This is a genomic window from Desertivirga brevis (assembly GCF_017355835.1).
Genome location: NZ_JAFEWF010000001.1, coordinates 1 through 57,671, shown reverse-complemented (window position 1 = coordinate 57,671; position 57,671 = coordinate 1). Strand labels below are relative to the sequence as shown.

The window sequence follows — 57,671 nt, the reverse complement described above, 5'->3', positions numbered from 1 at the left end:
TAAAACAAGCGCATGGACTAGCAATACGTAATAACAAAATGTATATAGCTGCTGTAAGAGAAGTTTATACTGCAAATATCAATGCTGACGGAACTTTAGGGCAACCTCAAATGATCATCAGCAACCTTCCCGACGGAGGACAACATCCGAACCGTACCTTAGGATTCGGTCCCGATGGGATGATGTACATTACAGTCGGAAGTACTTGTAATTCCTGTGATGAGCCTAATGAAATGAATGCTACGATTGTAAGAGCTAATGCTGATGGCAGTAATATGAGCATTTATGCCAAGGGACTGAGAAATACCATTGGGTTTGGCTGGCACCCGGAAACTAATGAATTCTGGGGTATGGATCATGGTATTGATTGGTTAGGCGACAATGAACAGAAAGAGGAAGTTAACCTTATCAAGCAGAACGCATTCTATGGTTGGCCTTACATCTATGATGAAGGAAAGTATAATCCTGGTACTCAACCTCCTCCGGGAGATGCTACATTCCAACAGTATTTAGCCATGACCACTTTACCATCGCTTAGTTATGATGCTCACGCAGCTCCTATGCAAATGGTATTTTATACTTCATCTGCGTTTCCAGCAGAATACAGAAATGATGCATTTGTTACTATGAGGGGCTCGTGGAACAGAAGTAAACCTGTTGGATATAAAGTGGTGAGACTTCATTTTGAAAATGGAAAGCCGGTAAGGTTTGACGACTTCCTAACGGGCTTTCTTGTAGATAACAATCGTGCTCATTTTGGTAGACTGGTAGGACTAGCTGTTCACACAGATGGATCCTTGCTAGTGGGTGATGATACCAATGGCGTTATTTATAGAGTAAGCCGGCAATAAATCCTTAAAAGTAACAAGCCCCCGGTGCCCGGGGGCTTTTAGTGATTTCCTCTCTTTATCTGTTGGAGTTTATTCATAAAGCTAATAGAGTCTCCTCCCTAACCCTTTCCTTTATACCTTAGCAGGAACAGAAACTAATGCTTCCTTTAATTTCCGGATAAATACCTATTTCAAGACTTTCTTAAACTACATGAGAATAAGCGAGTTATAAGGCAAACACTTTATCTATGAAAACTATACCAAAAGCAGGCTTGCTTGATTTAACTCATTCTTTATCGAAAGATGGTTATCCCTTTATGTTGAAGCAGTGTAAAAGCCGCAGCTGGATATATTTAAGGTAGAGTTATTCAATAAAAGAGTATTAGGTGGTGTATTGAACAAGGAGTTTTGACACTCGATAACTATGAAAACAAAAAGTGAAAAGCTGTGGATGGGCCTGGGAATTGGAGCAATACTTGCCGGGCTTCTTGCTGTAGCTCTATGGCTTTTCTTTTCTACTGATAATCAGGATGTCCCCATTGCAAAAAAAATAAAACAGAGACTTATCGAAAAAACTTCGCCGAGAATTAAGGAAGCTTTAGAAGATAAGATCAAGGATATGGTGGTAGAAGCAAGCGACAGTCTTTACAGGATTAGTTACACCACGTTCAAAATAAATATGGATTCTGGGTATGTCGACCTTAAGGATCTAAGACTCATCCCAGATCAAAAGGTGCTCAAGCGCCTTATTGCTCAAAAAAAAGCCCCTAATAATGTCTCAAGCGTGGTAGTACCTGAAATGCGACTAAAAGGAATTGGGTTTACTGAAACAGATAAAGGACGCCATTTTGCAGTAAACAGTATTTATGCCCGAAATCCATCGGTTATAATAAACAATAGGATTCGTTCCTATAATAATAAACCCTCCGATCCATCAGCTTTATACAAGGCCTTCCGCCTGATTTTTAATAGGATGGCTGTCAAAAACATGACGATCAGCAGCCTGGACTTTAAATACAATAATCGCAACAGAGGCACAACGGATTATTTGAGAAACATGGATATAGTGATAAATGGCATGAAGACCAGCCCGGCCAAAAACGATATTGGAAAAGGAAGGACGAATATAACAATGGACTATTTCCGTTTGACCACGCCCGACAAATTTTACAACATCATTTCACACAATGTATCCTTGCTTCCCGCAAATAAAACTCTACTCATTGGCCATGTTTCAGTTATGCCACGATACAGTAAGGCGAGCTTCCATAGAGTAGCAGGTTTTGCAAAAGATCGCTATCATTGGGAATTTGATAGAATTACATGGACCGGAATTGATGTAGATCAGTTCATCAAAACACAACAATTGTTTGTTGACAAGCAAACCATAGCAAAGTCATGGATGGAGATTTATTCCAATTATAACTACCCGCTGAAAGAAAAGAACAGACGAAACGCCTATCCTCAGGAGAAGTTCCAGACTATTGCATTTGATCTTACTTTCCGTAAAACGAAGATAATAAAGGGAGATATTTATTACAGGATCCTTGCCCGGGAAACAGACAGTGTTTCGACGCTGGCTTTAACTCAAGCAACTACAGAAATAGATAATCTAACCAACCACAGCCTGACTAAAGAACGAAAACCAACAATACAAGTACATTCTAAAATGAAAGTTATGAATGCGGGGGTGATGGAATCATGGTATACATTTAATTTAAAAGACCCTGCTGCGGGCTTCACATCCTATTCAATTCTTGGCCCAATGGATGCCAGGGCTTTTAACATCTTGTCTAGACCTCTAGGTAAAATAGAGGTACGAAAAGGTCGTATTGATAAACTGGAGACTTACCTTAAAATGAATGAGTACACAGGCACTGGGGTAGTTAACTTTTATTATTCGGATATGAAGATTGCTTTTTTAGAAAAGGACAGAGGTAAGGATACTCTTGATAAAAAAGGCTTTCTATCCTTTGTGTCTAATGCCGTACTACCTAACGATAATCCCCGAAAAAATGGAGAGTTTAAAAAAGGGATTGTTAACGTGAAGCGTGAAGCCTGGCAATCGTTCTTCAAAATTCAGTTTGATGCTACTGTTGATGGGTTGTCTTCGGCGATGATGGGCGTATACCAGAAAGATAAAGGTGCAGACAAAAACATACTGCTTAAGGCTGCAAAAGCAATAGCCGGGCCGGATCGTGAGGATAAGGAGACTCGCAGGAAAGAACGGAAGGAAAAACGAGAGGAACGCAAAAAAGAACGATTGAATAAGGAGGCAGATGAAAATTAGAAGGACCTTATTAACCAGTACAGTCGCAACATCTATAATGACTGCTTTTAGTTACCTTATTTCATCTCTGAAAAAGGAAAACTACCGGGAACCAGAGTTGCTGGCTGGAATTGTAGACCATTTGGTGGTGAAGGATAAGCGCCAGCAAAGGCTAACAGCAGATGGGTGGCTAATTCATTATACCATGGGAGCCGTGTGGTCGCCAATTCAGCTTTACGTTCTAAAACATAAGGACACAAAAGCAAATTACGTGCATGCTGCTGCCTTTGGTGTATTCGGCGGAATTACTGGTTCTATAATTTGGGAGTTATCTTTCCGTGCAGCATGTTATCGACCAAAAATTAACAAGAGGGCTTTCTACCTGCACCTTGTGCTGGCACATGTGGTTTACAGTATTTCTTTATGGAAACTACGAAGCAGAGAAGTTAAACCTCCGCCGGACCAGAAACCCATTCTTTTGCCTTATCAAATTCAGACAAAGGATAACTTTTAATAACTCCAGGAACAAGAAGGCTTAAAGTTTCATAAGCAGTCCTAAGCCATTTTTCGTCGCTAACAATTGCCATCCTCTTCCACTTACTAAAGTGTTGAAAGCTAATCTTAAGGTACTCTAGAAATGCACCAATACTGTAGTTGTCCATATCGGTTTCAAGAAGCACTATGAAATTTAACTTTCCATATTTTTCGGCCACCTCATTAACGCGTGACATCACTATGCTTTCGTACTCTTCTTTACTAACTGATCCTACTGCTCTGTAAGCAGCTACATGATCTGGAAAATCCATCAATAATTCAACCATAGTAGCGTTTTAAGTTACGTGATTATTTATCCCCACTGCCCTTCTTCTTAATACAGATTATAGAATCCCTTGTTTTGAATAAACACCAGCTAACACTAGCATAATCTTTATTTAACCTCCAGGCTATACTTTTGTGCTTCCATGATGAAGCATTCACAATGAGTTTAAGTCGCCTTAACAAATCCATTTTCTATCTTATTGCATTTTGCTTGCTGCCGGCATCCTTGGTCTTCGGGCAAGGACGGTATGACAAGAAACTTCAACAAACTCAGATGCTGATCAATCAGAGTCCTGATGTTGCATACCTTAAAATTAAAAGTCTGTTACAGGAGGCTTTGAACAAAGACGACACTTACACCGTCGGGGCGTGCTACAGGCAAATCGGCGAAATCTTTTACCATCAAGCCGCATTTTCCCAGGCGCTGGATAACTATTACAAAGCCGACGCTCTTTTTAGAAAGAAAAAATATGACCGGGAAACTGCAGAGAATCTCAATAAGATCGGTAACACCTATTATTACACCCACCAATACGATGTAGCATTAAAGATATTCAAAGAGGCTCTCGATATTTATAACCGGATCAGGGATAAGATAGGAATTGCTGAATCTATGGGTCTTATTGGACAAGCATATGAGAAAAGCGGGGATCATAATAGGGCATTTGATTTTCAAAACAAGGCCTTAGAACAATATAAGAAAGCACAGGCACAGGCTGGAATTGCCAAGATACACGAAAATATAGGGAGTCTCTACGAGGATAAAATGCGACTCGATTCGGCCCTGAAGCATTTTAAGCTCGCTTTGCTATATAACAGTAATCAAGGTGATAAAATGGCCCAGATAGAGGTTTTGAATAACCTGGGTGACGTTTACCGTAAAAGCGCCGATTACCGTCAGGCCTTACTTTACACCCACAAAGCTGCAGATCTAGCTACAAGGATGAAAGAACACTATCAGTTGGCAAGCGCTTATCGAGATCTTTCAAAAACCTACAACCTAATGGGTAGGAATGATAGCGCCTATTATTATAGTGACGCGGGAAGAGAGATATACCAAACGATTTTTTCAGAGGACAATAAAAATCAACAGATGGTTCTTCAGACCTTATTCGAAATAGAACAGAAGGACAATGCAATAGCACAATTCCAGAACGACAAGCAACTGAACCTCCTTATCATCTTTTCCACTATCCTGATCTCCATATTATTAGTTTGCCTTGGTATAAGTGTGATTAGCAGGCAGCGACTGAAGATTAAAAATGAACAACAACTTAATGAACAGAACCGGGTGTTATACGAAAGTCAGAAGAAGTCGCTTGAGTTTGATCTTCGAAGTAAGCACCTTAAGGAAGAAAGTCTTAAAGGCGAGTTGGAACTAAAGAGCAAAGAACTTACCAGTCACACGCTGCACCTTATTAAAAAGAACCAACTGCTTGATGAGTTAAAGGACAAACTTAACGCGATGATCAAGGATGACAAGAGGGATCAACGCAAAGAATTAAAACAGGTGATCAATCTGATTAACCAGAATAACAACCAGGATAAGAACTGGGAAGATTTCAGGATCGTTTTCGAGCGTGTACATGAGAACTTCTTCGATCGGCTAAAAAAACATTCCAACGCTCTTACATCCTCTGATTATCGTTTGGTGGCCCTTCTTAAAATGAATCTTAACTCTGCAGACATTGCAACAATGCTTGGAATATCGCAAGACAGCCTTAGAATTGCTCGTTACCGTTTGCGGAAAAAGTTAAACCTTGAGGAAGGAGAAAACCTAAGTGCCTTCCTTCAGAACCTCTAAACATTAAAGCTAACACATGGTTAACAAAAGGATAATGGCAAAAGAAAACACCATAACACTCTGTCTTTCAATAGAAAGAAAGACAAAAACACGTGTTTGTTGCCTTCCTGTTAACGCACTTCGAGGCCTTGTTTCCTTTTTGTAACGCCTGAAAATTGCCAGGAAAATAGAGCTACCTAATCTTTGCTGCACAATTAAAATCATATGTACTTCAAATCATTTTTAATTTCTGTTCCAATCTTAATGCTGGGTTCTTTGGCAATGGCCCAACGTGGCGTAGTTAAAGGAAGAATAACAGAACGCGAAAGTATGCATCCCCTTGCTGGTGCTACTGTTGTGCTTAGTGGCAGCAATCAGGGAACAACTAGTAACCTTCGTGGAGAATATGAACTGTTCACCACTTCCGGAACCGTTAGCTTATCTATTCGCTATCTTGGGTACCGTGACACGACTATCCAGGTTCAATTGAAGGATAAGGAAGTTAAGGTAGTTAATATCTCCCTGGCCAATCTACAGCATCAATTAAGAAACGTGGCTGTGAATGGGTACACACAAGGACAAGCAAAGGCCCTCAACCAACAAAAAAATGCCGACAACATTAAAAATATTGTAGCTGCAGATCAGATTGGGCGTTTCCCTGATCCTAATGCAGCTGAAGCTCTACAACGTGTTCCTGGAATAACACTCGAAAGAGATCAGGGGGAAGGCCGCTACGTTGCTGTTCGCGGTCTGGCACCTCAATTCACTAATACCAGTATCAACGGGGAACAAATTCCTTCTCCTGAGGCCGATGTTCGCTTCGTTGCTTTGGATGCGATCCCTTCAGACCAATTAGCTTCGGTAGAGGTATCAAAAGCCTTAACACCGGATATGGACGGAGATGCCATAGGAGGCTCAATCAACCTTATTACCCGCTCTGCACAAACAAGCAAACCAGAAATAGTAGGTTCGATAGGTAGTGGGTATAATAACCTGATGCAAAAAGGTAACCTGCAGGGGCAATTACAGTACGGGCAGCGTCTTGGAAAGAATCAGAAGTTCGGTGTAATGGTGAATGGTAATTATTATCATAACGACCTTGGTTCAGACAACGTAGAGAGGGCAATTGCAGATAACGAGGTGGAGCTAAGAGATTATGAATTGACGCGTACCCGGCTGGGTTTAAGCTCTACGCTCGACTATAAATTCAATAACAAACATGAAATATATTTCAAATCGCTTTATTCTCGCTTTACTGACAGGGAGTGGCGTAGAAGATATGTGTTCATTCCTGAAGATGAGGAAATTGAAAAGCTTACAAAAGATCGTTTTGAAGCTCAATCTGTTGCCTCACTAAATGCAGGTGCTAAGCATACTTTCAGCCGTTTCTTTTTGGACTATGAGGCACAATACAGCTATGGTGAACAACATACCCCTTACGACAACGAAGCATCTTTTGTGGCTGGTATCCCAAGCAACTTAAGCTTTACAAATCCCAGGTATCCCAGTATTGTTGCGGCAAACTATACAGATAATTCATCCTACGAATTTGACGAGATCGGCTTCGGAAATACCCTTGCAAAGGATAAAAATCTTACTGCAAAATTTAACTTCGGCCTCCCCTACAAGTTGAATGAAAGTACAGGACTAATTAAGTTTGGAGCCAAGATCAGGTCAAAATCAAAAAGTTATAGGATCAAACAAAATACCTTTGGCAATTTGGGGGGAGTTCCTAATCTTGATGCATTTACTGGAGATCCGGTTAAAGACGAGTTTCTTTCAGGAAAATACGATCTTGGACGTCCTCTTGCCATTAATTCCCTGATAAATTATTACAATGCTAATCCGGCAAATTTTGAACTTGAAATAGAAGACAAGGCAATTGATGAAGCTCTGGAAGCTTTCTCTGCAGAAGAAGATGTAACGGCGGCCTATTTTATGGCAAGGCAGCAGATCAAAAAGCTGATGGTACTTGCCGGTGTTCGTTACGAACAAACCAGGGTAAGATATAATTCAAGCGATGTATTGATTGATGAGGCAGGCGATCTTGAGGATATCGTACCAGTATCGGGAAAAAGCAATTATGACTTCTTGCTTCCGCAGTTTCACTTGAAATACGAGTTAAATAAGTTCAGTAACCTGCGTGCTGCCCTTACTTGGTCATATGCCCGACCTAATTTCTCTGAGATCATTCCTTCTCAGGAGATCAACCGCGAAGATAGGATTGCAAATGTTGGTAATGCCGCACTAAAACCAGTGGGTGCAGTTAATTATGATCTTATGGCTGAGCACTACTTTGGATCTGTAGGGATAGTATCAGCGGGGGTATTCCACAAGTCGTTAAACGATTTTATTTATCGCAAAGTATTGTTCAATTCTCCCTATCCACTAACAGGAACACCATCGATCTCTGCAATTGATATTATACAAGCGCAAAATGGTAACAAAGCCAAGCTTACCGGATTTGAATTGGCTTTCCAAAGGAGGCTTAATTTTGTTCCCGCATTAAAAGATTTCAGCGTATACCTGAACTATACCTATACTAACTCTAAAGCTACTATTCAGAGTCGCAGCGCTAATGCTGAATCGGCTAATGTTACAGAAGAAATACGCCTACCCGGTCAAGCCGAAAGTGTAGGGAATGGATCTTTAGCATACGAGCGAAAGAAGCTTAACCTACGTGCTTCTATTAACCTGAATGGTAGTAGGTTGTCGGAGGTTGGCGGAACAAAAAATGAAGATATCTATGTAAAAAGCAGGATACAAGTGGATGCTAGTGCGAGTTATGCGTTTACCAGACAAATACGCCTTTTTGGTGAATTCCTAAACCTTACCAATGCACCATTTGAAATGTATCAGGGGAATAAATCCCAACTAATTCAAAGAGAATACTACTCCTACTGGTCGCGTTTTGGCGTGAAGTTTAATTTCTAACCCTATCCTATTAATTTAAAATGAAAAAGATCAATTATCTGGCATGCGCCATGTTGTTGGCATGTTCAGCCTGTGATAAACAAAACGACAATCTTGTTAGTCCCCTTGTGGAAGGCGACTTTCCTCAGATCCTTTTACTTTCGGACGAGGGGGATGGAGGTCTTGAAGACGAAGATAAATTCAGCTTTAAAATAACCTTGGCTGACCGTGTAGACCCCGATCGCGAAGAGTTAGGCGGAAAAGTAATTCCGTTGAAAGAAGATGTAACTGTATCTTTCGAGGTTACCGACTTAAAGGGTTTTAATACCCTCTCCTCTTATATTAAGGATGCAAAAGCTTTTTATGAGATAGACGACTGTACAACCTCTGAAGATCAGGATATTGACCTTAAACTTGTTTTTGATAAGAACACGGGAAAAGGCAGTGTAACCTTCCCCGCCGGAGTAGAGGAAATAGAAGTTGAGTTTGAAACAGACGAGGAACTTTTCGACGACAAAGTTTTTAACACTAATTCACGAGGCTTAGAAATCAAATTAAGCGGTTTAAAGGCTGGAAATGAGAAAGTAGTGGTTAATACCTCTAATACTTTTGAATATAAAGTACTGGATGATGAAGGTATTTATGGTGGATATGAGCTGGACATTAAAGACCCGGCAGAGTTTCAAAAATTCCTAAGCCTTTTCGGGCTGGTTAACGAAGATATTCGCAAGCTATCAGTAAACGATGTTAAGGAAATTGAGATCGAATTTGAATACGGCGAGCTGAAAGCTGTTGTGGTACTAAAGGAAACTGAAGAAGTTGACGATTGCGGCGAGAAAGAAATTAAAAATAAAGAAATTGAAATAGAGGCCGACCTTGAGGAAATTGAAGATGATAAACTGGAGGGCGACCTTGAACTTGAGGGTGAAGTGGAACAGGAGAATGGCCAGGAAAAAGAGTTTAGCTACAAAGGCTCATTCAAATTGGTAGGGAAAGTCCTTACTCTTACCCTTAAGGGCGAATACGATGACATAGAAACCGAAGAAGTAAGCCTCAAACTTGAAAAGTAGCAAGGAATAATCCATTAAAGAATGTTCGATTTAAAACCATATAAAATATCAGCGGCTGCATTGACTCTTGCTTTTTTCACGTCCTGTTCAAACGGAAAGCTTGGACAGAGCCCTGTTAGCCCCCCTACATCATCCCAGGTAATAAAGCCATTATATATAACAGAACCAGTTGAGTTCGATACCGACGACCCGGCAATATGGGTAAATTCAAAAAAGCCTGGCGAATCGCTGGTAATAGGAACCGATAAAAATGAAAACGGTGGCCTGTATGTGTTTGATCTTAAGGGTAAAATTGTTCCGGAAAAAACGGTAAAAGGTTTAAAAAGACCTAACAACGTCGACATTGCTTACGGTTTAAAGCTTGGAAACAGGAAGGTAGATATAGCAGTCGCGACCGAAAGAATGACCCATAATCTTCGCATCTTCTCTCTGCCCGACATGCAGCCGGTGGATAACGGAGGCATACCAGTCTTTGTTAATGAAAGCGAACCAGAATACAGAGACCTTATGGGTATTGCCCTATATAAAAATGCCTTTGGTAAAATCTATGCGATTGTTGGTAGGAAGACGGGGCCAAAAGACGGCTATCTGTGGCAATACTTGCTGGAAGACGACGGCAAAGGACAGGTGAAAGCCATATTGGTACGAAAGTTTGGTAAATATAGTGGTAAAAAAGAAATAGAAGCTATTGCGGTAGATAATGAACTAGGCTATGTATACTATTCAGACGAGCAGTTCGGTATTAGAAAGTATTTTGCTGACCCCAACAAAGGTAATGAGGAACTTGCTCTTTTTGGTACTGAGGGATATCGGGAAGATAATGAAGGTATCAGTATTTATAAAACCTCGAAAAGAAAAGGCTATATACTGGTATCAGATCAAAGCGCTAATGAATTCAAGGTTTATAGCCGGGAAGGTAGTGGCGGTAAGCATACTCATACGTTATTAAAATCCATTAAGGTATCTACCCTTTCAAGCGACGGATCGGATGTTGTGGCCGTACGGCTTAATGAAGATTTCAAACACGGATTGTTTGTGGCTATGAGTGATGATAAAACGTTTCAATTTTACAGGTGGGAAGATTTTGGGCTGAAGTAACTTAGAGGACGCCATAGCGAATTATAACCCAACGAGCTGTCTTTATAACGGGCAGCTCGTTGGGTTATAAACATGTTTAAAGAATAATTGGAAAACAGTATTAGTACAGAGTATATTTAGTGTCTGAAATGTATTAAAGGAGAAAATACTATCACAATTGAGAATGAAATAATAAAATTCATTCTTCAAGGCCATTATATTACAATGAAGGGGTTTAAGAGGCACTATTTTCCGTTTCTGTTCATTGCGCTTATATTGAGTAATGTTGGGCTTTTCGCACAACTTCCTAATTTAAAATTTCAAAATATTAGTACGCAAGAAGGCCTGCCGCAAAACACAGTTTTTGGAATTGCGGAGGATAAATATGGCTTCGTCTGGTTTGGAACGCTTGATGGACTTTGTCGCTACGATGGCTATCAGTTTAAAATCTATCGTTTTAATCCTGCCGATATAAATAGTGTCAATAGCAACCAGATAGATAACGTAATTAAAGACACAAAAGGCAATATTTGGGTGGCTACGCAAGCAGGTTACGAGCTTTGCCGGTATAATTACGAGAAAGATAACTTCGACAGGATAAGTACCAAAAGACTGCCCGAGGCCTTTGTAAATAGCTTTTCCCGCAGAATTTATGGAAGAATGGTCAAATACAACCTGGGGCATTATATTCTAAGACTAGAGAAATACACAAATCTTGTTCAGATCGATACAAAGACTAATCAGAAAAAATACTATTTTACTAATGCTACGGATCCCTGGGCACTTCGAGACCTGAACATATCTTACCTTTATAAAGGAGGGAACAACATTCTTTGGCTTGGCACTTTCAATAAGGGTATAAGCAAAGCAAATATCAAGGCTAAACCTTTCGAGTATTACTATCACGATCCGCAAGATCCCAATTCCATTGCAGATAATGTTGTAACTGCAATAGGCAAAGATTCAAAGGGAAACCTTTGGGTAGGAACCTACGACAAAGGCATCACTATCATTGGTGCAAAAGGAACAAGGCAACTAAGCTTGGGTAAGCCTGACAAAATTGGACTAAGCTTTAACCAAGTAAGATCTATTTTATGTGATAGTAGAGGTGATGTGTGGATTGGAAGCAGAAAAGGTTTGTTAAAGTACGATGGAAGGTCGGGCAAAACTCGTGGGTTTGAAAGTATTAACAGATATACACATACGGTATTCGGTCTTATTGAAGACAAGGACCGTAACATCTGGATAGCAACGCGACGTGAGGGGATTTTCAAATTTATTGTTTCAAGGGATACTCTAATCAAATATCATCATAAAAAGACCTTGAATACAAGAGACGCGAAGTGCATCTTACAAGACAATAGTGGTTTAATATGGGTAGGAACAGAAACTGGTGGAATTAGTGTTTTAAAGCCTGTTGGAGATACGGTAAAACTGGTAAACCGTTTTTTGGCATCTCTTAGCAAAAATAATGATCTTATAGATAATCATATTTACTCCTTGTACGAGGACAAGGACGGTGAAATATGGATAGGAACCGGGGGTGGTTTACAACGCTATTCACCCTCTTCGAAAAAATTCACACGATATTTTGAAGGCTCGGAATTAGAGGGAATTCTGATAGCGGCAATTACCGAAGATAGTAGTGGACGCCTTTGGATTAGCCACAAGAAAGGGATTACAAGGCTGGAGAAGAAAACCGGGGTATTTCGGACCTATTCGATACAGGATGGTTTACAGAGCAATGATTTTTCTGAGCAAGCTGTCTTCAGAAACAGCTCTGAGGGAATTCTTTATTTTGGATCTAACAACGGTGTAAATTACTTCAATCCCGATAAAGTCAGCACTGATCGCACCTTGCCAAGAACAGTTCTTACAGAACTGCAAATATTGGGACATCCGATTGAAATAAACCAGGAAGTGAACGGGCGGGTGATTCTTAGAAAACCTTTATACCTTACTGCAGAATTGCAACTTGGCTATAAAGACAAAAGCTTTTCTATTGAATTCGCAGGCCTGCATTATGCCAATCCTAACGGTAACAAATACGCTTATAAGCTAGATGGTTTTGACAAGGATTGGACCTATACTGATGCCAAAAGGCGTGTCGCTACTTATTCAAATCTCGATCCGGGGTCGTATACCTTTCAGGTAAAGTCATCCAATAGTGACGGTATTTGGAATGAAAAGCCTGTTCAACTCTCAATCATTATACAACCACCTTTTTGGGCAAGCAACATCGCCTACCTCTTCTATATTCTTCTTGCCGGTGGACTGATTTATATCTATCATCTCTATTCTTCTCGCTTCAATGCCTTACAAAATCAGGTGTTGATGAAAAGCAAAGAGCAGGAACTGGAGAAGCAAAAATTGCAGTTCTTTACAAACGTCTCGCATGAAGTAAAAACGCCCTTAACACTTATTCTTGCCCCACTGGAAAAACTACCTACCCTGGTCCATGACCCAGCTGCCTTTTCTGAACAATTGCGGATATTGAGAAGCAATGCAGAGAGATTACTAAGAATGGTAAATCAACTTCTAGACTTCAGACGGTTGGAAACAGGGAATACGACTCTTGACCTGCAACAGCATAATCTGGAGGTCTTAATAAAGCAATTGATAATATCCTTTGAACCACTTTTGAAGGAAAACAATAAGACAATTAGGCTTAACTCACCTCAGAACCCTATTGTATTGATTTATGATGAGGATAAGATCGAAAAAATATTTTCCAATCTTCTTTCGAACGCAATTAAGTTCGGAGCATCAAATACCATAATTGAAGTAGATCTCCAATCAGAAATCAGGGATGCTACAGAATTCGTTATTATAGCTGTGTCAAATATAGGAAGAGAAATTCCAGAGAGTGATAAGGAAGTGATTTTTGAGCCATTTAAACAAGGTAAATCAAGTATTACAGGGGGTACGGGACTTGGTCTTGCCTATTCCCGGGGACTAGTTGAACAACATCGTGGATCAATCACAGTAAGCTCAAGATCAATAGATTCAACCAAAGAATATAAAGAGCTATTTAAGACGACATTTACTGTGGCTATTCCTATGAATCTTGCTGCAACCGCTAATGACGAACAGCTAAGGGAAGAAAATGTACAGGTAACTCAACAAACATATCCCAGCGACCTTACTACTTCCCTATTTGATCCTGGTAACTCAAATCCTGCTTTAATTAATGGTGCCCGGCCGTTACTCCTGATCGTTGATGATAGTCCCGACTTGCGACATTACCTTAGTCAGCATTTCGAGCCCTTTTACGATATACAGGAAGCATCGAATGGTAAACAAGGGCTCGAACTTGCAGAAAAAAATATTCCTGACCTTGTGATTTCAGACGTGATGATGCCTGAAATGGATGGAAAAGAGTTTTGCGCACGAATTAAAACAAATCCCAAAACAGCCCATGTTCCGGTAATCTTACTTACTGCCAAAACACCTATTGAAAGTGAGATTGAAGGTTATGAAACAGGAGCCGATGATTACATAACCAAGCCTTTTAACCTGGCACATCTAACGGCCCGCGTAAAGAACCTGTTGCTGTCGAGGCTACACTTAAAAGAGAAGTACAGGAAACAGATCTCCTTAGAACCAACAAATGATGCTCCTGTTTCCTCTGACGACAAGCTCCTCCAAAACTTTCTCAAGCTAGTTGAAGAACGTATTGCTGACCCCGAATTAAATGTTGAAACTATTTGTAACAGCATTGGAATAAGTCGCTCCCAGTTGTATAGAAAGATTAAAACCCTTAGTGGTTTGAATGTGGCTGATCTGATAAAAGAGATTAGACTGAAAAGAGCAAAGCAATTACTAAGTGATCGTAAATTTAATGTAAACGAGGTAGCCTTTTTAGTCGGCTTCGCCAATGCAGATCATTTCAGAAGGTGCTTTAAAATGGAATTTGGATTATCCCCTTCCGAATACCAAAAAGACCAGATACGCCAGTAAATATGCGTGTAAAAGCCTCCGGAACGCTTTTTTTTCCTAAAATGAAACGTTAAGGATGGAAATTCAGGACGTATAGTACGGGTTAAATTTCCCTATCCTTCATACCTTCGGACATAATCAATTATTAAATTATTCATCAAAGCTTATGTCAGGCCTGTCGCTAAAACTGGATTCGGTTTCATCAAAGCCGCTTTATCAACAATTGGCTGTTCAACTAAAAAAAGGTATTAAACAAGGGAAATTTGAGCCGCATTTGCCCCTTCCATCAATTGTAGAACTGAGTCGTAGCTTAAGCATTTCTAAAGCTACCCCTATGAGGGCTTATACTCATCTGGCAAAGGAGGGACTTGTTAAATGGGAAAAGGGTAAAGGCTTCTTTATTCATCTGTCTATGGTACCATCGAGATAAATTGTTGTAGCGTTTTCAACAATATTTTTAATTCGCAAAAACTTCAGCCACAAATACTGAGAGTAAAATACCTATATCAAAACCAATCTTAAACTTTTTTATTTAAGAGATAGTATAAGGTATTCGATAGAAAATCAAATATCAGAGGTATGATCCAGGCTGAAAAAGAGCAAAATAGAATAGAACAGGTAAAACGGTTTGTTGATAGGGAATTCGAAGTAGAGCGTGAGCTTAACACGATTGTTCAACTTGCAGCAGAAGTTTGTAAGACCCCTACAGCTCTTATCACCTTCATTGATACGGATATTCAATATATCCGGTTTAAACAAGGTTTCGATTCGGATACAACCTCAAGACAAGATTCATTTTGTACTCATGTGGTTGACAATGGAGCATTCATGGTTGTTAAAGATGCACAAATGGATGAGCGGTTTGCCTTGAATCCTTTGGTAACAGGTAATCCTCACATCCGTTTTTATGCAGGAAGCCCTTTAACCACCTCGGAGGGATACCATCTTGGAAGCCTTTGTGTAATTGACCAGGCACCGGGAGAATTAAGCGACCTTCAGAAACGGACTTTAGAGATGCTTTCTAAGCAGGTAGTTTACCTGCTTGAATTGGACGAGAGTTTGAAGCTGATCCGGGAACAATTGGATGATGCAAAGAAGAAGGAAAACGAACTTCGCTCCTTTTTCGAAAGCTCTATTGATAATCACTTACTCTTATCAAGGGACTTTGAGATTCTGGCATTTAATAAAACTTGGGCAAGATTTGTAAAGGAGCTTAATGGAGAAATACCAGAAAAGGGAAGATCGATTACCTATTATTTTCCTGTGGAAAGTTTCAGTAAATTCTATATGGATTGTAGAAAGGCCTTGGGAGGAACGGCGGTATTTGATGAAGTCAATTTAGAGGTTGGCGGCAGTTATTTTTGGTACTTGCTTAAAATCGAACCGGCATTTACTACAGAAGGGGAAATATTCGGATTATCAGTTAATTTTTCAGATATAACCTCAAAAGTAAAGCACGAACACCTTTCTCGCCAAAAAAGTGAATCGCTAAATACTATTGCTTTTATTCAAGCTCATGAGCTCCGACGTCCGGTATCCTCAATCCTTGGAATAGTGTCGCTAATGAAAGAATCTAACGCTCTTCGAAAAACTGATGAATTAGGATTACTTGAGGCCGCAACTAAAGAGTTAGATACAAAGATCCACGAAATTTTAAGCCGCACGGATATATAGTTACGTTAAAGAAATTGTGCTGATCGCGCGATTCCTATAACTACTGAGACGTCCACTACTTAATAAAAGTATTTTAAATGCATACGGAGATTAAACTTAATTACCTTTATTCTCTCCAATGAAAAGTAGGCAAAATCAAATCATGAGGAACTTCATTTACTTACTAGTTTTTGTAACAGCTTTACAAGCATGTTCATCTAAACAAGAGTTAGCATCAACATCTTACAAAAAATCAGAAACGCGCCTCGGTCAACGCAAACTTGGCGACATTGCGGAGGACGAGAAAAATGTAAGATTGAGAAAGTTAGCCATAGAAAGGCTGACCAATCAACGGGAGTTAGGTAAGGTAGCACAGCATGAGCAAAACAAGCAACTAAGGAAACTTGCTATCGAGCGACTTTCAAACCAGAGGGAATTAGGCAAAGTTGCTGAACATGAAAAAGACCGGCAATTAAGACAACTTGCTATCTCTAAACTTACAGACCAGCGTGAATTAGGAAATGTAGCCGAAAACGAGAAAAATACCCAATTAAGGAAAATGGCGATCAAAAAGCTCACTGATAAAAGAGAGCTTGCCAAAGTTGCCCAGAACGAGGAAAATAACCAGTTAAGGAAGATCGCTCTGAAGAAGTTGTAAGTCTCGATACTGGCTTTTTTGTTAACTTCATCCGAATTGCTCTTACAGAACTTTTTATCTCACCTTCGGTACCAGGCCAACCCAGGGTCCAACTGATGTTTATTGGTATACCTATTCTATTTCGTACTCAGAGATAACAGTTCGTTTAAACTCCATCACTTCTGGTGAGATTTTAAAACCGTTCCCTCCATATCCTTTAGCAAAGGTTTGAATCTCTTCATTAGAGCCGTAGTAGTTATCTCCGTTCGTATCCGATCCTCCTGCATTGCTCAAGAAGACAAGCTTACCTAAACTTACGTTTGCCCGGTCACTTAACTTCTTGGCCGACTGGAAAGCATCATCATACGCCAGGAGATCGGCCTCCCGGAACAAGCTGTCAGATTTCGAATGGTCAAACTGGATTCTCGAAATACTACTGATCTTTGTTTCCAAAAGTTTTCCGGTTAATACTGTGAACTTTTTTATGTCGTGAAGTACGAAGTCAATAGATTGTTCTGCCTGATAACCCGTAAATACATTGGCTCTTCCATTATACTCATAATGTTTATTAGCCGATATACTACTGGTTTTTATATCATTCTCATTGGTGCCAAATTTTTCAAGAATATTAAGAACCGAATCAACAGTATTCTGGGTCATCTTCACCGCGTCGGCCATTCTCAGTTGAGTAAATGCGACTTGAATTGTTAATATTACAAGGTCTGGTTTTGCTCGGATCTTTCCCTCTCCGGTAACCCGAATTGTTTCAGCCTTTCGATTTGGAGTTCCGGTACAAGCAGCGAGAAGCAAGCAAAAAAGTGACAAAGTATTTTTCATAAATGTTTATTGTGGATAATTTCAAAAGTCAATTTAGCAATTATAATTTAAGCTAGTAATGGATTCTTGAAAGTAATCGTTTAAATCTGAAGGTCTCTATTAAAGTCATTTTTTGTAACGAGAAATTCTTTTCCTTTTTCCACACATTTATTTTCTTACCTTTAAATAAAACTTTCCTGCTATGAAACCCATAATTACCCTAACCTTTATGTTGTTGTCAATGTTAGCAAAAGCTCAGAAACAGTATTGGATTGAAGGATTCGTGCAAGGGCTTGAAGATGGCACTCCTATAACACTAAACGAGGATGATGGAAACCTTCTAAAACCTATTGCTTCTGATACAGTAAGGGCTGGTGTTTTTAAATTTAGAGGAACGGTAGATCAAGTGACAAAGCTGATTCTTTTAGGACGAGGCCCTGGCTTCCCTTCACAATGGTTAGAACTATGGGCTGGCCCCGGTATTACCATAAAAATCAGCGGAAATAATAAACTACTTAGAACCTGGACGGTAGAGAGCCCTTTGAAGGAACAGAAAGAAGCAAGTCTTTTCACTAAAGCTTCCATGTTACAATTGGATCAACTACAGGAGCTTTCTATTAAAAGAAATATTCTTTACAACAAGGGAATACCTTCGGACGAGAATGAAAAACAGAAATTCAAACGCAGCGCAGATTCTATTATTCGTATGGAGGATTCTCTATCCAATCTTGTTTGTCTAAAAGATATTAAAATTTTGCAAACTCTTCCAGTTACAACTATTTGGATAGATAAATTACATGGTGTTGCAATGACTGCAAGGTACCAAAACAATGCTCTAAGAAGACCTGCTATTGAATTATATAAACGACTAAGCCCTAATCAAAAACAAACCGACAAGGGTTATGAGATAGAAGCATATTTGTTTCCTCCTAAGGTGGTTAAAAATGGGGAGCCCATGGCCGACACTATATTTTCAAATTTAGCTGGACAAAAGAGATCTTTAAGTGATTATAAAGGAAAATATTTGGTACTTGACTTTTGGAGCATGGGTTGTGGCCCGTGTATCGCAGCTATGCCAGAACTAAAGGAGGTGTCTGAAAAATACAAGGACAAACTAACTGTAGTAAGCTTATCTGTAGACGTTAAAAAGGCCAACTGGCAAAAGGCTTCTGAACAGCATAAAGTATCCTGGGAAAATTTGAATGACGGTAAAGGAATGGCAGGCATAGCCGCCAGATATGGTGTGAATGGAATCCCTCATTATGTGATGATTTCGCCAGAAGGAACAGTACTGGGATCATGGGTAGGTTACGGAGAGGGACAACTTGAAGAAAAAATAAAGACATATATAAAGTAAGGAGATAAACAAGAACGACAATGAAACAACTAATTGGAATTTTAAGAATAATCGGGATGATCACATATGTTGGTTTATCTATTACACATTCTTCATATTCCCAGATTGTACTGTGGTTAACACTAGCATGCTATACCGTGGTAATCCTCTTGCAGTTGTATCGCTTTTATATCAAAAACTACCTAAAAAGCGAGGAGCAGCGCTAAACAAAAATGTGGTACTATCAGCTTCGCTTGCCGGTAGTACCACACAAATTATTAGGAAAAAGTATTATTAGTTCCTGGTAGTAAATTATTCAAATTCAGCAGCAAATACTGCTTCACTAGCATTTTTGCCTAGAACCTTCTCTTTGATTTTCGGGATATCTGCCTCGTTGATAAAATCTATGATATTGCCATAAACAGAATGGAAACCGAAATCTCCTTTTGTCATTTCATCTATCGCTGCTTCTTTAGGCCAATTTTGAAAAACCATGCGATACATTGCCACAAGCATTCCAGTGCGATCGGCACCATGCCAGCAGTGAATCAACAGAGGTCCTTTTCTGTCTCTGATAACCTTCAAAGCTTTAACTACTTTGTGTTCAACAATATCTCCAGCCTTCATAGATATATGATGAGTTTTCAAGCCAGTATGTTTTGTTTTCCTATCATCGTTCCAAAAGCGACGAACGCTTAATACTTCAGTAAGCCCCATCTCTTCTAAAGCACTAAAATCATTTCTCCCAGGTTGTTCAGATCGAAAGATTCCTTCATCTATTTTGTAAACGTTCTTAAGGCGGCCGATGGTTTGACGTTCTGCTTTCGTGATTAAGGTTTTAGCACCCTCCATTTCAGTACTTTTCTTGGCAGAAACAGTAACATCTCCGGCTAATTTCACCTCCGCAGTTTCCTGCTTAGTTGTAACTAATTTGTCTAACGTTTTTTCCTGAGCAAGTGCTGTGCATCCAAAGAAAGTGAAGATCATCATTAACGCATTTCTCATAAGACCCGAATTTTGTGAACAAGTTAAGAGTATAAACCCCTAATTTCTGGATTTATTGTAGGGAAATGTATGCTGAATGTCAGGACTAAAGCATTCTACCTACGCTCGTATTCCAAGCTAGCTAAAATAAACGGACCGATAGCTTTTCCTTCATTCTGGGTAACAGTAACATCCTTTCCGCATAAATAGTAATTGATAGTTCCTGTTCTCGATTTGTCTTTGGCCGGGCCTAATCCTGCTGATGCGCAAGATTGAATGATGTCTAATTCGCCATTAACTCCTTCACGGATAAAATTGGTCAATAAGCCATTATAGGCCTTTTCTGCCACAGGCATAAATTCCGTTCTATCCAAAGCACCTAAGCGGATACCTTTCAGGTAAGCATACGTGAACATAGACGAAGCTGAAGACTCAAGATAGTTACTATTGTCACACTTGTTAACAACCTCGCCATTGATAAGATCACCTTTGTCATCGGCTCTTTTATGTTCATCATACTGCAGTAACTGATACCAGTTGCCGCTGCGTTTATCCTGATGACGGGCCAACCCTTTAGCAACCTGATTTGTTATTTGAACAAGGGCCTGATAATCTGGATGGTCTTTAGGCATAAGCTCCAGAACATCTACCAATGCAGCGAAGAACCACCCCATTCCTCTACCCCAAAATTCCGGAGAACATCCCTTGTATTCTCCTTCCTTTCTTGCCCAGAAAGAATTTTCGTCCCGAGGGTCTGCGCTCCATGCATGATAGTTCAACTGTTTTGATTTATCATAAGTCCGCTCGTTGAGGATTTTGAACTGCATTGCTATGTCAGACCAGGATTTGTAATTCTCCTCGCGACTTTCTTGTGTCCCAAAAGTCCCCTGCCATCCGGCGTACATAGCTGGACCCATATAAAGACCGTCTAACCACATTTGATTAGGATATTGCGCTTTATGAAAGAAACCTCCGGTACCAGGTTTGCCAGAACCAATGCGGCTATGCTGATATTTCAATTTATTCCTTAGAAAAGTAACACAGTTTTTATAACGCTCAGCATCAGCCTTATTTCCTTTTTTCATTTCCCTTTCATAAAGAGTGAAAAAAATCTTTCCTGCTGCCAGGTCGTCGATATTGCTTGCTCCTACCGCAATTGTGTCTTTCCCTTGAAGACAATGATCGGCATAAGCTTTTACCACCTTGTAATACTCCTCCTTTTGAGGATATTGCTCCCAAGCCTTCAAAACACTAAAGGCGACAAGACCTGGAACATAATCCCAATGTGCCTTTGCTAACTGTTGCTCCGAGCGATTAGAAAAGAAACTCTTTAATGCTCTTCTTTCCACCATTTCCTGAGAGTATTTTACCTTATTACTCCTTGGGTTGAGCGACTTGGCGCAAGAGAAAAATAAGCAGGAAAATAGAAGCAGCGAAACCTGCATCATGTATAGATAATATTGTCTTTTCATTGAATTTGGTTACTATTAAGGATTCATTTGGTTGAAGTATCCAGAAGGCGAATATGCAGAATAATATCTTTTCCTAATAGAATTGCCTCAAATTTGATAAGCAGAATCATGTAACATTCCTCTTATCTTTGCATCACAACATGCCCGCATCTTACATTTCACTAAAGCAACTGCTTACCCAGGTTCAGAATACCATCCGTGAGCGTTTCCCTTCCTCATACTGGGTAAAGGGAGAAGTTGCTGGTGTAAGGAAGATTGGGAGTCATATTTACTTCGATCTCATTGAACTAGACAAAGGTGCTAAAGTAGCACAAATCAGAGCCTGCGCTTTTATGGGAGAAGGTACTATGGCAATAGCCGGCTTTGAAAAAGTAACAGGCCAAAAGTTTACAGAGGGAATAAAAGTTGGAGCTAGGGTAACCATTAACTATCATCCAGTTTACGGTTTAAGTCTGGTGCTATGCGAGATCGATGCCGAGCTGACCTTGGGAGGCATAGAGCTGCAAAGGAAGGAAACTCTTAAGAAGCTTCTTGCGGATCATCCTCATGTTATCCAATTTCAAAACGGGAGTTTTATAACACCAAACAAACGACTGGGCTTACCAAGGGCGATACAACGAATCGCCTTAATTACTTCAGCTAGTTCTGACGCTTATTCTGACTTTAGTCACTGTTTGCAAAGCAATGAGTTTGGGTACAAATTTAGGGTCGACTTATATAACGTATTGGTACAGGGCTATGGGGCTCAGTCCTCCCTCTATGATGCCTTCAGTAAAATAAGAATTTCAAAAGTTAATTATGATGTGGTTGTACTAACCCGAGGTGGTGGTGCTCCTGCTGATTTTCTACCTTTTGATGATTATCATCTCAGTCTCGCCCTCGCCACTTTCCCTATCCCGGTTATCACCGGTATTGGTCACCATATGAATCAGGGTATTTGCGATTTCTTTGCAAGAGTCCATACGAAAACACCGAGTATTGCAGCACAATTTATCCTCGATCATAACAATAACTTTGAAAAGCAGGTGAATTTTTTGGCGGGAGGTATTCAGAATAAGGGACAGGATCTCCTAGCCCGGAATAACAGAAGTTTGCATTTATTGCAAGATGGTTTCCTAAGGTCGGTAAAGCAGGAACTAAACCGGCGGGAGCAGGAGCTGGACCGAAGAACAGAGAGGATTGTTGAAGGATCCCGGCAACTGCTTAGCGAATCTGGACAGGATTTGAAACAGCGGCAGTATAACTTAAATAATAAAGCGAGAAATATCCTTCATAAGCACGAGAAAAATGTGCAGGAGAAAGTGCTCCGAATGGGTTACCGGGTGCAGCAGGTTTTAAAGGAAGAAAAGCAAAAAAGCTCTCTACTGCAAACGCAATTAAGCTCTACCCTTCCTCGTTTGCTTATAGATCAAAAAAAAGCATTGGAGCGTTTGGGTGAAGGTATTGCGGCTGCAAGCCCTAATAAAATATTAAAGAGAGGCTTCGCTTTATTGAAGAAAAAGGGGAAGATCCTCTCCGATTCGGAAGAACTAAAACCAGGAGAAACAATCCAGGTAATAAGACATAACACACTAATAAACACAGAAGTTAAAAATATAGAAACATACAATGGAAGAGACTTTGAACTATGAGGCTGCCTACAAAGAATTGGAGCAGATCTATCAGGATATAAACAATGAGCAGGTATCTATTGACGAACTTGCAACGAAAGTAAAGCGGGCTTCAGTGTTGATCAACTTTTGTCAACAGAAACTGAGAAGCACCGAGGAAGAAATTAATGGAATTTTAGGGGGAATGTAAGGGAATCACCGGAGAACTCATCCTTTCTGAGGGATACCGCGATCAAATAACCTTACCACGGCATAAGCCAGCGGAAAAATCAGCGTTAGAAAAATTTCCCGTGGCTGAAAATTAAGTTCAAAAGTAAGAATTGACAGGGCCGAAAGGGTCCAGATAATGCCAGCAGCTAAAAAAAAGTTGTGAAAAAAGACTTTAGATTTCATGTTTTTTAATGTTGAATGGTACCTGCCTCGTATTGTTATTAACTAATTAATCCTGCACTCATTCCTTATACCCAATCAAATATATAAAAGAAAACATTTAAGCTACTTATATTTAATGTTTTATGTAAAGAATTTTCAAGGTAAACAAATATCAGATCTCTTTAACTCCAGTGAATTATCGTAACTCACTCCGGCGGTATCGACTAACAAATCTTTCCCTCCCTCCGACTTGGTATTTCCATAGCCCTCAATAAACCCTGTAGCTGTTTTTTTAAAGATAACCTGTCTTACAGAAGTAATTCCCTCCGATTGAAAAGTATAGTCTGCCAGTAATAATCCATTGGAAAACTGGCCCTGAATTGTTCCCTTCGCCTTATCTTTCTCGTAAAAGTCGTACAACAAACTTCCTTCAACGGTATTTCCATTAACAGCCGTTATAGCTAATTGGAATGTATCCCTCTTTAGTACTCCTATATAGCAACCTTTTAAAGGTTCTTGTTCCGTGGTTTTCTGATTTTCCTTAGTATCTTCTCCATTCTCGACTGTAGTTGGGGTTTTATTGGTGTTATTACCGCAACCAGTGATAATTCCCGCTAATAATAGTAGGAGTCCTATAGTTTGAAGTTTTTTCATAATGCTAATAAAGAACGTTTCTGTCCTAGAATTGTTCCAATCTGGATTGTTTGAATTTCGCAAGTCATTATGTGAATTATACAATTTCATTTAAATTTTTCGTCATAACTTTAACTTGTTGCTGAATGGGTAATTTTATTAAAGTTTACAAGGATGAATGTATCTATGAAAACAGAGACAATTGAGGACTTTTACAGGATCAAGTTCGATCGTCTACCGGGAAATCTAAACCAGGAGACCGGGCATTTCAATGTGTTCAGGCTGGAGGATTGCCACGGCCCTAATGCGCGTCCCGTAAACTACAGTCGCCGCGACTTTTATAAAATCAGCCTTATTAGAGGGAGAAACAGGTATCATTATGCAGATAAGAGCGTTGAAATTTCAGGTTCCACACTTATGTTTTTCAATCCGAACATTCCCTATACCTGGGAGTCTCTTTCTGAAGATAAAACAGGTTTCTTCTGTATTTTCTCAAAATCGTTTTTCACAGAAAAAATAAGAGGAGGACTTGGCGACCTTCCCATGTATGCTCCGGGCGGGAGCCCTGCCTATAAACTTGATGCTGATCAAGACAAACATGTAAGCTCAATATTTTTAAAGATGTTGGAGGAGATTAATTCAGACTATGCTTTTAAAATGGATTTGATAAGGAACTATGTTACCGAAATCACCCATTTCGCTTTAAAGTCACGCCCAACAGAAACCTTATATCATCACCCTGACGCCAAGTCGAGGATAACTGCAGTATTTACAGAACTACTTGAAAGACAGTTCCCTATTGAGCGTCCCGGACAGCGCCTGACTATGCGTTCTGCAAAAGATTACGCCGAGCAGCTGGCGGTTCACGTAAACCACCTGAACAGGGCCATTAAAGAATCAACAGGAAAAACAACTACCCTACTGATAGCAGAACGTTTAACATCTGAAGCAAAGGCTCTACTGAAACACACGAATTGGAATATATCAGAAATCGCATATTCCCTAGGCTTTGAAGACCCGGCTCACTTCAACAACTTCTTCAAAAAACACACTTTATTAACGCCAAGCAGATTCCGTAATAACCAGGCGGCGTAATTTTGACGTAATAGAATAACAATTCCTTCCTTCATTCATTCCCTCCTTCCCTCCTTCACTCATTCTATCACTCCTTCCTTCCTTCCTTCCTTCCTTCCTTCCTTCATTCATTCATTCATTCATTCATTCATTCATTCATTCATTCATTCATTCATTCCTTCCTTCCCTGCTCCCCTACCCTTGTTTGAATTTTGCAACTATCTCATTGAATCTCACAATCTGCCCCTCTAAAAGCGAGCTAACTTTGAATCATCAAAAGATCAGACATGGAAAGCAAAAAAATATGGTTTATAACAGGAGCTTCGAAAGGTTTCGGGCTGAGCCTTGTAAGGCAATTATTAGAAAAGGGACAGTCAGTTGCAGCCACATCAAGGAATTTGGAGCAACTTAAGACAGCTGTAGGGATAAATTCTCCTTCCTTTCTTCCACTACAGGTTGATCTTGCTAATGAAGGGAGTGTTAAAGATGCAATAGAAAAGACTGTTGAGACCTTTCGCAGGATTGATGTTGTCATTAATAATGCTGGATATGGCATTGGAGGTAGTATCGAGGAATTGAGTGATAAAGAAAGCAGGGATAGTTTTGAAATAAATGTCTTCGGCACTCTGAATGTAGTGAGACATGTAATGCCCTTTATGCGAAACCAAAGATCAGGTCACATCTTCAACGTGTCTTCAATTGCTGGATTTGCTGCAACAACTGGTTGGGCTATGTATGCCGCTACTAAATTCTCAGTGGTGGGACTTACGGAAGTATTAGCTGAAGATGTAAAAGAGTTTGGAGTGAAGGTGACAATAGTTGCACCAGGGGCATTCAGAACAAGTTTCCTGACTAAAGAATCTCTTGTTCTTCCCGAATGTCCGCTAAAGGAATATCAGGGTGTACGGGCATCTCATGAAAAATATCTCCAGATGAATGGACAACAAGCTGGAGATCCTGAAAAGGCAGCAGCGGCTATTATACAAACAGCCGAAGAACCCGAGCCTCCACTGTATCTCCTTCTAGGCGAAGATGCCTATACAAGAGCAATGCGAAAACTGGATTTTCTGACACAAGAATTCAAATTAGGTGAAGAGCTCGCTCGGTCAATGGCATATAATGGATAAATAATTAAATAAAAGACAGATAAAAATATCATGGAAACTAAAAAAGTATGGTTCGTAACAGGTGCTTCTAAGGGATTAGGACTAAGCCTGGTTAAACAATTATTAGATGCTGGCCATAAGGTAGCTGCAACATCGAGAAACTTAAGTGATCTACAAAAGGCTGTTAGTGCAGAATCTGAAAGCTTCCTGCCTCTCGCGGTTAACATTAAATCAGAAGAGAGTGTGGAGGAAGCAATTACCAGAACAGTAAGCAAATTTGAAAGATTAGATGTGGTGGTGAATAACGCAGGATATGGACTAGTAGGTAGTTTAGAAGAACTGAGCGACCGCGAGTCCCGGGAAAACTTTGATGTCAATGTGTTCGGTCTCCTTAATGTGATCCGGAAGGCATTACCGCAGTTGCGAGAGCAAAAGCAGGGACATATTATCAATATCGCATCTATTGCCGGATTTAGCGGCCTTTTCCCTGGCTTCGGCATTTACTGCGCTACCAAGTTCGCCGTCCACGGGCTTACAGAATCATTAGCTGCTGAAGTAAAACCATTTGGAATACATACCACTCTGGTTTCTCCTGGCTACTTCAGAACTGATTTCCTTACCAGCGGTTCCCTTGGTACACCCGAAAACCCACTGGAAGCTTACAAGGAAGTGCGACAAACTCAACAAATGCATCAGGAAGATATCAACGGCAATCAACCTGGCGACCCAGAAAAGGCTGTTGAAGTAATTATCAAAGCAAGTGAAAGCAAAAACCCTCCTCTTCATCTCTTCCTTGGCGAAGACTCCTACCAGTTGGCGCAGGATAAAATAAACTTGCTCAATAAGGATTTGGAAGATTGGAAAGAATTAGCAACAAAAACAGGTTTTGAGTATGCCAGCTAATAAAGGCTACACGGGAATGTGGGTAACTGCCGATGGGTACATACGACACCATCTTCTACCAAACGGCAGGTACGATGAAGCCAGAGGAAATAAAAAAAGTGCTTACCAGGGCAGCTATAAAATCTCAGAAGATCATATCGATTATAAAGATGACACAGGCTTCACTGCCGATGGTGATTTTATAGATGGCATTCTTTACCATGCTGGAATGGTATTGTATAGGGAGAAGTAAAGGAGACTAGATCCTCCTGCAATTTTTATTGGCGATTAGAAACAGAAAATGAGCACTTATTTAAGATAAGTGCTCATTTCTTATATTGAGATACCCGTTATAGTAACTCAGGCATAATATTCGGTTCCCCCATTTGTAAATAAAACCCTGTTTAATGCCTCGAGAAGAAATCGTACGTTCTCATCGTCACTTTCTATCTCCAAACCACCTTCATAATAATTTTCGGTAAACTGGTCGTAAATTTCCGACGGAGGCTCCGTACCGTGGGCCAGGATCCATATAGCTTCGAACAAATTAATTAAATCTCCAAATAGTCCTTGTATCCAAACATCCAGATAGTGCGCATGTGGACCCTCCTGCTCTTCAATAGCTTCTGTTTCATAAATTCCTTCTGGCAAAACAAGTTCTTCATCTGTAAGCTGATTAATGTTAGCCAACGAGTTACGTGTTTCTACCAGGATCTCTATCATTTCAATAATTCCTTTTAACGTGGGGTGCTCAATTGCCCGCAGGTACTCCAGATCAATAGGGATAGCATCGCCTTCTTTAATTGATTCCTTAAAATCCCGCCACTCCTCCTCCAGTCCAATATTGAAACCCATTTGAAACAGGTTAGAGATAGTATTATCAAGATCCCAGAAAATAGATATTAATTGTTCCCTGTAATTAAAAGTATCAGAACTCATCCTTAGCGTAGTTTAGGGGGTTTAAGACGAATGTAAATACAAAATGGGTAATTCGCAATAGCCTCCGAAAGTCCAGAACTGAATAAATTATGGATAAAGAAGATGAATTATTTAAAGAGGCGCAAACGGACTCTATTTTGTCGCATACTCACCTCCTGCTTCTCGGTTTATTCCTTCACATTTGTAAAAGATAATCAGATATAAACATTAATAATTTTATCATGAAAAGTAACTCAGTTTCGCTGCACAGAGTAATTAAAGCATCTCCAGAGAAAGTTTACAAGGCCTTCACTGATCCACTTGCGATAGCTTCATGGCTTCCACCATACGGCTTTCTTTGCACCGTTCATCAAATGGAGGTGAAGGAAGGCGGAAAATTTAGAATGTCCTTTGTCAATTTCAGCACAGGCGGCACTCATTCATTTGGCGGTGAATATCTTGAGGTTAGGCCGAATGAGTTTCTAAAGTACAGTGACAAATTTGATGATCCTAACTTACCGGGAGAAATCCTTAATACCATATCCTTTCAAAAAACTATGGTAGGCACAGAATTAAAAGTTTTACAGGAAGGTATTCCCGACGTTATACCCGCAGAAATGTGTTACTTGGGTTGGCAGGAGTCACTGGAAAAACTAATAAAACTGGTAGAGCCAGAAATACCGGATGCCTAAAGAAATATCTTTCGAGACGGCTGTCAACGGTTTATAACCTTTACAGCCGTTTTAATAATGTTAATTATACAACGCGATATTTGTTAAAAGCCTGCCAATATTTGTCTTTGTAGATAGAGTAATCCATTTCCAGCTGTCCCTGGTACTTGCGAATTAGGTATTCTGCAACCTTAGAAGGTTTTCTAAAATCTTTACAGGCAAAATAAACTTCCCTTTCCCCGTTACCGGTTTTTCTGCCGAGGTTAAGGTAGCCATCAAAATCAGGAAGATACTCTTCAGCTTCTAATTCGATATCTTCAAGCAATTGATAGAGCTCCTCTGTCGGCAAACCATCATTTGTCTTTCCGTCGTAATAAATTTCAAGAGTAAAAATCCAGGGATGCGAGGCTTTACGGTCCCAATCAAGCAGCGTTGAATTTATTGTAACCAACAATGGCTTGCCATCGGGAAACTCTGCCTTTAACTGAGTATACTCGTCGTCTTCGGTATTGTAGCGTAAGCCATCGTATTTTTCTACGAACTCATTTTCCCTCCATCGCAAATATTCGTTCAGCTTTTCAATAGGTATCCGTTCAGCTTTTGCCTGGTCAGGACCAACAATAGAATGATTGTCAATCACAGTTACAGAGCGAAGTTCACCAAGATAATTATCTAAAAAGATATAAACAGCAGTAGCAAGTTTATTGGCGTTTTCAGGGGTATAACCTTCACAGACAATAGTTATATCAATTTCATCAGGGAAATCAGGATGAAGGTTAGGGTAAAAGCTTAAATAATCCTGACTAACAGAAATATTATCCAGATTAATGGCCATACCTTTAACATCAACGGGAGGTTTTGAAGATGTAAACTTCCAACCAGGAATCACCGGAGCCTCATTAACTAATTCCTCAACAAAAACAATCCTTTCAATTATCCCATCAGCTGTTAGAACAAGTTCAACGGTCTCTTCATCAAGCATTCCCGTAAGAAAGTAATACCCCTCCCCCAATTCCCCAAGCTTTTGCGACAGGTGTTTAAAAAAACCGTTTTCTATATCCTTTCCTGATTTAACAACTTTGTAGAAAGACTTTTCATGCTGGAGGAACCAGCTCCAGAAATCCTGATAGTTACTGATCACTTATAAATTTTTAGTAAATGTTATTTTAATGGAGCTAATTTGAGTAATAAAAAGTACTTCGTTAACTTTTCTTCAAAGAAATATGGTAACGCGCATTCTCCTTAAACAGGGGGACCAGTAATTGTTTTTATTCGCTCAAAGATTCAGAACTTATTGTAACTAATCTTCAAACAAGTAGCCGCTATAAGCTAGTCCGTTTGCTACACTAATAAAGTTATCCCCTGAATTTATTTTGCTATTTGGGAACTTGGTAACGAAAAGGTCTCTCACAGCCTTTACCATAGAACTTCCACCTGTTAAAAACAAACTATCTATTGAAGCTGCTTCTATCCCATTCTCGTTTAAAAACCTGTCCAGATAATCCGAAATCTTTTGAACGTCTTTGCGGATAACCTCATTGTAGTCGTTAATAGATATCGCCTCATTTATTTCAATTCCCATGTTAGAATATTGGAATTGTGAAACATCTTCTACAGACAGACCGATCTTTGTCTTCTCAATAGATTGGAAGACGGAGTATCCCAAATTATTGTCTATAAGTGTAAGAAGGTTCCTGAACTTTGGATCATTGTTAGAATAATGGTAATATTCCTCCATGCTCCTTTTTATCCTAAGGCTATTGAAGAAATTCATCTTATCCCAGGTGCAGATGTTATCGAATAAAGAAATAGGCACTTTCAGTACCTTACCTGGCGTAGCTTCATATAAAGTGTCCTTACCAAAGTAAGGGGTACCCTTAATCCACATAAAGGATGAATCGAAAGAATCTCCGCCGATATAAATACCTCCGCTGGCTATCATATCATTTCGACGATCTTTTACCCTGGCTTGATCCGGATCTAGTTCCACAAAAGTAAAGTCGGTAGTTCCTCCACCTAAGTCGGCTACCAGTACGCTTTCCTTCTTTTCTATGGTGCGCTCATAAGCAAAAGCAGCACCTATAGGCTCGAATTGAAAACGAACATTACTAAAGCCCGCAATTTCAACCGCCTTGCTCAGTCGCGTTTGTGCCAGGGAATCTTTAGCAGTATTATCATCATCAAAAAAAACAGGGCGACCAATAACAGCCTTCCTGCAATCTTCTCCTGTTATTTGATCAGCCTTAGATTTTAGATCCTTAAGAATCAGAGAAACCAAATCAGAAGCATTATATCTTCTACCATTAATGCGTGTTTCAATAAAACTGGAACGGGAAAGTATTTGCTTGATTGATTTAATAAACCGTCCTTTCATTCCTTCTTCGAGATAGGCAACGATTGCTTCTTCCCCTATAACATAATTATCATCGGCAGATGCTAATTTCTCAGGAAAATAAATAAGCGAAGGAACCCTTATCGTTTCAATGATCTCTTTTTTATCTTCATCATAAATGGATAAAACAGAGTTAGTAGTTCCGAAATCTAAGCCATAAAGAAAATTACTCATAACAATGGGAGAAATGCCGTAGAAGACCGTTCACAAAAATGAAGGCGCAAATGTAGGCCTTTTTAGAACTCTTGCAGGACAAAAAATTAAAATTTGATAAGAGCCTGTATATGGCTTAGGACAAGATAATTTTTGAGATCATCGTACTGGATTATCTTCAAATCCTACCAGGAAGGCCAACATATAAAACTTTTAAAATTATAGGAGAAGATGTAAAAAATTGATAGAGAAATACAGGTTACCATGTAAATTCATTTTCCTGTATAAAGTAGCTCTAAATATGATCCATTTAATAGTATTGATACAAATCTTTGTTATAAAAAGGCATATCTATTGCATTACAGTACCTAACAAAATCTAAGACAATTATGAAACGAGTAACAAAGAGATTAGTTGGTGTTGCGATGGTATTTGCTCTTTTCGCAGGTACTAAAGCCTTCGCACAAAAAGGCGGAGCAAACTATACATGGAATGTAAATAAACCGGTACAATCAGGTTCTGTAATTAGGAGCGCAACCGGTGCTCATACAGCCAAAGGCACTGGAACTCACTTGGGAACAAATCATATACCTTCTACAAATTTCTCGAAGGTGATTTTGAATCGCTCTGCCGCTGGAACCAATTTCGCTAAAGGAACTGGAACACATCTAGGTACTACCTGGATAGCTTCTACAAACAGAGTACCTGGTAATGTTATCAGATCTGCGACTGGAATTCATACAGCTCAGGGGACAGGCACAACATTGGGTACAACTGCAATTCCTGCTGGATCAATTGTTAATCCACGTAGCTTTAATAGCGAGTATTCACTTGCTGCTAATAAATAGCATTTAATATTTACTATCCCGGCCTTTGTGTAAGAACCGGGATAGTTATATCACACAGTATCTGACCTTACCTCTCCCCCTGGTCTATGTAAAAGATTTACTTTAAAGCCTCAAAAAGTATTTCTACAGGATGTAAAGCCATTCGCCCGGTTCCATCCTTTATTTGATGTCTACAGCTAGTTCCAGGTGCTGCAATTATTGTGTCTTCGTCAGACTGCCTAACCGCTGGAAATAGTACCAGTTCTCCAATCTGCATTGAGACCTCATAATGTTCTGCCTCGTACCCGAAGGAACCTGCCATACCGCAGCAACCAGAAGGGATTTCTTCAACAGTATAATTCTCAGGGAAAGACAAGATTGTCTTGCTGGCACCAGTCGCTAACCAGGCCTTCTGCTGGCAATGCCCATGGAGCTTAACTTTTCGGACGTCGTCTTTAAATTGTTCCTTCCGTACATTCCCTTTTTGCATTTCAAGCTCCAAGAATTCTTCTATTAAAAATGCGTTAAGCGCTAACTTGCGAGCAGCAGGCACAAGATGCTCATCTACCAGGTCGGGATACTCGTCTCGGAAAGTTAAAATTGCAGAGGGCTCAATGCCAATAAGCGGGGTTTCTTCTGAAATAAGCGTAGATAGTAATTTAACATTATGATTAGCTGAAGTTTTAGCTTTATGCAGTAAGCCTTTGGAAATAGCCGCCCTTCCACTTTCCTTATGATAGGGAATATGCACCTCGTATCCTAGCCCTTGGAGCAATTCAACTGCTTTAATCCCAATTGTAACATCGTTATAATTACTGAACTCATCGCAGAATAAATAAACTAGGCGACCTGTTGGAGATGGATTCTTTTGAAGCCAGCTTCTTAACGTAAATGAGTGCAGCTTGGGCAATGACCTATAAGTAGAAAATCCCAGCAAGCTTTTAACCCAGGAAAGATTATTAAGAAAATTGAAGAGCTTTGAAAAAGGAGTTGCCAGCCTATTTATGGAAGCAATATTTCCGATAAGTCTGGAACGCAGGGAAAAACCGTGACTTTGGTGATATTGGTGCAAGAATTCAGCTTTCAATTTAGCCATATCCACACTTGATGGACATTCCGACTTGCATCCTTTACAACTTATACACAGCTCCATCACTTCCTTGATTTCCTCACTGTCGAAGCGGTTTATCTTCGTAGAGGAAGTAAGAATCTCCCTTAGGACATTTGCTCTTGCCCGTGTTGTATCCTTTTCATTACGAGTAGCCATATAAGAAGGACACATTGTCCCACCCGCTGAGGCTAATTTACGGCAATCGCCAGAGCCATTACACTGCTCGGCATGCTGCAGGATGTTCTGCCCCTGGAAACGAAAAACAGTTTTAATCTCAGGAACATGTTGACCAGGGGAATAGCGGAGATGCTTATCCATAGGAGGAGTCGCCGTGATCTTTCCTGGATTAAAAATGTTATCAGGATCCCAGGCTTTCTTTATCTCACACAATAAATTATAGTTCTCGCGACCGATCATGTAGGGAATAAACTCCCCCCTTAACCTACCATCTCCATGTTCTCCACTTAAAGAGCCTCTATACTTCTTGACTAGTTCCGCAACTTCTGTAGCAACAGTTCTGAAAAGCATTTGCCCCTCAGCAGTTTTCAAATTGATGATGGGACGGAGATGCAATTCGCCTGACCCGGCATGAGCATAGTGGACAGAATATAGATCGTATTTCTTTAGTACCTCATTAAACTCACGGATATAATCAGGTAAGTCCTCCACGGCCACAGCAGTATCTTCAATCACGGCTACTGCTTTCTCATCACCAGGGAGGTTACTCAGCAAACCAAGCCCAGCCTTACGCAACTCCCAAACCTTTTTACGATCCTCCCCAAAAAGTACAGGATAATGGTAACCAAGATTATGGGCACGTAATTCAGACTCGACTGTATCAGTAATGGCTAGTACTGATTCGTAGTTATCCGCGAGGTATTCAACAGCCAGTATTGCTTTAGGATTCCCCTTTACAAAGAACCGGTTTTTCGACTGCTCCAGATTTTCCAGAGTACAGTCCAGGATATAATGGTCAATTAATTCACTAACCTGAGGACGATGTTTTAAAGCAATAATATTTGCCTGAAGTGCATCGCTGATACTATTTAAATGGATGCAAAGCAAACCACTGACGCCCCTGGGTATGGGCTCAAGGTTAAGCTTAAGTTCGGTAAAGAAGGCTAAGGTACCCTCGCTCCCGGTAAGTAGTTCACAGAAATTAAAGTTTTTGGTTTCTGCCGTGAAAGGATTAGTATCAAGTAAAAGGTCAATAGCGTATCCGGTGTTTCGCCGGCTCACTTGCTGCTTGGGAAACTCTTCACGGATCCTAACCTGATTTTGGTAGTCTCCCAATAGAGAACGAATATTTCGATATATAGTAGCTTCAAGGGAATCCCCGTCACATTTATCAATAAATTCTGAAAAAGATAAGGATTGGAAAACGGCGTCCGATCCATCCGAAAGTATTGCTTTTGCTGATAGTAAATGCTCACGAGTACTTCCGTAAACTACAGAATTTGAACCACAGGAATTATTTCCTACCATCCCTCCAATCATGGCACGGTTAGCAGTAGAGGTTTCAGGGGCGAAAAATAATCCATACGCTTTCAAGTAACGGTTTAAGTCGTCCCGGATAACACCCGGTTGTACACGTACCCAACGTTCTTCAGCATTGACTTCCAATATCTTTGTAAAATATCTTGAAACGTCCACTACCACTCCATTCCCTACCACCTGCCCAGCAAGTGAGGTGCCGGCTGTTCTTGGAATCAGGCAAGTGTTATTTGCTTTAGCGTAAGCAATAAGCTTTTTTAGATCAGCCTCTGTTTTGGGAATAGCAACAGCCAGAGGTAGTTCGCGATACGCAGATGCATCTGTCGCATAAAGGATGCGGGAAGTTTTATCCGTGTACCATTCGCCATCAAGCTTCATCTTATTTAAATAAACCTGGAACCAAAGGTAAAGCATTTGCATAAATGCTTGTAGCCCTAATTATCCTGTCAATCATATTCGAGCCTTACTAGCCTTGCCATAGTTTATCACCCGGGAAAGGGCTTCTCTAGTATAAAGAACTACTTATTTGATTTGTGAAGTGTAAGTGCTCTCAAATATTTTATCCGCATTAGAGGTTTCAAAACCATCACGATAACGCTCGGTACCTGGAATAATGCTGCGTTCGGCGAACTCCACATAGCTACCTGCAATTTCCTTTTGTTCTCCGCCTGCGAACACAGCCTTCACCATATTCGCTACTGTGGCACTTTGCCTTAAAAGCCCATCGCCGCTTGTTTTAATCTTACCGCCCGCATCATTAAGTTTTATCCCAAGTCCCTCAACAAAAGCATTGAACTGCTCGAGTTTACTAAAGCCCGGTTTCAAGGTATGAACACTAATAGTGTAGTGGTTCAAATAGTAACGGTTGTAGATAACCCAGGCGGCATATTCACTTTCGCCAAGCAAGGTTTCATAGTCTTTCTTTGTCGGCAGGTCCCACAGCGGCCTGTGCAGATATTCGGCAATTTGTTCGCCTGAATTCAAATCGAGTTCATCAACGGGATCCTTTTGAATATGACTGGTGTATCCATTGATGATTTCCTGTGCGTTAGAAGATAATTCTCCTACAAGAAGTTCACTAAGAAATACGCGAGGATAAACGGGAGCTGGCGGAGCATACCACCAGGCGTTAAGCTTTTTCTCTTCAAAATGGTACTGCTCCATTTTTTTATAGCCATGGCGAAGGAAGATCTTTTCAAAAGAGCCAATGCCAAGATAAGGCAGCCCGAGCGTTCGGAAGGCCACATGATCATTAACGATCTCTTGCTGCGACCCAACTACTTGATGTTCTATTAGCGCATTAGTAATCGTGTCAACTGCAGGAACGGCTTTCCTGTAGCGTGAAAATAGCTCATTCAGGAAATAACTTAATGGATTTTGATCAGTGAACTTCATAACTATAAGGTTTAATATAAGAACCAGCCATACCATTACTGGTTTTGAATAATTGCCCTAAAGAAAGAAATGAATGCTTTAAAAAAGAAAGGCCGCATCATGGGGACGCAAGCCAACTAACCAATTATGATACAATAACGCAAGAGTTTATAGCATATTGTTTAGCGACTATTTTTTTTTTAAAAAAATCAATTGACCCTTAAAGGCAAAATCTCTATTCAAATTCCTATTGATCTGACCATACTGCCAGTTCATTTCCTGATGGGTCAAGAAAATGAAAGCGTCTGCCCCCAGGAAATGAGAAAATATCTTTTGATATTTCACCTTTTGCTTCGACAATGTCCGCTTTAATTTTGTCAAGGTCGTTGTGATAAAGAACCACTAATGCTCCATTAACAACATCTTCTGAGCATCTTTCAAAACCACCCTCTAATCCACTTTCATTAAAGGCAACATAATCTGGACCGTAATCAGTAAAATTCCAGCCAAAAGCTAGTGTATAAAATTTCTTTATTGCCTCAAGGTCTTTGGCTTTCAACTCTATGTAGTTGATATGGTTGTTATTCATAATTCAGATAGAAATAAAATTTTCACCGAACCGCTCTTTTCCCTTTATTGTCGTTTACTCTTTAGAGATTACTGCAGTGGCAACAGTCTGCCAATTGGCACTTACTTCATTGTATAAAGGTTCATCCTGACTTCCGCCTTTCCAAATAGAATACATTTTTTTGCCCCCAGAAAGGTGACTTCTGGCTTCCTCTTGTAGTTTTGTAGATGATATACCTGCTAATACTTTATCAAGATTATAGTTAAAAACAACTTTATAATTGTCAGACGCAGTAATTGTGAAATCGTTAACACCCAAGTTAGCCTCAAAAGGCATAGAACTAGCCAGCATAATACTATCAGTACCACCAGTCTTATTAACGAATGTGCCTTTTAAATTAAAGGCCAGTTCGGGAAAGCCCGCTTTCTTCAAAAACAACTTTACTTTCACATCTTTATAGGAGCCTGCAGGTAGATTAAAAACCCCTGTCAGAACATCTGAGTTAAGGATGTTTAAGTTTTTATTAACAGTTATTGTGGTATCAATCACACTGCCATTTTTACCCACGAAAGCTATTTTCTCAATAAAAATGGAGGCTGAGGACCACTTAACGTAAGAAGATGATGCAGGGGTTTCTAATGTCTTAACAATTCCGCTTGTTGCCGAACCTGATGCCTTTGCGAAATAGGATACTTTTCCCTTCCCGCTTAACGTCACTTCAGGTGGTTTCTGATCGGTTGATTCGTCTTTGCTACACGAAATGGAAAAAAGCATTATTGCTAACGCCGTGAGTGATTGTTTTAAGGCTGAAATTGTCATGTTAAATACTTTAGGTTATCTCTAATTTGATGATTTAAATATATAGAAATTTCTTTAATGGAAAAAAAGTTCAAATAAGAGGTAAGGCTTTGTTTCATAAAAAAGATATACTGAATCTAATTAACCTCTTCTCAACTATCAGTAAAGAGTATTTTCATTAATTTAACAGAAAATTTTTTTTTAAACTTGTATAATTATCGCTATAATTCTTATTATCCCTTATGCATCTACGCATTTAATAAGTAATTCGATTAAACATTAAATATCTACTTCATGAAAGCAAAACTAAAAACATTCTTTATTTCAGTAAGAAATAGATGGGGAGTAACAAATTCAATAAAAAAAAGCAAAGAAAGCTCGGTTGAGATACTTGGTAATATTTTGTATACATCCATAAGAATTAAAGGAAATTCAAAGGTAGTTATTGGTAAAGGGTGCCGTCTTAGAAATGCATCGATCAAGGTAAGAGGGAATAACAATAGAGTGGAGCTGGAAGAGGGTGTATTTTTTACAGGAAACATTGAGCTGTTCGGGGATGGGAATTCTATTAAAATCGGAAATAATACGCGTATTAACGGCGCGGATTTTATTGTGCACAATGGAACAAATGTAGAAGTTGGTGCAAGATGCCTGTTCTCAACGAAAATAGACGTTAGGACGACCGATAGTCATGGAATTTATAACGCAGATGGAGAACGAATTAACCTGGATAAGAATATATACATTGGCGAACACGTATGGATAGGCCGCATGGTTTCGATTTTGAAGGGTGCTCGTATTGGCAATGGTTCTGTTATAGGATCCATGTCACTTGTCTCTGGCACTATTCCAAACGAAGTTATTGCTGCAGGAGTTCCAGCTAAACCTATCAAGAATAACATCTCCTGGAAGGAATAAATTATCTTTAATAATAACAGGGAGGGGATGATCTACGCAAAAATATTACTACACCACTAAAAATTTAATTCAGCGTTAACTTTTGGTAAAAACGATAAGCCTAGCTTGCCGGCTCATCGGTATGCGACCAACAGATCACGCAGATAACAGAATAGCAAAGTACTTGAAAGAAGACGAAGGCAAAGCCTTCGACCTCCTTTTCAGGGAGTATTTTCATAAACTATTTCTTTTTGCCTGCAAGCATCTTAGAGATGAGCATAAGGCGGAAGATCTGATTATGGATGTAATGTTGAACTTTTGGGAAAGAAGAACACAATTCCTCGCCGTTGAGAATATTGAAGCTTTCTTGTACCAGAGCGTGCGGAATAAAATTGTAGATCATTACCGTAAGAAATCTTTACAAACCGAACCAATTGAGGAAGCTACGCACCTCAGCTCTAGCTTCAGTACCGATGCTCAGGCTCATTTTAAAGACACCAAAAAAATATATTGCGAAGCACTGGGGCAGTTAAGCGAACAACGACGAAAGGTATTTGAATTACGTCGTCATGAGTTTTTATCTGTTTCGGAAGTAGCCCAAAAATTAAATATTTCCTCTAAAACGGTCGAAAACCATATGACCGCAGCATTGAATTTCTTGAAGCAATATCTAAAAAAGACAGGTGTCGCGGGAATTCTTTTATTTCTTATTACTATCAAATAAATTTTAAAAATAGATTGGGGGGTAGATAGGGCTATCTCGTCATTATAAATGATCCGTCTTGAGATCGGATTGTTTTTATGACAGAAAATTCTAATAGAAAGTTACTTAAAAAGTATATAAACCAGCAATGCAATGCAAGCGAATTGCAGCAGGTTCGGCAACTCTTACAGCAAGCTGAGGGGCAAAAAGAACTAGAGCATTTGCTGGATGAGGATTGGAAACAATTTAGTGCCCCTGACCTTCCAGAAGTTGAACTCAGAAGGTGGAAAATGCGCTTTTATTCCCTGAAAGCGAGTAATAGTTCCACTGGAAATCCCACAATTTATCGCTTTTTCTATGCTGCTGCTGCCTGCCTATTGATGGCTATCCTAACCTGGTTCTGGAAATCTCAAAATCAATCAGATTCTGCTCCACTGGTAAAAAATGTTGAACAGCTAAACCCTGCAGGCCAACGTTCAAAAGTTGTATTGCCTGACAGTTCGGTAGTGTACCTCGGCCCGGCCAGCTGTTTGTCCTATCCCGAAAAGTTCGGAAAAGACAAACGACAGGTATGGCTGGAGGGAGAAGCATTTTTTGAAGTCAGAAGAGATGAGAAAAAGCCTTTTTTAGTTCGTACAGGTAGTATACAAACCAGGGTATTAGGCACCTCGTTTAAAATTGATTCCCGCGAAAGAAGAGTAGTGGTTGCTGTAGCAACAGGAAAGGTACGGGTAAGTGAAACTCACGATGGGAGAATGCAGGCTTTGGCTAATTTATCACCTGGCGGAAAAATTGCCTTTAATGAAATCAATGGAAATGTAAACAGAGGCCATTTGGATCCTTCTGAAATTAAAGGCTGGAAGGATGGCAAGCTCTTTTTTAATAACACTAGCCTTGAAGAAATTGCAATTATACTTAGTCGCTGGTATAATATCCAAATACATATAGTCAACAATGACCTGAAAGCCTACCGGCTAACCCTGTCTGCCGATGGAACTGAGCCCTTAAAGCACATCCTAGAAATCATTTCAAGTACCGCAAATATTAACTATAAAATACAAAACCAAACAGTTTTACTCGAAAAGAAGGAGGAGAATGAAATAAAGAAATAGTAGAAAAAACCGTCCGCAAATGCTGCGGACGGCGAATGCCCTGCTTAACCCACGGATTGACAGCCTCAGGGTTAATGCTGGCTATGAATAGAAGCCATGCTTCTGATATAACAGTATTAAACTATAATTCCGTTACATTTTCAAAAATATGCAAAAAGTACTACAACAGTACCATCGTGCTCGCTTTTGCGGGGTAAGGATTTTTTTTACCCTGCTACTTTTCCTTAACAATTACTCCATACTGTACGCCAATCCAGGAAAAGAGCAAAATATTGATAATCTTAAAATTGATTTCCATATCAGCAATGCCAGCCTGGCTGAAAGCCTCGTGGCTTTGGAAAGAAGAAGTGGTGTTAAGATTTCGTTCCTGAATCAAACCGTAAGCAAAGCAAAAAAAACGGTTAATATAAGTCAGAAAGATATCAGTGTATCCAATACGCTTAAACTGATCCTTTCTCAAACAAATCTTACTTACAAACTAGTAAAGGATTACATAGTAATTGAAGAGAAAAAATCGGTAGTTCCTCCTAAACACCTAAAGGGAAAGGTTACCGATGATAAAGGAAATAGCCTCCCGGGAGTTTCTGTAAAAGTTGAGGGTAAACTAAGGTCAGCAGTTACCGATGTAAACGGCACCTTTTCAATTCCCGTTGAACCTGGCGACAAAGTTGTTTTTCAATTCCTTGGTTTTGAAACCAAGACAGTGGTATACTCAGGAGAAGAGCAAATATCAGTTAAGCTAAAAGAGGTAAATCAAGGACTGAAAGTAGTGGTCATCCACGGGCGGCGGTCATCGGCCTCAGACGTAGCACTCTTATCGGATCGGAAGAAATCATCCTCTGTTCAGGATGGTATTAGTGCAGAGGGTATTACAAAGGCAGGCAGTATAAGTACTTCGGAGGCAATGCAACGAGTAGTGGGAGTATCTGTTTCAGACGGAAAATACGTTGCCATCAGAGGATTAAGCGACAGAAATATTGTAGCACAGCTTAATGGTGCTCGCTTATCAACAGCCAATGCGGATAGAAGCGCCGTGCCACTTGACCTGATACCCGCAATGTTACTCGACAACATCTCGGTAATTAAAACCCTTACTCCAGATAAACCCGCAGATGCAACCGCTGGGGTAGTAGAGCTTAAAACGAAATCCATTCCCGAACAACTTACGATAAATTTTACAGCCTCCTCGGGCTTTAATAACCGTATTGGTGCCGATGGTAACTTCACATCATTTCAGGGCAGCGACCTAGGCACATTTGGTCAGCTAATTAGCCGTAGAAATCTATCCGCAGAATTTAAGGACCTTCGGTACCAATACATGAACGTGGAAGGTGGCATTCAGTCTGTATTTAGAAACAGCGCCGGCAGCATGGCAAACTACCAGGAAGCCCTCAGGCTCAACAGGCTTATGGAGAGTTTTGATCCAGTACTTACCACCTCATTGAAAAAAGCCGATGCTAATCAGTTGTATTCCTTCACGATTGGAAACAATTACACTGTATTTAAAAGGAAACTTGGCGTAATTCTCGGTGCAAACTACTTTAGTCGGACAGACGCAAACCAGGGTGGAGAATTTAATACTTATTCCTTCTACGGAGGCGCTGCAACAGGAGGCTATAATACAGGAACCGAAATTCCCGACTTTATTACACCTAATAACATACGTTTGCTTCCGTATCAAAACTACCGGGAACACAGCGGGACTCAACAAGTAACATATGGAGGACTTGCAGCGGTTGCGTATAAGATCTCAAACGAGCATGAGGTAAGTGCGCATTATGTTGGCAGCAAGGGAGCCGAAGCTACCGGCATGAACCTTATTGGAGGATATCCATCTTCAAATCTAATTTCCCAGAAAAAGTTTAATATTGGAAACCAGATCTATAACCTGCGTACCACCGAGCGTGATTTTCATACCCTCCAATTTAAAGGTGAACATAAGCTTGGAAAAGCCGCATCAGCTTGGAGGTTTAACTGGAACGCCAGCGGCTCAAATGCTATTCAAAACGATCCCGACTTTAGAAGTGTAAACCTGGTAACTGATACCAACCAGGTATACGACGTGAACAGAGTGAGCTACCCTGAGTATAGCTTTCCAGATGGAGATGAACTAAGCGGACGGTATTTCAGAAACATGAAGGAGAGAAACCGAAACTATTTCGCCGACTTAACACGAGAGTTCAAAGTAAACGACGATATCAAACTGAATTTAAAGTTCGGCTATTTCTTTCTAAAGCGTTCGCGTAACTATAACGAACAAGTACTCGGTCTGCCCGATGCTGGCCAGTTAATGTATTTGAATGGAGACCTGAATGCGCTGGTTGCGCCAGGGAATATTGGAATACGCGAAGGTGCTTCAGGAGGAGAGGGAACTGGCTTCGAAACCGCTCACCTCTACAATGTAAGACCAACACGTAATAATTATACTGGAAGTCAGAAGGTTGACGCCATGTACCAGATGCTGGATATTCGCTTAAAGGAGAAATTTCAACTTGTTGGAGGGGTACGCTTCGAACAAACCCGTATGCACGGGGTGGTAGATACCATTGGAATAGGTATTGATCAAAGCAATTTTACTAAACTCCAGAAGGATTCGCTCTCCGGAAGCAGGTATAACACAGACTTTAAACCGTACTGGTCGGGAACCTTTATTTACAGGCACAGTCCAAAAATGAATTTCCGTGCCGCCTATTCCCGCACTCTTCAGCGGCCCGAAATTAGGGAGTTCGTTCCCACTACACAATTCGATGCCTTCGAGAATGCTTTTGTTAGAGGTAATCGCGACCTGATTAATTCTACTGCACAAAACTTCGATTTCAGATGGGAATGGTTTCCAGCATTGGCGGATGTATTGTCAGTATCCGTATTCCACAAAAAGATCAAGAACCAACTTGAGAAGGTGTTTAGCGGGCCTTCAGGAGTTGCAGCAGATGGCCCTGCATTTACCCCATCGGTATCCTATCAAAATAATTCAGAAACCGGTAGGGTGATAGGATTAGAGTTTGAGATACAGAAAAATCTGGGCGTATTGGGAAGAAGTTTTCGCAACTTCAACTTAAGTAGCTCACTCATGCTTGCAAACAGTTCTGTTAAACTTAATAAAGACAGACTTAGCTCAGCCCGCCTGATCGATCGTTATGCACCAGATGAAAGTCCGGTATTTGAACAACCTCCTTACGTTATCAATGCCAGCCTTTCTTACGATAACAAAAAGTCAGGTTCAATCTTCAACGTCCAGTTTAATCAGATCGGAGAGCGATTGGTGGAGATTCAGTTAAACGGAGGCCCCGACGTGTATGAGCAGCCTGCCGGTGTTCTTGACGCTATTTTCAAGCAAAGGATTTACAAAGGACTTCAATTAACCGGCTTTGCTAAGAATATTCTCGATCCTGACTTTAAAAGGGTGTACGCTAAACCTGGAAGAGGAGGAAAATATGGTACCTATAACGAAGAATATATCAGAAGAAAATACCGTAGAGGAACAGAGTTCATGCTTGGCTTAAACTATAATTTTTAACGATGAAAAGATTTCTTTCAATCAGAATAGTATTTATTACATTATTAGCACTGTTGGGCTCGTGTAAAGAAACAGACCATCTGTACGAAGTTCCTGTTAATGAACTTTCAGAGGTAACGCTATACAACGTGGCCAAAGGAGAAAACGAGGGGATTCACCGTATTAACTTCGAAGAAGATCCTATGACTGGAAGCCCGAAAATTTATCCTGGGTTTCAACTAGGGATTTGGAATGAGAGTACAGGTTTTATCAGCAGCAATTCAAGCTCCATAAAACCAGGAAACCCTGTAAACATTCCAACCTCTGCCTTCACTAACGATACCTTGCGACTTCATTTTTTTCAGACTGGCGTGCCTGTAGTAAACCAAGTAATATCTAATGGCAATAAGGATATCTATTATTATGCTTCGGGTAGCAGAGTTACCCATAATAATTCAAGATCGGCCTCCTATGCCTTGAAGGAATTTCCCAAGAACAATGAAGCCCCTTCCCCTGGGCATTTCAAAATAAGACTTTTAAACCTTGACTATGGGTCCATCTTTCCTGCAAGGGCTACCGCAGCACAATTTTGCTCTCTTCATTTAAGCCAGGGAAGAGAGTTGATAAAGGATGTTCCACTGGGACAAAGGTCGGCGTTTATCGAACTACCTTATGGCACCTATCGACTAGCCGTAAAGGATAACGATAATAACGTCAGATCTCAGATCTTGTCGAATTTCCTTACCCAAATTGCTGGCGGTAGAGAAGCTACAACACCCGTTTTTCTTAAACCAGGAGGAAATTACACTGTGGTCTGCCTTACTGCAAGTAGCTATTCTGAAGGATACCATATGTTTGATATTATAGAAGAAAAGGTGTATCAGCAGGAGCAATTTGGGAAGCTTATGTTCCTGAATGCCTTGCCCTCAGGAACTTCTGCCGAGCTTAATATAGGATCCTTAAAAACAGGGGCTCTTGCTTTCGGAGCTTTTTCAGGGTATTCATTAATACCTTCTGGAGATCACCCTGTATCTATCCGATCTGCAGGTCAGCAGATCATTGAAGACAAAATAGAGGTTAAGGGTAATGATAACCTTACTCTTATTCTATTTGAGAAAAACGGCAAACCAGCAGTGAAGGTTATTCAGAATAGATTAAAGACCAGTGGTGAACTCGCGGGTGTAAAAACGCAGTATTTCAATTTTTCGGATGCGGCCTTCGTTACTTTTCGAAAAAATAATGACGAGTCAATACCCAATAATCAGTGGGAGCCTGGGGATGAAAAGACCACCTACCTGCAACAGGGAAGAACCCTGCTGGAGCAGAAAAACATTCAGGAAGCTTTTATTGATTATTCGGCCTTTGACCTCGAGCCCTGGAGTGATTATTTCCCGGTTAAACTTAGTGCGTTTGTTAACGCATCGGCAACTGAAGCGCTGCCTGGGACTAAAATAGAAGGTCTGGAGCTCGATTTTCCGTTCACATACACACAAGGCGGGCCAGAAAAGGCAGATCCTGATTTGTACTCCGTTTTCCTGATTGGGCGCACAGCTTCTGATTCGCCTGCCGATAAAGCGAGGATTATAGTTATCCCCCACTCAAACAAGTAGACTTCACATTGTGGCAATCAATAAAATTACAACGAGTTTTATGAGACTTTTAAAGAATACAGTTTTTGGAGCTTTGATCATGGCTTTCCTTGTGGCCTGCGAAAAAAAAGAAGACATGAAGCCCATTTCCAATCCAGCTTATATTAGAGCATTTCAGGGACAAACAAATTTCGGTTTAGGTGAAGGCCCGATGGGGGCCACCGGAATTCCTACTGGCAACCCGAAGCTCTACTTTGTAATAGACGGCAACTTCGAAAAGGAAGATCAGCATCCCTTTGGAGCAAGTTCAGCTGAAGTATTATGGCCCAGGAGCAATTTCCAATTCGGCGTGTACAGATATTCCGGCACAGCTACAACTGAGTTTCCCGGAAATAAAACCTTCAATCCTGTAGGTCCAAATATAAATGAGGCCGACCTCAGCGCATGGATGCAAATTAGTTCTGGGAAACACAGGATTAGCTTTTTCAGATACAATGAAAATCAAAAGCCTTTCCGGTACAAGAAGGAATTTTTGCTGTTAGATACTGTAATGGAGCTCTCCTCCGGGCAGTATTATACTTTTCAGAGTATAAGCGCTGATTTAGATGATCCCGCGAAATTTAAACTTCAAGTTCTAAAAGAAGGTATCACGCATGATTTTAGGGATAGTACTAAGATTTATTTTAGTTTCTACAGCTCAATGGCAGATCCCTCCGTTTTCCCTGTTAGCGAGATTGACATCTATCATTCCTACTGGTATATCCAATACCTTGAACCGGGAGTTGTTAATAGCCGATCCAAAGAAATAGTTTCGCCAGAAGTGTTTGCTACATCACTTTCCACAAAAGTTTCTCAAGAGGATGATAACCAGTCGGATTGGATAGAGCTCGATTATCCGGCAACGTTTTATAATGTTTCGCCTGTGGGAGAGATAAGAAGAAAACCTTTCAGCGTGTTTAGTATTTACAAAAAAGGGGAAAGCAAAGCCAAGGGCGACGACCCTCTACTTGTCTGGAATAGTTTTTATAACGGTTCTCCATTTAATACCGGCCTGCCCGAGCTAGTTGGAGGAGACATCAGAAAAATTCAGCTTTGCAATTTCAAATACTACTCCTGGGGAATGCCCACTTCAGACATTCGTTTCTATGCTCATGCTATAAAACGTAAGACAAACAAATAGAAAAAGATCCGGTGTTAATGTGTAATGCTCTTCGGCCGGCTGCTGGTCGGAGAGTTTTTTGTTTCTTACCTTTCTAGTTCGGTAAATAGCCCTTTCACCTCAGCTCCGTGAGGATAATTTCTAGATTATTTACAAAATAGCGGAAGAGATAAAAACTTGTTATTGATTCTTATACGTATCCTGATAGTTCAAGCTCAGCGTATCCCCTCCATTCTTTTTAAAAACCCTAACAATAAGCTCATTTTGTAGTTTAACTAAGGAGTCCCCCACCTCTATAAATCTTTCCCAATTGGGCAAAATCTCGTAACGATAGCCACTTCTTAAAAGTGCAACTTTAATATTGTGATTCTGTTTCTCATGGAATAAGGTGTCCACTGTCCCTTTGAAGGCCTCCTTTAAGTCATCCTCGCTTTTTAATTCCTCTATAGACTTACCTGTGAACATGCACCATAAGAAATATCCGCACAAAACTACTGCAGGTATTCTAAAAAGTATATTCAGTATTATACTATCTACTTTATTCATGAATTCTTCTACTTCCCATTAATAGCAATTAAGCTTATCGTGCCATCCCATCAAGTCAAAATCTTCTTCTGTCCAGATTGCCTTTTCGGGCTTATATTCATCCATTTTACTTTTCGATATTACTATGGCTTTTGGAAATAGTAGTTACTATTACCAGACCATTAGCGGCATTTTCAGATCACCAAAACTGTTACTAATAAAACAGAGCTATTTGTCGATATCAGCTAGTTCCATTCCTGACAGATATCTTGCAAATTGGCCTTGGCCTGTTAACAATAACATCTGATAGTATCAGCATTGTGTTTTTTAATAACATTAAGCTAAAATTCCTCCTCCAGTTCAGTAATAACGTTTTCTGGACTTTTCACAGAATAGCGCAAGCTTATGGAATCCCCTTCACTTAATCTATTAGGATTGCTGTCCCAACCGTTTGTTGTCTCAAAGATCTCCTCTCCTATTTTATATCTTACTCTAATACTATGCCCTTTATGAGACTTGATACCTGTAATAATTCCTTTTGAATATAGAAAGCCGGCCTTCACTTCATCTAACCTTATCCGATCTTTTTTCTCGAATGCTTCAGCAACCAATATAATCCACCCACTACAATAATCAAAATAAAAAGGTTTGTCAGTATTTTTTGTAACAATTTATTCATCGGGTACGTGCTACGGGGTTTCTTTGGTTGACCTGTGAATTTGGCATAAATATGCCGGAATCAGTAGAAGTACATATACTAATATTTGAGATAACAGAAGCAAATAACTCCTTTAACATAACAGAAAGAAATTTAATTGTGCTTTCAGTCCAACTTAATTTTTCATTATTCTCCTTAATATCGAGAATGGCAGGTTCAAAAAGAACTCCGATTAAAAAAACTACTTTTACTAGTGCAGTTAAGCCTTTCTTCATTGTTACTAATCTATTCAAGTTTCCCTTCCTTTAATTAAGCCCAAATCATGTAAAAAAGTCAGTGAATCTTCTTCCATAGCTTTTCTTGTTATCCTCAAAGACAGGTAAGGAAACAAGATAAAAATACTCCAAATTAAAGACAGAAATGCAAGGGCTTTAACAGGGTAATACCAAAGAGAAGTAACTAGAATTACGCTTATTCCTACCATGAAAATGAAAGCCAGGCAGGACATCATTAAAATTGCATATTTGTTATAAGGGACAATGGTACAGGTAATTAGCGTCTTATCAGAGGTAGGTATAAAGTCAAAGGTAATAGAGCCTGAAGTTGAAAAAGGTCTTGCGCCAGTTATATCTCCTGTTACCTCTACCCTATTTTCATATATGCTAGCGTGCTTATAGTTAAAAAGGAAATATTCTTTGCCGCTCTTTTGTTTCCGTATGTTCTGCCTGATTTGGGCAAAAATAGCCTCCTTGGGCGTGTTAGTTTCTATTTGATACTGCTTATGCAAAAACTTAGTGCCCATCTTGATAAGTGATACTATTGGCTGAGATAGAGTTAATGTGAGATAATTAAACCGTTGTCAGGAGCTTTAGGATCAATCAAAACAGTTACCGAATCTCCTAGCCCTGGAGCCTGGGTGTCAAAGGATTGTCTTATAGCTAATCTTTTACCTTTAAACGGTCCTTCTTCTTGAATTAGTAAAATTAAATCTTTAACCTGCCTATCAGTACCTCCAGAATCTATACTAATCCCTGTATCATCAATTCGCAAAACTTCAGCAAGAACTGATATGCCTTTTTTATATAACCGGTTCCTATTATAATTAATTAGCCTTTTTACGCCTATATAAAATAACAAAACAATAATGCCTACCCCTATTTCTTCTAAAGTCACCGGTCTTTTCTTTTTTTAAGTATAATTAATCGACTTCCAAAACGCTCCACCACTTTTACCCTAATTCCCTTCTGTCAATAAGCGTTTTCTAAATATCGCCAGCAAGGCGATTATAAAGATGCAAACACCATTTAAATCTTTATAGGTCTGAATGGATTGGCAAAGATTCTGGCCGTTTACTTTTGAAATGCATTCTGTCGTTGCATCTGTTTCGTATTTCAAACTCACCATAGCATTTATGATTCCAAAGTTCAAAACAGGTATGCCACCCAAAGATACCCAGAAAATAATTTTATAGATTTTTAGTCGCATTATGGTATAAAAGGTTAATCTTTTATAAATCTCTATTACTTAAAATAAAGCCCCCCAATCATGAGCTTTTCTTTCTAGCCTGGTCCCTGTATTTTTCAACAAACTCTTTAGCTTCCCTCAAAGTCTCAGGATAAGTAATATAATTCTCATGAACATCCAGGTTCATATACCTTCTGTCTTTATATAAATGCTGATAATAAAACCCATTTTCTACCAGAAATTCAACAGTCTTCCATTTCTCGTCATCGTTTTTTTTAGGAGGCCGGAAGCGATGTGGAAACAGGATCATTTCCTTGCCACATTCAGGACATATTTTCTTCGTTCCGAAATTTGTGATTCTTTCGCGGTTGAAGCTTAGGCGACATTCTAAACAGATTTTCTTATGTGACATGTTATCAACTGCAATATAGTTTGATCCATGGAAATAATGAAAAGCAGGCCAGCCAAAAAGTGATTTGTAAATACTTTCCCCAGAGGGCCATCCTTAGCAACCATAGAAGACCAGCCAAAGGGTGAACCTTCATTTTTAGATACCACTTATCTCTATGACCGCTTTTAAACCTACAAATAACAGGTATTAAACTTTTTGATTTGAAAAAGGAAGCTAGAAAAGATGTTCTTGGGTTAAAAAAGTAATTGATGTATTATTACCGCATGAAAACCTTATACACTTTAATTCTTGCAATAGCTTTTGCTTCATGCACTTCTGGTCCTGAAAAAGCGAAAAGTGAATTAGCCGAAAACGAGCAAGATACTATCAAACAGAAAAAAACAGCTGCCGAAAAAACAAAAAAAATGATTCCAAATATTTATATAGATGCTATAGAATATTTCCCCGAGACCAATGAATTTTTCGTTTCCCTACCCTTTTTGAAAGAAGTTGATTTCAAAATGTTTGAGAAAATAGGAGAACAAGCTGATTCTATCATATTTCAATCGGATGAAACCACCCGCAGCCGATTACCGATAAAAGTAGCTCAACTATATTTTGATTTAACCTTATTAGATACTTTAAACATTTATGATTCCGCTCATAATTTTATTACCGGAGCGAAATTTGTGAGAGTAGAATATTACCAACCAACAATTGAAAGTAGCTTTATTGCTGTATTCAAGCCTGAAAATATCTCTTCAGAGGAAGGTAAAGAAAAGTTCTACTACTGTACTAGCTTGGTAAAAAAAACGGAGGAAAAGATAAGAGCAGTAGAGAAAACAAGTAGTTCTCTTACTAATAAAATTATTCAGGAACTTGGTTTAAAGGTTAAGTATCAATGGGCGTCTGAGCATATTAAGCTCATAGATGAAGGTTCTACCCTTTCCATTTTAGCAATTACCCCTGAAAACGAAAACAAAATAAGCTCTTACCTAACAGAACTTAAGAACGGGAAACTGAAAATACTTAATGAATATAAAGGAGAGGATGCGTTCTGGCAGATTTTACCACTTCCCTTGGAACACAATAAGCGTCCTGTTCTACTGATTACTTTGGCCGTACCCGACAGTGATGTTAGCCCTTTTTACTTACCTTTTATTTGGGAAAATTCTGGATATAGGATGGTGCAAAACAAATTTATTTGCAATAAAAGTGATAAGGAAATCTTTTAGTTGCAACTGGAAGCTGTTGCAAAAATAGATATGTGTCTTATAAGACACTATCCTGGCAAGTCTTCCAGGATTAATCCTACAATTGACCGTCCGACTGTAGCTTTTAATCACAACCGCACCTTGCTTGATCGTTAATGTTTCCTTTTCTTTAAGTGCAGAAATGGGTCAAGTTTTTGCGCTTCTGTCTCCTGATTACTGCAACCGGTTCAAACGCTCTTGATTTTTTTCCGTAAAAGGAGTCGTTCAAGCTCCAGGGTACTACGGCAGTGTATAATTCCATTTCTGGCCTTAGCTTAAAACCTTTTCCTCCTTCCTAGTTAATAGTCAGGTTTTTTAATTTGCTTAACAGGTTAAATTTCATTTTAAACCTCCTTCTTTGTTTTGTTGATGCAAAGATTGGGAGTCGGTGCGCAGGGTATTTGCGTAGTGAAAATGAATTATAAAAAGTTTTAATTTGGAAACTGAAATTGCGTTATGAGTATATATTCTATTCGAAGATGATGGATGATAACCATTCAATAGGTTAACCCTTTTTTAACTCTAAAACTGCCAAATCACTCTGATATACTATCGAGTACTACTTTAAATACCGGCCAGAGTCCTTAAATTTATAGCAGATTTTGGTGACTTGGCCAGAGGCTTAAACAGCAAGAACCATCGTATCGGGCTAGTCAAGCAAACCATAGCCTAATATTGCAATAGAATTATAGAAATGAATATCACATGCAGATTAAGAATTGGTAGATTAAAAATAACGACATACTGTTTTATCTTATTTTCAAGTATACTGATGTCTTGCAGTACTTATGAAAAATCAAGCATCGTGAATAGCTATTTTGTTAATAATATCGGAATTTATTCTCTTGATAACGATACTGTTAGTAAGGCAATATTGGAAAAATTGGCAAGAGAAAAACTTGTGGGCTTCAAACAGCTTGATAGTATTCCTCAATCATCAAATATCGATTCGTATTCCATTAGTTTACATCAACCATCGAAGGATTTTACACCTCCTGACCTTTCATCCCTAGCCTATTTTGCAAGAGATCTGTCAGACAAAGAGAAGTTAGCTCTTCAAAACTATAAAAATGTAATTTCATTTACATTTAAGGGAGAAACAAAAGATGTTTACAACAAGCAAAAAAGGATCAACAATTTTGTGAATGAATTAGTAAAAAATAAGAATGTAGTTGTAGCTGATATAAATTCATATGAATGGTTTAATTCTAAATCATGGAATGAAAAAAGAGTAGAGAATTTCATTGGGTCCGACAAGGATATTGTTCACCAGATCTCAATTCATTTTTATAGGGAGAGCGAATTCTGTCGCGGAGTAACCATGGGGATGGAGAAATTTGGTCTCCCTGACCTATCAATCAAAGCCTTCACATGTAGTGACCAGAATACATATAACAATCTGATAAATGCTGCAATTCAAACATTAGCCGAAAAGCCATTTATACTGGAAGATTCAACACTTGTTATCGATTTAAGGTTAATAAAAAATGATGTGGTCAGAAATGAACTAAGAGCAAATTTAAAGCAAAATGCAAAAGAGAAAGCGGTAATAAAACTTCAGTCTGTTGAACCAGAAGAAGGTGATAATATCAATAAACAGTTTATGATATCCTTTCGAGATCCAAATTATGCGAATCAACAGGAGGAACAAAACTTCTTAGTAGCAAATCTATTTGGCGCAAAGGATTCAATAACTCATATAACACATGATTCTTTAATTATAATAACAAGTGAAAAAGCACGTCAACGACTGCCGGAATTAAAAACCTTGTTTAATAAAGGCTTAGCTCCGGGATATTCAATCCTTGTAAAAGCACCTTTTAAAACTGATAATGATTCAAATGAATGGATGTGGGTAGAAATTACGAAATGGACTTCAAGATCACTATCCGGGGTGTTACAAAATAATCCTTTTGAGATTAAAAATCTTAAAGCTGGAGCACTTGTTGAAATTGATGAGGCAGATATATTTGACTATATTTTGAATAAACCAGATGGAAGTTCTGAAGGAAATGAAACGGGGAAAATAATAGGTAACAAAAGATAAAAGGATAACAACTAAGCAGGAAGCGCCCTGCCTAGTACGTTACTATTTCAATCCTCCGGCTTCTCCCTGGCATCTGCCATTCTCACAATCCTCGGTTCAAACTTAGCCAATACCTCCACTAAATTTTCCTGAGCAGCCATTACTGCATGTATATCCTTGTAAGCCATTGGGGCTTCATCCATATCGCTTCCCATTAAAGTTATGCGCTTATCCACCAAATTCGCCGCAATAACAGATCTGTCTAAAGTTTTAAAAGCTGCACTTCGGCTCATTAATCTGCCAGCCCCGTGACTTGCAGAATTAATACTTGCTGCATCGCCTTTACCACGAACTACAAAACCAGGTGTACTCATTGATCCTGGAATAATACCCAACACACCTTCCCCAGCTGGAGTTGCACCTTTACGATGCACCATTACTTCCGTACCATCGGCCAGTTTTTCCTTCCAGGCAAAGTTATGATGATTTTCAATTACCATTAATGGTTTATGATCTATAGCAAGGGCAATTTTATTATGAATTTCATGATGATTGGCACTTGCGTATTCGCCCGCCAGGTTCATGGCGATCCAATATTCCTGTCCCTCATCTTTATCTAAATCTAACCAGGCTAAGTGTTTAGCTTCGGCGGGAAGCTTGGTTTTAGTCATGGCGATTTTACTGTAATGATCAGCAACGCTACCCCCGAACCCACGAGATCCAGAGTGTGATAATAAGGCTAAATATCTCCCGGCAGGAATTCCATCTAAAGCTCCATCTGCAATAGTTAATTCACCCCACTCCACAAAGTGATTGCCAGTTCCGCTGGTTCCTAACTGCGCATAAGCTTTATCCTTTAAAGAGCGGATCACTTTAGTTTCATTCCATGTTTTGCTATCAAATAAGGAACTGTCAAAATACGATTTGGTGGTACATCCTACTCCAAAATAAGTGTTATTAACCAATATATTTTTAAGCTTCTCGTTTTCCTTGTCAATCGTTTCTGCCGGAAGGTCAAAGATGCTTAAACACATCCTGCAGGCAATATCTACTCCAACAGCAAAAGGAATAATGGTATTTGCCGTAGTAGCTAATACACCGCCAATAGGTAAACCATAACCCTGATGAGCATCAGGCATTAATGCACCTGCTACCGCGATAGGTAATTGGATAGCTGTCCGCATTTGCGCTAAGGCACCTACTTCAATATGCTCTAATCCCCAAACCGGGAAATCTGCAATCTCCTCTTTCAGCTTAAAGTTAGTTCGTTGTTGCTTTAAAAATTTACCTTCTTTACGCAAGGCAATAATGCTTTCGGCAAGGTTCTTAAACTTCCCGCCTTTCTTTAAGGCATAAGGCAGTGGGTCATCAATTAGGGCTTCAAAATTGGCCAGAATATCTTGTTTAGACATTACAGCATGCTTTAATAAACCATTTGCTACACGACTAAAGCTTACCAGGATCTCCACATCGTTGATTCCTAAAGCTTTTAATTCATTGTTGCTGACCTTTTCTTTTTCCATGATCGTTCTATATTTAATGTCACAAAGAAATCCTGCTGCTGCGCAATCTTTTTGCGCAGCAAAAAATATTTGTATATTCCTAAAAATTATTTCTGATGCCTGTTAAAACCGGTGTTGAAAAAAGGTGTATAACCCCGAAGGCGAGAATGTATGATTCCCAGAGGTAGATTAGATATAAATTACAAGGCTCTCTTTGCTGACCTAAATAATATAACAATTACTTACCATTATAAATTTACCCTAACCAATTTGCCTGGCGTAATTCCTTGTGCTGCCTTTCGGTTCGTAGCAGCTTTGATCTGGTTCTTGAGATATTAAAGTTACCTTCTGGAAGTGAAGTTTTGCTTGCTGATAGCAATAGTCCAGGAATTTATACTACACACCAAGTTTCTTTACTTGACATTCTATAACTTAATGAAAGTTAGTAGAAAATACCCACTGAAAACTACTCAGATGAACTTTAGCTCGAAAATATAATAATCTTCACATGTATCCAGAAATGAAGATAAAGGATCGTCTAAGGTTAATAGAGCAAATCACCTCAAATTTTTCAAGGTTTATAATTCCAAAGCCTTTCCTTTCATAAAATTTGGCTGCTTGTAAAATGCAGGAATACTTGTAACCTCCTCATAATAGTGCCTTTGATAAAATTCATCCAGAGGAATAAACTGGGTAATCTCTTTTCCTTCATCCTGCAACAGCGCCATAGCTATCTTTGTTCCGACGAGTTCTGATCCCTTAGCACCTAACGTTTCGAGGTGTTTTACAGCATCAAATTGTGTTTTTACTTTTTTATTGATAGCCGCCTCGGGAACATAATACCAGTTTTTAGGCTTATCATCTGGTTCTCCCCTTTTGTAGTGGGGAATAATTGTTTCCTCTTCAGTAACCGGAACATGTCCAACAAGAATCCAAGACCCTTCCCTTACCGCTGGAGATATTCCGGCAATTAAGAGAGGACATAGTATCAGATCTTTATAGATAAACTTCTCAAGGTTGGTCGTTAGGGTTGGGGTGCGGTAGTTATAAACTCTTATCAATATGGGGTAGCTGCAATCAGGATAAATTTCTAGTAGCTTAATACACTTGGCGTACGCGAAACCTAGATCACCGGGAAGGGTGATTGCATAGATATTGCCGTTTTTTATTCTTGTTCTTGCCATTACATTTATATGCGTTTAAGTTTAGGACTGACTTCTTTAAAATAGGAATCAAAATCAGGTCGACCTACAAGATGAGCAGTACGTCCGAAGCCACAATTCTCAAAAATAATCCTTAAATAATTTATAAAGGATGTACCGTTCTCTTCAAATAAAAATCTGCTGTCAACAGTTTTTATTGGGGTTATTTCTATTGAATATGCCTCCCCTCCGCTAATATTATCCTTATGAAGGTAGTCAGCGGATAGTTCAAGAAAGGGCACACCGTACTCCTCTTTATTCCCTCTAATCTCTTCACTCCAATACTCATCGGTCACCTGCTCAACAAGACTATCCAGAGAAGTAATTTGTATGGGATCGGCACCTTCCCAGGGGTTATCCTTGTTTGTTTTATAGTCCCATTCAAAACTACAGGAACCAACAACCTGGTAAAATAACTTCAGGGAAAGTGGAATCGAACCAAAAGGATCCACTACCTTTTCCAGTTCACAAAGAAGTTCAGTGGCGTTCTTTAGTGGCTCTATCAGAGGTTTTTCAAAATTATTTTGACTGTCTTTCTTAAAATTATAATTACGCTTTCTCAAAGCATTATGGATTATTCCTAGGTTAAAACCAGCGCGGTTCATAATTTCTGTGACAACTGCCTCAACATCCATATAATACTGCTCGCTAAAAGCTTGCTGGCCAAGGCTGAGAATCTCAGAGTATACACCTATTGTCTCCCCCTTATTGTAGCGATCTATAAAACTCATTTTTCTCTTCGCTTTAAACTAGTTTTTAAATCTCCAAAACCTGGTATCCTCATATTCGGAGCTTAATATCAAGGTATCTTTCCTGAACTTTATTTTTCCGGAGTAGAGGAAATCCGGGTAATAAATTTGGATCGAGTCCCCGGAAATCCGATATTTAAAGGATGTCAATTGATCGACATAAAATATGGAGTCCTTTCTGATGGCAAAAGTCGCATTCTCGCTTGTTCCATTTGTCCAAATTCCCTGAACTTTACTTTTTAAAGGACCTGCCTCTAATTCTGTATAAGAACCAGCATTAGAGGCGATTGAATCTTGGAAGGTTCTCCTATCACTTTCCGGATTGCTGGTGCAAGCTGAAAAGAGTAAAAAGGATAAGTAAAGGCATGCTCTATACATTGGTGTTGTAAAATTCCTGCCTCAATATAAATATTAAAAGGTGAATCTGTTGAAAGAAACACCACCGCGCTTTTCCATTGGAATCTTTTGAGTTGTTAAAAAAGCGGGTAAAGCTCTGATATATTGCTTGAAGCCCACTGATTTAAAAGCTATCTCCCCTTCCACCATTTCGATATTCCAATCAAACTCCAGCTCCCGGTTTATATACTGCCCGTTCCGTGGTTTACATGGATTAACTCTGGTAATTGTATCAATTGTAAGTCCAGGAGTTGATGGCCCGATATCAAAGTTGAGATCATATACATTTTCAAATAGTAGAGTGCAGGGAGCCACCCAGAAGTTGTAGATTCCTCCCTTTAGTTCCCATTCAAAGATGTAGTCGATATCAAAAAGGAGTTCAAAGTTATCACTAAAGGAAATAGCGTGAACAGGAGTATCGTGCCATCCCATCAAGTCAAAATCTTCTTCTGTCCAGATTGCCTTTTCCGGCTTATATTCATCCATTTTACTTTTCGATATTACTGTGGCTTTTGGAATTAGTAGTTACTATTACAAGACCATTAGCGGCATTTTCAGAGCTATAAAACGGTTATTAATAAAACAGAGCTATTTGTCGGTATCAGCTAGTTCCATTCCCGACAGATATCTTGCAAATTGGCCTTGGCCTTGTTAACAATAAGATCTGATAGTATCAGCATTGTGTTTTATAATAACCTTTAGCTAAAATTCCTCCTCCAGTTCAGTAATAATGTTTTCTGGATTTTTCACAGAATAGCGTAAGCTTATGGAATCCCCTACACTTAATCTATTAGGATTGCTGTCCCAACCGTTTGTTGTCTCAAAGATCTCCTCCCCTATTTTATATCTTACTCTAATACTATGCCCTTTATGAGACTTGATACCTGTAATAATTCCTTTTGAATATAGAAAGCCGGCCTTCACTTCATCTAACCTTATCCGATCTTTTTTCTCGAATGCTTCAGCAA

53 protein-coding genes (1 of these 53 running past the window's edge) are annotated in these 57,671 nt (G+C 39.5%); 28 read left to right on the top strand and 25 right to left on the bottom strand.

Features of this window, described 5'->3' with window-relative positions; translation table 11 throughout:
- The 3 genes from J4N25_RS00265 to J4N25_RS00255 all read left to right on the top strand — a co-directional run.
- Positions 1–851: the 3' portion of a PQQ-dependent sugar dehydrogenase gene (locus tag J4N25_RS00265; RefSeq protein WP_207420111.1), read on the top strand. It extends 376 nt beyond the left edge of the window; only the last 851 of its 1,227 coding nucleotides appear in the window; the start codon falls outside the window, past its left edge; it ends in the stop codon at positions 849–851.
- Between the two features lie 403 nt (positions 852–1,254).
- Positions 1,255–3,120: a hypothetical protein gene (locus J4N25_RS00260; protein WP_207420110.1), complete on the top strand. Its 1,866-nt coding sequence runs from the start codon at positions 1,255–1,257 to the stop codon at positions 3,118–3,120.
- Positions 3,110–3,613: a hypothetical protein gene (locus J4N25_RS00255; protein ID WP_207420109.1), complete on the top strand. Its 504-nt coding sequence runs from the start codon at positions 3,110–3,112 to the stop codon at positions 3,611–3,613. Before J4N25_RS00260 ends, J4N25_RS00255 begins: the two co-directional genes overlap by 11 nt.
- Here J4N25_RS00255 and J4N25_RS00250 read toward each other — a convergent pair.
- A complete protein-coding gene (locus J4N25_RS00250; protein ID WP_207420108.1) occupies positions 3,546–3,920 on the bottom strand; it encodes a SpoIIAA family protein in 375 nt (124 codons plus the stop codon). The genes J4N25_RS00255 and J4N25_RS00250 overlap by 68 nt on opposite strands.
- 158 nt (positions 3,921–4,078) lie before the next feature.
- Here J4N25_RS00250 and J4N25_RS00245 point away from each other — a divergent pair, with 158 nt between their 5' ends.
- From J4N25_RS00245 to J4N25_RS00210, 8 genes are all read left to right on the top strand, one after another.
- Positions 4,079–5,722 (top strand): tetratricopeptide repeat protein, encoded by a 1,644-nt coding sequence (locus J4N25_RS00245; RefSeq protein WP_207420107.1) that lies wholly within the window; start codon positions 4,079–4,081, stop codon positions 5,720–5,722.
- Positions 5,723–5,926: 204 nt separating this feature from the next.
- Positions 5,927–8,635, top strand: coding sequence for a TonB-dependent receptor (locus J4N25_RS00240; protein ID WP_207420106.1), 2,709 nt, complete (start codon positions 5,927–5,929; stop codon positions 8,633–8,635).
- A 20-nt stretch (positions 8,636–8,655) separates the two neighbouring features.
- A complete protein-coding gene (locus J4N25_RS00235; RefSeq protein WP_207420105.1) occupies positions 8,656–9,684 on the top strand; it encodes a hypothetical protein in 1,029 nt (342 codons plus the stop codon).
- A 21-nt stretch (positions 9,685–9,705) separates the two neighbouring features.
- Positions 9,706–10,782 (top strand): phytase, encoded by a 1,077-nt coding sequence (locus tag J4N25_RS00230; protein ID WP_207420104.1) that lies wholly within the window; start codon positions 9,706–9,708, stop codon positions 10,780–10,782.
- Positions 10,783–10,986: 204 nt separating this feature from the next.
- Positions 10,987–14,721, top strand: a complete 3,735-nt coding sequence (locus J4N25_RS00225) for a hybrid sensor histidine kinase/response regulator transcription factor (protein WP_207420103.1) — start codon at positions 10,987–10,989, stop codon at positions 14,719–14,721.
- Positions 14,722–14,866: 145 nt separating this feature from the next.
- Positions 14,867–15,130, top strand: coding sequence for a GntR family transcriptional regulator (locus tag J4N25_RS00220; RefSeq protein WP_207420102.1), 264 nt, complete (start codon positions 14,867–14,869; stop codon positions 15,128–15,130).
- A gap of 149 nt (positions 15,131–15,279) precedes the next feature.
- Positions 15,280–16,374, top strand: coding sequence for a GAF domain-containing protein (locus tag J4N25_RS00215; protein WP_207420101.1), 1,095 nt, complete (start codon positions 15,280–15,282; stop codon positions 16,372–16,374).
- Positions 16,375–16,492: 118 nt separating this feature from the next.
- Positions 16,493–17,011 carry a hypothetical protein gene (locus tag J4N25_RS00210; RefSeq protein WP_207420100.1) on the top strand — a complete coding sequence of 173 codons (519 nt, stop codon included), beginning with the start codon at positions 16,493–16,495 and terminating at the stop codon, positions 17,009–17,011.
- Positions 17,012–17,122: 111 nt separating this feature from the next.
- Here J4N25_RS00210 and J4N25_RS00205 read toward each other — a convergent pair whose 3' ends face one another.
- Complete coding sequence (locus J4N25_RS00205; RefSeq protein WP_207420099.1) at positions 17,123–17,827, bottom strand: SIMPL domain-containing protein; 705 nt, start codon at positions 17,825–17,827, stop codon at positions 17,123–17,125.
- 181 nt (positions 17,828–18,008) lie between these two features.
- On the opposite strand from J4N25_RS00205, the gene J4N25_RS00200 reads away from it, so the two are divergent.
- Complete coding sequence (locus J4N25_RS00200; RefSeq protein WP_207420098.1) at positions 18,009–19,163, top strand: TlpA disulfide reductase family protein; 1,155 nt, start codon at positions 18,009–18,011, stop codon at positions 19,161–19,163.
- A gap of 291 nt (positions 19,164–19,454) precedes the next feature.
- On the opposite strand, the gene J4N25_RS00195 is transcribed toward J4N25_RS00200, so the two are convergent.
- A complete protein-coding gene (locus J4N25_RS00195; RefSeq protein WP_207420097.1) occupies positions 19,455–20,147 on the bottom strand; it encodes a tyrosine-protein phosphatase in 693 nt (230 codons plus the stop codon).
- Positions 20,148–20,242: 95 nt separating this feature from the next.
- The gene (locus J4N25_RS00190) at positions 20,243–21,598 is read right to left on the bottom strand and encodes a glycoside hydrolase family 88/105 protein (RefSeq protein ID WP_207420096.1); all 1,356 of its coding nucleotides are present in this window, start codon (positions 21,596–21,598) and stop codon (positions 20,243–20,245) included.
- Between the two features lie 140 nt (positions 21,599–21,738).
- On the opposite strand from J4N25_RS00190, the gene xseA reads away from it, so the two are divergent.
- Positions 21,739–23,229 carry an exodeoxyribonuclease VII large subunit gene (gene xseA, locus J4N25_RS00185; protein ID WP_207420095.1) on the top strand — a complete coding sequence of 497 codons (1,491 nt, stop codon included), beginning with the start codon at positions 21,739–21,741 and terminating at the stop codon, positions 23,227–23,229.
- Complete coding sequence (xseB, locus tag J4N25_RS00180) at positions 23,207–23,398, top strand: exodeoxyribonuclease VII small subunit (protein WP_207420094.1); 192 nt, start codon at positions 23,207–23,209, stop codon at positions 23,396–23,398. The genes xseA and xseB overlap by 23 nt, the downstream gene beginning before the upstream one ends.
- 338 nt (positions 23,399–23,736) lie before the next feature.
- On the opposite strand, the gene J4N25_RS00175 is transcribed toward xseB, so the two are convergent.
- Positions 23,737–24,234 carry a hypothetical protein gene (locus J4N25_RS00175; RefSeq protein WP_207420093.1) on the bottom strand — a complete coding sequence of 166 codons (498 nt, stop codon included), beginning with the start codon at positions 24,232–24,234 and terminating at the stop codon, positions 23,737–23,739.
- A gap of 165 nt (positions 24,235–24,399) precedes the next feature.
- On the opposite strand from J4N25_RS00175, the gene J4N25_RS00170 reads away from it, so the two are divergent.
- The 4 genes from J4N25_RS00170 to J4N25_RS00155 all read left to right on the top strand — a co-directional run bounded on the left by J4N25_RS00170 (position 24,400) and on the right by J4N25_RS00155 (position 27,528).
- Positions 24,400–25,308, top strand: coding sequence for a helix-turn-helix domain-containing protein (locus tag J4N25_RS00170; RefSeq protein ID WP_207420092.1), 909 nt, complete (start codon positions 24,400–24,402; stop codon positions 25,306–25,308).
- 266 nt (positions 25,309–25,574) lie between these two features.
- Positions 25,575–26,414 (top strand): SDR family oxidoreductase, encoded by an 840-nt coding sequence (locus J4N25_RS00165; protein ID WP_207420091.1) that lies wholly within the window; start codon positions 25,575–25,577, stop codon positions 26,412–26,414.
- A gap of 30 nt (positions 26,415–26,444) precedes the next feature.
- Positions 26,445–27,296 (top strand): SDR family oxidoreductase, encoded by an 852-nt coding sequence (locus J4N25_RS00160; protein ID WP_207420090.1) that lies wholly within the window; start codon positions 26,445–26,447, stop codon positions 27,294–27,296.
- Positions 27,286–27,528, top strand: coding sequence for an Atu4866 domain-containing protein (locus J4N25_RS00155; protein WP_207420089.1), 243 nt, complete (start codon positions 27,286–27,288; stop codon positions 27,526–27,528). Before J4N25_RS00160 ends, J4N25_RS00155 begins: the two co-directional genes overlap by 11 nt.
- A 107-nt stretch (positions 27,529–27,635) precedes the next feature.
- On the opposite strand, the gene J4N25_RS00150 is transcribed toward J4N25_RS00155, so the two are convergent.
- Complete coding sequence (locus J4N25_RS00150) at positions 27,636–28,214, bottom strand: hypothetical protein (RefSeq protein WP_207420088.1); 579 nt, start codon at positions 28,212–28,214, stop codon at positions 27,636–27,638.
- A gap of 221 nt (positions 28,215–28,435) precedes the next feature.
- Between J4N25_RS00150 and J4N25_RS00145 the strand changes: the two genes are divergently transcribed.
- Complete coding sequence (locus J4N25_RS00145) at positions 28,436–28,885, top strand: SRPBCC family protein (protein ID WP_207420087.1); 450 nt, start codon at positions 28,436–28,438, stop codon at positions 28,883–28,885.
- A 64-nt stretch (positions 28,886–28,949) separates the two neighbouring features.
- On the opposite strand, the gene J4N25_RS00140 is transcribed toward J4N25_RS00145, so the two are convergent.
- Both J4N25_RS00140 and J4N25_RS00135 read right to left on the bottom strand, forming a co-directional pair.
- Positions 28,950–30,005 carry a DUF695 domain-containing protein gene (locus tag J4N25_RS00140; RefSeq protein WP_207420086.1) on the bottom strand — a complete coding sequence of 352 codons (1,056 nt, stop codon included), beginning with the start codon at positions 30,003–30,005 and terminating at the stop codon, positions 28,950–28,952.
- A 159-nt stretch (positions 30,006–30,164) separates the two neighbouring features.
- Positions 30,165–31,430 (bottom strand): Hsp70 family protein, encoded by a 1,266-nt coding sequence (locus J4N25_RS00135; protein WP_207420085.1) that lies wholly within the window; start codon positions 31,428–31,430, stop codon positions 30,165–30,167.
- 368 nt (positions 31,431–31,798) lie between these two features.
- On the opposite strand from J4N25_RS00135, the gene J4N25_RS00130 reads away from it, so the two are divergent.
- On the top strand, positions 31,799–32,257 hold the full coding sequence (locus J4N25_RS00130) for a hypothetical protein (protein ID WP_207420084.1): 459 nt from the start codon (positions 31,799–31,801) through the stop codon (positions 32,255–32,257).
- 97 nt (positions 32,258–32,354) lie between these two features.
- Here the strand turns inward: J4N25_RS00130 and J4N25_RS00125 are convergent, their stop codons facing one another.
- The 4 genes from J4N25_RS00125 to J4N25_RS00110 form a co-directional block, all read right to left on the bottom strand.
- Entirely contained in the window at positions 32,355–35,255 is a 2,901-nt protein-coding gene (locus J4N25_RS00125; protein ID WP_207420083.1) for an FAD-binding and (Fe-S)-binding domain-containing protein, read from the bottom strand.
- A gap of 108 nt (positions 35,256–35,363) precedes the next feature.
- Complete coding sequence (locus J4N25_RS00120; RefSeq protein ID WP_207420082.1) at positions 35,364–36,236, bottom strand: DUF1338 domain-containing protein; 873 nt, start codon at positions 36,234–36,236, stop codon at positions 35,364–35,366.
- Between the two features lie 226 nt (positions 36,237–36,462).
- On the bottom strand, positions 36,463–36,804 hold the full coding sequence (locus J4N25_RS00115) for a VOC family protein (RefSeq protein ID WP_207420081.1): 342 nt from the start codon (positions 36,802–36,804) through the stop codon (positions 36,463–36,465).
- Between the two features lie 54 nt (positions 36,805–36,858).
- Positions 36,859–37,602, bottom strand: coding sequence for a hypothetical protein (locus tag J4N25_RS00110; protein ID WP_242695743.1), 744 nt, complete (start codon positions 37,600–37,602; stop codon positions 36,859–36,861).
- Between the two features lie 273 nt (positions 37,603–37,875).
- Here J4N25_RS00110 and J4N25_RS00105 point away from each other — a divergent pair, with 273 nt between their 5' ends.
- The 6 genes from J4N25_RS00105 (at position 37,876) to J4N25_RS00080 (ending at position 46,558) form a co-directional block, all read left to right on the top strand.
- The gene (locus J4N25_RS00105) at positions 37,876–38,499 is read left to right on the top strand and encodes an acyltransferase (RefSeq protein ID WP_207420080.1); all 624 of its coding nucleotides are present in this window, start codon (positions 37,876–37,878) and stop codon (positions 38,497–38,499) included.
- Positions 38,500–38,620: 121 nt separating this feature from the next.
- A complete protein-coding gene (locus J4N25_RS00100) occupies positions 38,621–39,202 on the top strand; it encodes an RNA polymerase sigma-70 factor (RefSeq protein ID WP_207420079.1) in 582 nt (193 codons plus the stop codon).
- A 77-nt stretch (positions 39,203–39,279) separates the two neighbouring features.
- Positions 39,280–40,293 (top strand): FecR family protein, encoded by a 1,014-nt coding sequence (locus J4N25_RS00095; RefSeq protein WP_207420078.1) that lies wholly within the window; start codon positions 39,280–39,282, stop codon positions 40,291–40,293.
- A 148-nt stretch (positions 40,294–40,441) separates the two neighbouring features.
- Positions 40,442–43,810 (top strand): TonB-dependent receptor domain-containing protein, encoded by a 3,369-nt coding sequence (locus J4N25_RS00090; RefSeq protein ID WP_207420077.1) that lies wholly within the window; start codon positions 40,442–40,444, stop codon positions 43,808–43,810.
- A 2-nt stretch (positions 43,811–43,812) separates the two neighbouring features.
- On the top strand, positions 43,813–45,399 hold the full coding sequence (locus J4N25_RS00085) for a DUF4397 domain-containing protein (RefSeq protein ID WP_207420076.1): 1,587 nt from the start codon (positions 43,813–43,815) through the stop codon (positions 45,397–45,399).
- A gap of 40 nt (positions 45,400–45,439) precedes the next feature.
- A complete protein-coding gene (locus tag J4N25_RS00080; protein ID WP_207420075.1) occupies positions 45,440–46,558 on the top strand; it encodes a hypothetical protein in 1,119 nt (372 codons plus the stop codon).
- 159 nt (positions 46,559–46,717) lie between these two features.
- Here the strand turns inward: J4N25_RS00080 and J4N25_RS00075 are convergent, their stop codons facing one another.
- From J4N25_RS00075 to J4N25_RS00045, 7 genes are all read right to left on the bottom strand, one after another.
- Positions 46,718–47,083 carry a BTB/POZ domain-containing protein gene (locus J4N25_RS00075; RefSeq protein ID WP_207420074.1) on the bottom strand — a complete coding sequence of 122 codons (366 nt, stop codon included), beginning with the start codon at positions 47,081–47,083 and terminating at the stop codon, positions 46,718–46,720.
- Positions 47,084–47,403: 320 nt separating this feature from the next.
- A complete protein-coding gene (locus J4N25_RS00070; RefSeq protein WP_207420073.1) occupies positions 47,404–47,673 on the bottom strand; it encodes a hypothetical protein in 270 nt (89 codons plus the stop codon).
- A 64-nt stretch (positions 47,674–47,737) separates the two neighbouring features.
- The gene (locus J4N25_RS00065) at positions 47,738–48,013 is read right to left on the bottom strand and encodes a hypothetical protein (protein ID WP_207420072.1); all 276 of its coding nucleotides are present in this window, start codon (positions 48,011–48,013) and stop codon (positions 47,738–47,740) included.
- Positions 48,010–48,522: a hypothetical protein gene (locus J4N25_RS00060; RefSeq protein WP_207420071.1), complete on the bottom strand. Its 513-nt coding sequence runs from the start codon at positions 48,520–48,522 to the stop codon at positions 48,010–48,012. The genes J4N25_RS00065 and J4N25_RS00060 overlap by 4 nt, the downstream gene beginning before the upstream one ends.
- A 32-nt stretch (positions 48,523–48,554) precedes the next feature.
- Positions 48,555–48,893 (bottom strand): hypothetical protein, encoded by a 339-nt coding sequence (locus J4N25_RS00055; RefSeq protein WP_207420070.1) that lies wholly within the window; start codon positions 48,891–48,893, stop codon positions 48,555–48,557.
- Between the two features lie 60 nt (positions 48,894–48,953).
- Entirely contained in the window at positions 48,954–49,205 is a 252-nt protein-coding gene (locus J4N25_RS00050; protein ID WP_207420069.1) for a hypothetical protein, read from the bottom strand.
- A 58-nt stretch (positions 49,206–49,263) separates the two neighbouring features.
- A complete protein-coding gene (locus J4N25_RS00045; RefSeq protein WP_207420068.1) occupies positions 49,264–49,596 on the bottom strand; it encodes a hypothetical protein in 333 nt (110 codons plus the stop codon).
- A 263-nt stretch (positions 49,597–49,859) separates the two neighbouring features.
- Between J4N25_RS00045 and J4N25_RS00040 the strand changes: the two genes are divergently transcribed.
- Both J4N25_RS00040 and J4N25_RS00035 read left to right on the top strand, forming a co-directional pair.
- The gene (locus tag J4N25_RS00040; RefSeq protein WP_207420067.1) at positions 49,860–50,810 is read left to right on the top strand and encodes a hypothetical protein; all 951 of its coding nucleotides are present in this window, start codon (positions 49,860–49,862) and stop codon (positions 50,808–50,810) included.
- 712 nt (positions 50,811–51,522) lie between these two features.
- On the top strand, positions 51,523–52,875 hold the full coding sequence (locus J4N25_RS00035) for a DUF2314 domain-containing protein (RefSeq protein ID WP_207420066.1): 1,353 nt from the start codon (positions 51,523–51,525) through the stop codon (positions 52,873–52,875).
- Between the two features lie 47 nt (positions 52,876–52,922).
- On the opposite strand, the gene J4N25_RS00030 is transcribed toward J4N25_RS00035, so the two are convergent.
- The 6 genes from J4N25_RS00030 to J4N25_RS00005 all read right to left on the bottom strand — a co-directional run.
- Complete coding sequence (locus J4N25_RS00030; protein ID WP_207420065.1) at positions 52,923–54,377, bottom strand: RtcB family protein; 1,455 nt, start codon at positions 54,375–54,377, stop codon at positions 52,923–52,925.
- Between the two features lie 557 nt (positions 54,378–54,934).
- Positions 54,935–55,540, bottom strand: coding sequence for an Imm26 family immunity protein (locus J4N25_RS00025; RefSeq protein ID WP_207420064.1), 606 nt, complete (start codon positions 55,538–55,540; stop codon positions 54,935–54,937).
- A 5-nt stretch (positions 55,541–55,545) separates the two neighbouring features.
- A complete protein-coding gene (locus tag J4N25_RS00020; protein ID WP_207420063.1) occupies positions 55,546–56,289 on the bottom strand; it encodes a hypothetical protein in 744 nt (247 codons plus the stop codon).
- An 18-nt stretch (positions 56,290–56,307) separates the two neighbouring features.
- Positions 56,308–56,685 (bottom strand): hypothetical protein, encoded by a 378-nt coding sequence (locus J4N25_RS00015; RefSeq protein WP_207420062.1) that lies wholly within the window; start codon positions 56,683–56,685, stop codon positions 56,308–56,310.
- Between the two features lie 33 nt (positions 56,686–56,718).
- Positions 56,719–57,189 (bottom strand): hypothetical protein, encoded by a 471-nt coding sequence (locus tag J4N25_RS00010; RefSeq protein WP_207420061.1) that lies wholly within the window; start codon positions 57,187–57,189, stop codon positions 56,719–56,721.
- A gap of 216 nt (positions 57,190–57,405) precedes the next feature.
- On the bottom strand, positions 57,406–57,671 hold a 266-nt coding region (locus J4N25_RS00005; protein WP_207420060.1), incomplete at its 5' end, for a hypothetical protein.

Excerpts from the sequence above, each read along its gene's own strand:
- J4N25_RS00245 (WP_207420107.1), top strand. The coding sequence starts at position 4,079 with ATGAGTTTAAGTCGCCTTAACAAATCCATTTTCTATCTTATTGCATTT.
- J4N25_RS00085 (WP_207420076.1), top strand. The coding sequence starts at position 43,813 with ATGAAAAGATTTCTTTCAATCAGAATAGTATTTATTACATTATTAGCA.
- J4N25_RS00210 (WP_207420100.1), top strand. The coding sequence starts at position 16,493 with ATGAAAAGTAGGCAAAATCAAATCATGAGGAACTTCATTTACTTACTA.
- J4N25_RS00095 (WP_207420078.1), top strand. The coding sequence starts at position 39,280 with ATGACAGAAAATTCTAATAGAAAGTTACTTAAAAAGTATATAAACCAG.
- J4N25_RS00170 (WP_207420092.1), top strand. The coding sequence starts at position 24,400 with ATGAAAACAGAGACAATTGAGGACTTTTACAGGATCAAGTTCGATCGT.
- J4N25_RS00090 (WP_207420077.1), top strand. The coding sequence starts at position 40,442 with ATGCAAAAAGTACTACAACAGTACCATCGTGCTCGCTTTTGCGGGGTA.
- J4N25_RS00175 (WP_207420093.1), bottom strand. The coding sequence starts at position 24,234 with ATGAAAAAACTTCAAACTATAGGACTCCTACTATTATTAGCGGGAATT.
- xseB (WP_207420094.1), top strand. The coding sequence starts at position 23,207 with ATGGAAGAGACTTTGAACTATGAGGCTGCCTACAAAGAATTGGAGCAG.
- J4N25_RS00240 (WP_207420106.1), top strand. The coding sequence starts at position 5,927 with ATGTACTTCAAATCATTTTTAATTTCTGTTCCAATCTTAATGCTGGGT.
- J4N25_RS00235 (WP_207420105.1), top strand. The coding sequence starts at position 8,656 with ATGAAAAAGATCAATTATCTGGCATGCGCCATGTTGTTGGCATGTTCA.
- J4N25_RS00105 (WP_207420080.1), top strand. The coding sequence starts at position 37,876 with ATGAAAGCAAAACTAAAAACATTCTTTATTTCAGTAAGAAATAGATGG.
- J4N25_RS00100 (WP_207420079.1), top strand. The coding sequence starts at position 38,621 with ATGCGACCAACAGATCACGCAGATAACAGAATAGCAAAGTACTTGAAA.
- J4N25_RS00080 (WP_207420075.1), top strand. The coding sequence starts at position 45,440 with ATGAGACTTTTAAAGAATACAGTTTTTGGAGCTTTGATCATGGCTTTC.
- J4N25_RS00035 (WP_207420066.1), top strand. The coding sequence starts at position 51,523 with ATGAATATCACATGCAGATTAAGAATTGGTAGATTAAAAATAACGACA.
- J4N25_RS00260 (WP_207420110.1), top strand. The coding sequence starts at position 1,255 with ATGAAAACAAAAAGTGAAAAGCTGTGGATGGGCCTGGGAATTGGAGCA.
- J4N25_RS00020 (WP_207420063.1), bottom strand. The coding sequence starts at position 56,289 with ATGAGTTTTATAGATCGCTACAATAAGGGGGAGACAATAGGTGTATAC.
- J4N25_RS00115 (WP_207420081.1), bottom strand. The coding sequence starts at position 36,804 with ATGAATAACAACCATATCAACTACATAGAGTTGAAAGCCAAAGACCTT.
- J4N25_RS00130 (WP_207420084.1), top strand. The coding sequence starts at position 31,799 with ATGAAACGAGTAACAAAGAGATTAGTTGGTGTTGCGATGGTATTTGCT.
- J4N25_RS00205 (WP_207420099.1), bottom strand. The coding sequence starts at position 17,827 with ATGAAAAATACTTTGTCACTTTTTTGCTTGCTTCTCGCTGCTTGTACC.
- J4N25_RS00060 (WP_207420071.1), bottom strand. The coding sequence starts at position 48,522 with ATGGGCACTAAGTTTTTGCATAAGCAGTATCAAATAGAAACTAACACG.
- J4N25_RS00220 (WP_207420102.1), top strand. The coding sequence starts at position 14,867 with ATGTCAGGCCTGTCGCTAAAACTGGATTCGGTTTCATCAAAGCCGCTT.
- J4N25_RS00255 (WP_207420109.1), top strand. The coding sequence starts at position 3,110 with ATGAAAATTAGAAGGACCTTATTAACCAGTACAGTCGCAACATCTATA.
- J4N25_RS00135 (WP_207420085.1), bottom strand. The coding sequence starts at position 31,430 with ATGAGTAATTTTCTTTATGGCTTAGATTTCGGAACTACTAACTCTGTT.
- J4N25_RS00045 (WP_207420068.1), bottom strand. The coding sequence starts at position 49,596 with ATGTCACATAAGAAAATCTGTTTAGAATGTCGCCTAAGCTTCAACCGC.
- J4N25_RS00195 (WP_207420097.1), bottom strand. The coding sequence starts at position 20,147 with ATGAGAAATGCGTTAATGATGATCTTCACTTTCTTTGGATGCACAGCA.
- J4N25_RS00225 (WP_207420103.1), top strand. The coding sequence starts at position 10,987 with ATGAAGGGGTTTAAGAGGCACTATTTTCCGTTTCTGTTCATTGCGCTT.
- J4N25_RS00025 (WP_207420064.1), bottom strand. The coding sequence starts at position 55,540 with ATGGCAAGAACAAGAATAAAAAACGGCAATATCTATGCAATCACCCTT.
- J4N25_RS00010 (WP_207420061.1), bottom strand. The coding sequence starts at position 57,189 with ATGGATGAATATAAGCCGGAAAAGGCAATCTGGACAGAAGAAGATTTT.
- J4N25_RS00230 (WP_207420104.1), top strand. The coding sequence starts at position 9,706 with ATGTTCGATTTAAAACCATATAAAATATCAGCGGCTGCATTGACTCTT.
- J4N25_RS00040 (WP_207420067.1), top strand. The coding sequence starts at position 49,860 with ATGAAAACCTTATACACTTTAATTCTTGCAATAGCTTTTGCTTCATGC.
- J4N25_RS00155 (WP_207420089.1), top strand. The coding sequence starts at position 27,286 with ATGCCAGCTAATAAAGGCTACACGGGAATGTGGGTAACTGCCGATGGG.
- J4N25_RS00125 (WP_207420083.1), bottom strand. The coding sequence starts at position 35,255 with ATGCTTTACCTTTGGTTCCAGGTTTATTTAAATAAGATGAAGCTTGAT.
- J4N25_RS00030 (WP_207420065.1), bottom strand. The coding sequence starts at position 54,377 with ATGGAAAAAGAAAAGGTCAGCAACAATGAATTAAAAGCTTTAGGAATC.
- J4N25_RS00075 (WP_207420074.1), bottom strand. The coding sequence starts at position 47,083 with ATGAATAAAGTAGATAGTATAATACTGAATATACTTTTTAGAATACCT.
- J4N25_RS00160 (WP_207420090.1), top strand. The coding sequence starts at position 26,445 with ATGGAAACTAAAAAAGTATGGTTCGTAACAGGTGCTTCTAAGGGATTA.
- J4N25_RS00145 (WP_207420087.1), top strand. The coding sequence starts at position 28,436 with ATGAAAAGTAACTCAGTTTCGCTGCACAGAGTAATTAAAGCATCTCCA.
- J4N25_RS00110 (WP_242695743.1), bottom strand. The coding sequence starts at position 37,602 with ATGACAATTTCAGCCTTAAAACAATCACTCACGGCGTTAGCAATAATG.
- J4N25_RS00150 (WP_207420088.1), bottom strand. The coding sequence starts at position 28,214 with ATGAGTTCTGATACTTTTAATTACAGGGAACAATTAATATCTATTTTC.
- J4N25_RS00050 (WP_207420069.1), bottom strand. The coding sequence starts at position 49,205 with ATGCGACTAAAAATCTATAAAATTATTTTCTGGGTATCTTTGGGTGGC.
- J4N25_RS00215 (WP_207420101.1), top strand. The coding sequence starts at position 15,280 with ATGATCCAGGCTGAAAAAGAGCAAAATAGAATAGAACAGGTAAAACGG.
- J4N25_RS00015 (WP_207420062.1), bottom strand. The coding sequence starts at position 56,685 with ATGTATAGAGCATGCCTTTACTTATCCTTTTTACTCTTTTCAGCTTGC.
- J4N25_RS00165 (WP_207420091.1), top strand. The coding sequence starts at position 25,575 with ATGGAAAGCAAAAAAATATGGTTTATAACAGGAGCTTCGAAAGGTTTC.
- xseA (WP_207420095.1), top strand. The coding sequence starts at position 21,739 with ATGCCCGCATCTTACATTTCACTAAAGCAACTGCTTACCCAGGTTCAG.
- J4N25_RS00250 (WP_207420108.1), bottom strand. The coding sequence starts at position 3,920 with ATGGTTGAATTATTGATGGATTTTCCAGATCATGTAGCTGCTTACAGA.
- J4N25_RS00120 (WP_207420082.1), bottom strand. The coding sequence starts at position 36,236 with ATGAAGTTCACTGATCAAAATCCATTAAGTTATTTCCTGAATGAGCTA.
- J4N25_RS00190 (WP_207420096.1), bottom strand. The coding sequence starts at position 21,598 with ATGAAAAGACAATATTATCTATACATGATGCAGGTTTCGCTGCTTCTA.
- J4N25_RS00200 (WP_207420098.1), top strand. The coding sequence starts at position 18,009 with ATGAAACCCATAATTACCCTAACCTTTATGTTGTTGTCAATGTTAGCA.